Annotated in this window: 41 protein-coding genes and 2 pseudogenes (2 of these 43 running past the window's edge); 16 read left to right on the forward strand and 27 right to left on the reverse strand. The window is 69.0% G+C overall.

The window, feature by feature from the left end:
• Both WME97_RS16795 and WME97_RS16800 read right to left on the reverse strand, forming a co-directional pair.
• On the reverse strand, positions 1–1,892 hold the 5' portion of the coding sequence (locus WME97_RS16795) for an alpha-amylase family glycosyl hydrolase (RefSeq protein ID WP_437552917.1). The gene continues 130 nt to the left of window position 1, outside the view; the window shows 1,892 of its 2,022 coding nt (coding positions 1–1,892); it begins with the start codon at positions 1,890–1,892; the stop codon falls past the left edge of the window.
• A 251-nt stretch (positions 1,893–2,143) separates the two neighbouring features.
• Positions 2,144–3,481, reverse strand: a complete 1,338-nt coding sequence (locus WME97_RS16800) for a cytochrome P450 (RefSeq protein WP_437552918.1) — start codon at positions 3,479–3,481, stop codon at positions 2,144–2,146.
• Positions 3,482–3,887: 406 nt separating this feature from the next.
• Between WME97_RS16800 and WME97_RS16805 the strand changes: the two genes are divergently transcribed.
• Positions 3,888–4,757: a DUF899 domain-containing protein gene (locus tag WME97_RS16805; protein WP_437552919.1), complete on the forward strand. Its 870-nt coding sequence runs from the start codon at positions 3,888–3,890 to the stop codon at positions 4,755–4,757.
• A gap of 79 nt (positions 4,758–4,836) precedes the next feature.
• On the opposite strand, the gene WME97_RS16810 is transcribed toward WME97_RS16805, so the two are convergent.
• The 3 genes from WME97_RS16810 to WME97_RS16820 all read right to left on the reverse strand — a co-directional run bounded on the left by WME97_RS16810 (position 4,837) and on the right by WME97_RS16820 (position 8,418).
• A complete protein-coding gene (locus tag WME97_RS16810) occupies positions 4,837–5,220 on the reverse strand; it encodes a hypothetical protein (protein ID WP_437552920.1) in 384 nt (127 codons plus the stop codon).
• A gap of 87 nt (positions 5,221–5,307) precedes the next feature.
• Entirely contained in the window at positions 5,308–7,005 is a 1,698-nt protein-coding gene (locus WME97_RS16815) for an amidohydrolase (RefSeq protein WP_437552921.1), read from the reverse strand.
• Between the two features lie 48 nt (positions 7,006–7,053).
• Positions 7,054–8,418, reverse strand: a complete 1,365-nt coding sequence (locus tag WME97_RS16820) for a hypothetical protein (RefSeq protein ID WP_437552922.1) — start codon at positions 8,416–8,418, stop codon at positions 7,054–7,056.
• 684 nt (positions 8,419–9,102) lie between these two features.
• Here WME97_RS16820 and WME97_RS16825 point away from each other — a divergent pair.
• Entirely contained in the window at positions 9,103–9,552 is a 450-nt protein-coding gene (locus tag WME97_RS16825) for a hypothetical protein (RefSeq protein WP_437552923.1), read from the forward strand.
• Between the two features lie 197 nt (positions 9,553–9,749).
• Here WME97_RS16825 and WME97_RS16830 read toward each other — a convergent pair whose 3' ends face one another.
• Together WME97_RS16830 and WME97_RS16835 are read right to left on the reverse strand one after the other, a co-directional pair.
• The gene (locus WME97_RS16830) at positions 9,750–10,955 is read right to left on the reverse strand and encodes a hypothetical protein (protein WP_437552924.1); all 1,206 of its coding nucleotides are present in this window, start codon (positions 10,953–10,955) and stop codon (positions 9,750–9,752) included.
• Positions 10,956–11,291: 336 nt separating this feature from the next.
• A complete protein-coding gene (locus tag WME97_RS16835) occupies positions 11,292–13,313 on the reverse strand; it encodes a hypothetical protein (RefSeq protein WP_437552925.1) in 2,022 nt (673 codons plus the stop codon).
• Positions 13,314–13,789: 476 nt separating this feature from the next.
• Between WME97_RS16835 and WME97_RS16840 the strand changes: the two genes are divergently transcribed.
• Both WME97_RS16840 and WME97_RS16845 read left to right on the forward strand, forming a co-directional pair.
• Positions 13,790–15,496 carry a DUF2330 domain-containing protein gene (locus WME97_RS16840; protein WP_437552926.1) on the forward strand — a complete coding sequence of 569 codons (1,707 nt, stop codon included), beginning with the start codon at positions 13,790–13,792 and terminating at the stop codon, positions 15,494–15,496.
• 11 nt (positions 15,497–15,507) lie between these two features.
• Positions 15,508–15,996, forward strand: coding sequence for a hypothetical protein (locus WME97_RS16845; protein ID WP_437552927.1), 489 nt, complete (start codon positions 15,508–15,510; stop codon positions 15,994–15,996).
• Between the two features lie 42 nt (positions 15,997–16,038).
• On the opposite strand, the gene WME97_RS16850 is transcribed toward WME97_RS16845, so the two are convergent.
• The 9 genes and pseudogenes from WME97_RS16850 to WME97_RS16890 form a co-directional block, all read right to left on the reverse strand.
• On the reverse strand, positions 16,039–16,818 hold the full coding sequence (locus WME97_RS16850; RefSeq protein ID WP_437552928.1) for a hypothetical protein: 780 nt from the start codon (positions 16,816–16,818) through the stop codon (positions 16,039–16,041).
• A gap of 197 nt (positions 16,819–17,015) precedes the next feature.
• On the reverse strand, positions 17,016–17,411 hold the full coding sequence (locus WME97_RS16855; protein WP_437552929.1) for a cupin domain-containing protein: 396 nt from the start codon (positions 17,409–17,411) through the stop codon (positions 17,016–17,018).
• Positions 17,412–17,555: 144 nt separating this feature from the next.
• Positions 17,556–17,936 (reverse strand): hypothetical protein, encoded by a 381-nt coding sequence (locus tag WME97_RS16860; RefSeq protein ID WP_437552930.1) that lies wholly within the window; start codon positions 17,934–17,936, stop codon positions 17,556–17,558.
• Between the two features lie 78 nt (positions 17,937–18,014).
• Positions 18,015–18,584 (reverse strand): annotated as a pseudogene (locus WME97_RS16865) (FAD-dependent monooxygenase); the annotation flags it as partial.
• 534 nt (positions 18,585–19,118) lie between these two features.
• Positions 19,119–20,522 (reverse strand): PP2C family protein-serine/threonine phosphatase, encoded by a 1,404-nt coding sequence (locus tag WME97_RS16870; protein ID WP_437552931.1) that lies wholly within the window; start codon positions 20,520–20,522, stop codon positions 19,119–19,121.
• On the reverse strand, positions 20,513–20,992 hold the full coding sequence (locus WME97_RS16875) for a transposase (RefSeq protein WP_437555403.1): 480 nt from the start codon (positions 20,990–20,992) through the stop codon (positions 20,513–20,515). The genes WME97_RS16870 and WME97_RS16875 overlap by 10 nt, the downstream gene beginning before the upstream one ends.
• Positions 20,956–21,363, reverse strand: coding sequence for a cupin domain-containing protein (locus WME97_RS16880; RefSeq protein ID WP_437552932.1), 408 nt, complete (start codon positions 21,361–21,363; stop codon positions 20,956–20,958). The genes WME97_RS16875 and WME97_RS16880 overlap by 37 nt, the downstream gene beginning before the upstream one ends.
• Before the next feature lie 108 nt (positions 21,364–21,471).
• Positions 21,472–21,693: an AraC family transcriptional regulator gene (locus tag WME97_RS16885; protein ID WP_437555405.1), complete on the reverse strand. Its 222-nt coding sequence runs from the start codon at positions 21,691–21,693 to the stop codon at positions 21,472–21,474.
• Between the two features lie 673 nt (positions 21,694–22,366).
• A complete protein-coding gene (locus WME97_RS16890; protein ID WP_437552933.1) occupies positions 22,367–23,413 on the reverse strand; it encodes a formylglycine-generating enzyme family protein in 1,047 nt (348 codons plus the stop codon).
• 257 nt (positions 23,414–23,670) lie between these two features.
• Between WME97_RS16890 and ilvA the strand changes: the two genes are divergently transcribed.
• Together ilvA and WME97_RS16900 are read left to right on the forward strand one after the other, a co-directional pair.
• Positions 23,671–25,185 (forward strand): threonine ammonia-lyase, biosynthetic, encoded by a 1,515-nt coding sequence (ilvA, locus tag WME97_RS16895; RefSeq protein WP_437552934.1) that lies wholly within the window; start codon positions 23,671–23,673, stop codon positions 25,183–25,185.
• Positions 25,186–25,510: 325 nt separating this feature from the next.
• A complete protein-coding gene (locus WME97_RS16900; protein ID WP_437552935.1) occupies positions 25,511–25,909 on the forward strand; it encodes a hypothetical protein in 399 nt (132 codons plus the stop codon).
• Between the two features lie 738 nt (positions 25,910–26,647).
• On the opposite strand, the gene istB is transcribed toward WME97_RS16900, so the two are convergent.
• The 8 genes from istB to WME97_RS16940 form a co-directional block, all read right to left on the reverse strand.
• Entirely contained in the window at positions 26,648–27,430 is a 783-nt protein-coding gene (gene istB / locus WME97_RS16905; RefSeq protein ID WP_437544978.1) for an IS21-like element helper ATPase IstB, read from the reverse strand.
• Positions 27,427–28,665, reverse strand: a complete 1,239-nt coding sequence (gene istA, locus WME97_RS16910) for an IS21 family transposase (protein WP_437555340.1) — start codon at positions 28,663–28,665, stop codon at positions 27,427–27,429. Before istA ends, istB begins: the two co-directional genes overlap by 4 nt.
• An 875-nt stretch (positions 28,666–29,540) precedes the next feature.
• Entirely contained in the window at positions 29,541–29,798 is a 258-nt protein-coding gene (locus tag WME97_RS16915; protein WP_437543650.1) for a hypothetical protein, read from the reverse strand.
• A complete protein-coding gene (locus tag WME97_RS16920) occupies positions 29,795–30,604 on the reverse strand; it encodes an ExeA family protein (protein ID WP_437543652.1) in 810 nt (269 codons plus the stop codon). The genes WME97_RS16915 and WME97_RS16920 overlap by 4 nt, the downstream gene beginning before the upstream one ends.
• 2 nt (positions 30,605–30,606) lie before the next feature.
• A complete protein-coding gene (locus tag WME97_RS16925) occupies positions 30,607–31,956 on the reverse strand; it encodes a helix-turn-helix domain-containing protein (protein ID WP_437543653.1) in 1,350 nt (449 codons plus the stop codon).
• A gap of 126 nt (positions 31,957–32,082) precedes the next feature.
• A complete protein-coding gene (locus WME97_RS16930) occupies positions 32,083–32,514 on the reverse strand; it encodes a hypothetical protein (RefSeq protein WP_437545645.1) in 432 nt (143 codons plus the stop codon).
• Positions 32,515–33,129: 615 nt separating this feature from the next.
• Entirely contained in the window at positions 33,130–34,404 is a 1,275-nt protein-coding gene (locus tag WME97_RS16935; protein ID WP_437544988.1) for an IS91 family transposase, read from the reverse strand.
• Positions 34,405–34,410: 6 nt separating this feature from the next.
• Entirely contained in the window at positions 34,411–35,274 is an 864-nt protein-coding gene (locus WME97_RS16940) for a tyrosine-type recombinase/integrase (protein ID WP_437544987.1), read from the reverse strand.
• Between the two features lie 1,236 nt (positions 35,275–36,510).
• On the opposite strand from WME97_RS16940, the gene drmD reads away from it, so the two are divergent.
• The 7 genes and pseudogenes from drmD (at position 36,511) to WME97_RS16975 (ending at position 51,006) form a co-directional block, all read left to right on the forward strand.
• Complete coding sequence (drmD, locus tag WME97_RS16945; RefSeq protein WP_437552936.1) at positions 36,511–39,780, forward strand: DISARM system SNF2-like helicase DrmD; 3,270 nt, start codon at positions 36,511–36,513, stop codon at positions 39,778–39,780.
• Positions 39,781–39,787: 7 nt separating this feature from the next.
• Positions 39,788–42,586, forward strand: a complete 2,799-nt coding sequence (locus tag WME97_RS16950; protein ID WP_437552937.1) for an Eco57I restriction-modification methylase domain-containing protein — start codon at positions 39,788–39,790, stop codon at positions 42,584–42,586.
• A gap of 44 nt (positions 42,587–42,630) precedes the next feature.
• Positions 42,631–43,418, forward strand: a pseudogene (locus WME97_RS16955) (IS5 family transposase).
• 20 nt (positions 43,419–43,438) lie between these two features.
• The gene (locus tag WME97_RS16960; RefSeq protein WP_437555407.1) at positions 43,439–44,590 is read left to right on the forward strand and encodes a type IIL restriction-modification enzyme MmeI; all 1,152 of its coding nucleotides are present in this window, start codon (positions 43,439–43,441) and stop codon (positions 44,588–44,590) included.
• Between the two features lie 344 nt (positions 44,591–44,934).
• On the forward strand, positions 44,935–48,276 hold the full coding sequence (gene drmA / locus WME97_RS16965) for a DISARM system helicase DrmA (RefSeq protein ID WP_437552938.1): 3,342 nt from the start codon (positions 44,935–44,937) through the stop codon (positions 48,274–48,276).
• A gap of 1 nt (position 48,277) precedes the next feature.
• Positions 48,278–50,179, forward strand: coding sequence for a DrmB family protein (gene drmB, locus WME97_RS16970; RefSeq protein WP_437552939.1), 1,902 nt, complete (start codon positions 48,278–48,280; stop codon positions 50,177–50,179).
• A 5-nt stretch (positions 50,180–50,184) separates the two neighbouring features.
• On the forward strand, positions 50,185–51,006 hold the full coding sequence (locus WME97_RS16975) for a phospholipase D-like domain-containing protein (protein WP_437552940.1): 822 nt from the start codon (positions 50,185–50,187) through the stop codon (positions 51,004–51,006).
• Positions 51,007–51,379: 373 nt separating this feature from the next.
• On the opposite strand, the gene WME97_RS16980 is transcribed toward WME97_RS16975, so the two are convergent.
• From WME97_RS16980 to WME97_RS16990, 3 genes are all read right to left on the reverse strand, one after another.
• On the reverse strand, positions 51,380–51,943 hold the full coding sequence (locus WME97_RS16980) for a sigma-70 family RNA polymerase sigma factor (RefSeq protein ID WP_437552941.1): 564 nt from the start codon (positions 51,941–51,943) through the stop codon (positions 51,380–51,382).
• A gap of 192 nt (positions 51,944–52,135) precedes the next feature.
• Entirely contained in the window at positions 52,136–53,032 is an 897-nt protein-coding gene (locus WME97_RS16985) for a helix-turn-helix transcriptional regulator (protein ID WP_437552942.1), read from the reverse strand.
• A gap of 120 nt (positions 53,033–53,152) precedes the next feature.
• Entirely contained in the window at positions 53,153–54,283 is a 1,131-nt protein-coding gene (locus WME97_RS16990; RefSeq protein WP_437552943.1) for an RNA polymerase sigma factor, read from the reverse strand.
• A gap of 346 nt (positions 54,284–54,629) precedes the next feature.
• On the opposite strand from WME97_RS16990, the gene WME97_RS16995 reads away from it, so the two are divergent.
• The 3 genes from WME97_RS16995 to WME97_RS17005 form a co-directional block, all read left to right on the forward strand.
• Entirely contained in the window at positions 54,630–55,631 is a 1,002-nt protein-coding gene (locus tag WME97_RS16995) for a hypothetical protein (protein ID WP_437555409.1), read from the forward strand.
• A 197-nt stretch (positions 55,632–55,828) separates the two neighbouring features.
• Complete coding sequence (locus tag WME97_RS17000) at positions 55,829–57,280, forward strand: hypothetical protein (RefSeq protein WP_437552944.1); 1,452 nt, start codon at positions 55,829–55,831, stop codon at positions 57,278–57,280.
• A gap of 38 nt (positions 57,281–57,318) precedes the next feature.
• Positions 57,319–57,671, forward strand: partial view of a hypothetical protein gene (locus WME97_RS17005; protein WP_437552945.1) — the beginning only. Its footprint extends 1,192 nt past the window's final position; the window shows 353 of its 1,545 coding nt (coding positions 1–353); the start codon lies at positions 57,319–57,321; the stop codon falls past the right edge of the window.

The following is a 57,671-nucleotide window of genomic DNA, read 5'->3' on the forward strand; positions in this document are numbered from 1 at the left end:
GGGACGGTGAGCCGCTTCTTCACGGATCGCTCGCTGAAATTCAGGACCACGAGCGCGAAACGAGACGCGTCGTCGCCGTGCCTGACATAGGCGAAGACCTCGTCGTCCGGCCCCCCGGCGTGCACCGTGATGTGTCCCGGCGACCGGAGCGCCGCGACACCGCGCCTGAGCCGGATCAGCTGCTCGTAATGCCGCGCCAGCTGGCCGCGCGGGGGCCGTGAGACCGGGGCGAGGCCGCCGTAAGGCTCGTACTCGGCGCCGAGCTCGTCGAACGTGTAGACGCACGGGATGCCCGGCAACGTCAGCAGCGCCGCCGCGGCGACGCGCGTCAGCCCCGGTCCGTGGCGGGTGACGAAGCGGGCGCCCGTGTCGTTGTTGTTGATGAACCTGAGCGTGCGCTCGGGGCGCGCGGAGCGCGCCGCGGTGGCGGCGAGCGCCGCGCCGAGCCGGGCCGCGATGCCCCGCGGCGCGCCGAACACGTCTTTCCAGGCCCAGTGTCCGAGCTCCTCGGTCCAGTCATACGCCGCGTCGAACCCGTTCTGCAGGTAGTACGGATCGCGCGCCGAGGCCTCGGCGATCAGCGCGACATGCGGGCTCACGCGCCGGAGCTCGGCGGCCCAGGGGGACCAGAGCTCGCCCCGCCGCTGCTTGATGCCCCACGCGGCGTCGACGCGATAGCCATCGATGTCGAACCGGCGCACCCAGTGCAGCGACGCCTCGAGCATCCAGCGCGCCACCTCGGCGCTGTCGTAGTTCAGGTTCGGCAGGTGCTCCCAGTCGAAGTAATGCGTCGGCTCCCCGCCGTCGTCGCGATCGTAGAAGGCGAAGCTGTGCGCGTGGCGCATACGGCGCTCGGCTTCCCGGAAATACGGGTGCTCGGCCGAGGTGTGGTTGGGCACGAGATCGAGCAGCACGCGCAGGCCGCGCCGGTGCGCGTCGTCCACGAGCTCGCGGAGATCTTGCTCGGTCCCGTAGTCGGGGCGCACGCTGAAGTAATCGGTGACGGCATACCCGAAGTCGCCCTCGGGCGCGGCGAAGATAGGAGATAGCCAGATCGCCGTGACGCCGAGCCGCTCGATCGCGGGGAGGGCGGCGCGGACGCTCCGGAGCGGCGGATCGCCGAAGAACGGCGGCACGACGCCGTAGAGGACGGCGTCGTCGATCCACGCCGGTGCGGCCCTGCCGGAGGCGGCTTCGAGCGGCGGCGCGACACGCGCGGCGTCGCCTCGGCCGCGCTCGTCGCGCACCCTGAGCTCGACCAGCGCCTGACCGCCGGCGTCGGGCGCCGGCAGCTCGAGGCGAGCGCCCTGTCCGAGCGGCTCCGGCGCCGCGCCGCCGCGCACGCGGAGCCAGTCGAAGGCGACGATCCCGGCGCGGGAGCGCTCGCTGGGCTCGCTGCTCGTCGCGTCGAGGACGAGCTTGCCGCCGGCCAGCGCGGCGCGGGCGCGGGCGCGCGGCGTGTCCTCCAGCCGGACGCGGTAGGTGACGGGCGGAGAGTCCAGGTCGCCCGCGCTCGCCACCCGGCAGCGCGCGACGATCTCGTTCTCGCCCTCGAGCAGCGGGACGTCCGCAAAGAACCGCTGCTGCTCGATCGCCGCGGGGAACACGTCGCCGCCCACCCGGATGGCGCAGTCCTCCAGCGCGCCCGCTCCGGCGAGGGCGCCCTGGACGCGCGCGCTGAAGGCCCAGACGTCGGCATCGCCGGCGTGCAGCTCCAGCCTTGCTTGCGCCGCCGCGGAGGGGCGCGGCGAACCCGAGGGGGTGACCGATTCACACGAGGGCGCCGCCAGGAGCAGCGCGGCAGCCCATCCGAGCCGGGTGAGCGGCCGCGCGTGACGCGATGGGCCTGGGGCGCGCTGCCGAGGGGCGCCCGTGGCCGCGCCGATCGGCACGACCGGTCCAGAGAGAGATGCACAGGGAGAGGAGGCGGCGGTCGAGCGGAGGAGGCGTCTCGGCATGGGGGCGATGCGGCAAGCGGGGGAGCCCCTCTATTCCAGAACCACCCCCGACGATCGCCGAAGTGCTGAGAGCACGGAGGTTTTATGTCGTGATCTTCTCTCTCTCCTCCATGTCCGCCGTGTCGTCGCATCCACGGTGGCGCGCTCCCGTGCCGGGGCTTCCCGTGCGCCTCCTCGCGCCAGGATCAGGCGGCGACGGCATCAAGACGGCTGCGGTCCCGGGCGCGCACGACGAGCGGGACGCCGCCCGAGGGGCTCAGCGTCAGATTGCGGCGCACGGGGCGGGGCGGACGCTCGTCGAGCAGGCGGAACTCCCATGCTGACAGCGCCACGCCGAGCACGATCTTCATCTCGAACATCGCGAAGGCCGCGCCGATGCAGCGGCGGTGTCCGCCGCCGAAGGGCAGGTACTCGAACGGGGAGAACTTGCGCTCCAGGAAGCGCTCTGGCCTGAACCGGGACGGCTCGGGGTAGAGCTCCGGGTGGTGGTGCACGAGCAGGATGCAGGGCGCCACCCCCGTTCCCGGCTGGAGCTCGTGCTCGCCGAGGCGGAACGGCTGCGCCAGGAGGCGCGGGGACTCGGTGACGATCGGATAGATGCGCAGCGCCTCCTTGCACACGGCGTCCAGGTAGGGCAGGGCAGCGAGGCGCTCGGGGTCGGGCTCCGGGCCGAGGGCGTCGATCTCGTCGCGGAGGCGCGCGAGGACGCCGGGGTGGCGGTGCACGTGATCGAGGGCCCACGCGAGGGCGAGCGCCGTGGTCTCGTGCCCGGCGAACAGCAGCGTCCGGAGCTCGTCGAAGATGGCCTGATCGCTCATGCGCGATCCGTCGTCGTAACGGGCCGAGACCATGAGGCTCAGGATGTCGTCGCCCGGCGCCGCGCGCGCCCGCTCGATCTGCGCCCGGAACAGGGCGTCCAGGTCGCCGACGCGCCGGCGGAAGCGCGCGTAGGGGCCGAGGCCGCCGAGCTCCCGCTGCAAGGGCGGCAGGAAGGTCAGCGCCGGGGTCAGCGCGTCGGTCATGGCGACGACGGCCCGAGCGAACGCGCTCGTTCGAGACGGCTCCTCCACGCCGAAGACGGCGCGGATGATGACGTCGAGCGAGATCGCCTGCGTGAGCTCCTGGGCGATGGCGCGGGGCGCGCGCGCCGCCTCGGTGAGCCGTCGCGCGGTGGTGTCCGCCATCGCCGCCGCGTAGGCGCGCATGCGATCGCCGTGGAACGGCGGCGTCAGCAGCTTCCGCTCGCGCCTGTGGCGCTCGTCCGAGAGCATGAGCAGCGAGTGCTCCCCCACGAGCGGCGCGATCGCCTTGGTGGCGAAGGGGAGGAAGGTCTCGGGCGGCGCCGTCATCACGTCCTGCACCGTCCTGGGGCCTCCGGCGATCACGACATCGCCGCTGAGCACGGGGACGTTGAAGACATCGCCGTAGGTGGCGGCGCAATGCGTGAGGAGCTCGAACGGACGGGTGAGGAACTTGTAGGTCGTAAGAAGTCGGCTGCGCGGGCCTCGGGGCAACTGGCTCATGGCGTACCTCGGCGGGGGGCTCGATCCCGGGGGCGCGCGGCGCCTCACCGGGATCGACGCAAGGATGGGCTCGGCGCGCCGCTGCAGCAGCGGCGTCGGGCGCCAATGTTGCGACGGACGGCGCCAGGCGGGGGCGCATCGCGCGGTGTCCGTCCGACCAATGCCACCGTGACCACCCCGTCGGGGTTGGCCGGCTTTGCCGTGCTCGCCCCCCGAAGAGCTCGTCTGGGCCGTTGTTGGTGTGGTTAAGCAATGCTCATGCCATAGGCATGGCGGCGGCCGGCGGCGTTTTTTGTCGGATGCAGCGATGAGTTCCGCGCGCTCCGGCAGTCGACCTTCCGAACCCGTTCCGCGGCAGCGCCCGCATCGGGCGAGGCCCATTCCCGATGACCATGGAGATGTCCTTATGACCCGGATCGAACTGCCCCGCGTCGTGTCACGCGCCGAGTGGCTGGAGGCGCGCAAGGCGCTGCTCGCCCGCGAGAAGGAGCTCACGAGAGCGCGCGATCGGCTGAACGCGGATCGCCGGCGCCTGCCGATGGTCGAGGTGACCGAGCCGTACGAGTTCTCGGGCGCCCACGGCGAGCTGCGCCTGCTCGATCTGTTCGAGGGCCGGCAGCAGCTCATCGTCTATCACTTCATGTGGCTGTTCGAGGACGACGGCACACCCAAGGATCGCGGCTGCCCGAGCTGCTCGGGCTACGCCGATCAGATCTCGAAGGGCCACCTGCGGCACTGGCATAACGTCGGCACGACGTTCGCGTTCATCTCGCGCGCTCCCTGGGAGAAGATCGCGCCGTTCAAGGCGCGTATGGGCTGGCCCGTGCCCTGGTACTCGTCGGCGGGCAGCCGCTTCAACCACGACTACCATGTCACGCTGGACGAGTCGGTCGCGCCCGTGGAGTACAACTACCGAACACCCGCCGAGCACGAGCAGGCGGGATCCGCTTATTATCTGGGGGGCAAGCAGCCCTTCGACCTGCACGGGCTGAGCTGCTTCCTGCGCGACGGCGAGCGCGTGTACCACACCTACTCGACCTACGGGCGCGGCACGGAGTCGACGGGCGGCTCGTACTATTTCCTCGATCTGACCGCGCTCGGGCGCCAGGAGGAATGGGAAGAGCCCAAGGGGCGCAGCACCGGGCTGGGCGCCAAGGCCGGCGACGAGCGCATCCGCTACCCCGACGAGCAGGAGGACCTGTCCGACTCGAGCGGCGCGCGGCCCGCGGTCGCCGCTGCCGAGGCGGACGACTGTTGCTCACGGATGCGGCGCTGAGCCGCGGGGCCCTCGCCGCACCCGGCGAACGCGCGACGTCCGAGCGGCCTCGCTCGCCGCGGGCGGGAGGGAACGCCGCTCACCGCGCATCGAACCTCACGTCCAGATCCGGGTACTTGCGGGCGAGGTACTCCAGCGCCAGCCACGTGTGGCAGTGCCGGACGTCGGGCTGGCGCGCCGTGGGGCAGTTGCAGCCGAGGAACACGTCGCCTTGCCGGGCCTCCTGCGCCAGCGCGTCGAAGTGCGGTCGTTGCTCCGCAAACCGCTTGTCGAGCACCGCAAAGTAGGCGGCGCGAAACCCCTTGAAGCCAGCTTGCGAGGGATCCGACAGGAACTCTTCGACGATCTCCGGGGTGGGCCTCAGGACGTGGTGCGTGTGTTTGCGCGTGTCGTACCGCTTGCCCTCTGGCAGCGGATCACCCTCCGGACGGCGCCCGCGGACGATCTGGTAGCGTGCAAGCATAGGTGCTCATTCCTCCTTTCGTTCGTCGTTTGCATGCGTCGGCCGTGAGGTCTCATGGCGGTCCGGACGAAGCGCAGCGCGCGCCGCTCACCGCGGCGCCGGCGCGCGCGCCACGCGGCCGCCGACGACCACCATGTCGATCGGCGTGTCGACGAGCGAGCGATCGGGCGAGAGATCGCGGCCGAGGACGGTCAGATCGGCCACGTAGCCAGGCGCGATCCGGCCCCGCTGGCCCTCGGCGAAGGCCGCGTACGCGGGCGCCTCGGTGAAGGCCAGGAGCGCCTCGTCGAGGTCGAGCCGCTCCTCGGGCATCCACCCGCCCGGGGGGTGCCCCGAGAGATCTTGCCGGGTCACGGCGGCATGGATGCCGAGCAGCGGTGAGGCGTCCTCCACCGGGAAATCCGAGCCGAACACGAGGCGCGCGCCCGACGACAGGAGCGACCGCCAGGCATACGCGCCCTTCAGGCGATCGGCGCCGAGCCGCGCGGGCGCCCACGGCATGTCGCTCGTCGCGTGGGTCGGCTGCATCGAGGCGATCACCCCGAGCGCCGCGAAGCGCGGCAGATCGTCGGGCGAGAGGATCTGCGCGTGCTCCACCCGGAACCGCAGCGCCGCCGCCCGCTCCGGGCCGAGCGCCTCGAACGCGTCGAGCACGGCGCGGTTGGCGCGGTCGCCGATCGCGTGCACAGCGAGCTGGAAGCCCGCGTCCGCGACGATCCGCGCCGCGCGCGCGAGCGCCTCGCGATCCATCAGCAGGAGCCCGCTCGTCGAGGGCTCGTCCGCGTACGGCGCGAGCAGCGCCGCGCCGCGCGAGCCGAGCGCGCCGTCCGCGAAGAGCTTGACCCCGCGCAGCACGAACATCGCCGTGCCCGTCGGGTCCACGTCGGGCGCGCGCGCCTTCAGCCCATCGAGGTTCCCCTCGCCCGCGAGGTACGCGGTGACGCGGATCGGCAGCCGCCCGGCGGCGGCGAGCGCGCGGTAGACGGCCACGGTCTCGTCGCCGATGCCCATCTCGTGCACGCCCGTGAGCCCGGACGCGAGCGCCGCCTCGGCCGCGCGCAGGATGCGCCGCTCGCGCACGGCGGGCGGGTCGGCCGGGACCTCGGCCTCGATGAGGCCCATCGCGTTGTCGATGAAGACGCCTGTCGGCTCGCCCGCGGCGTCGCGCAGGATGCGCCCGCCCGGCGGATCCTGCGTGCCTCGGCCGACCCCGGCCGCGCGCATCGCCGCCGCGTTCGCCCAGAGCGCGTGCCCATCGACGCGGCGCAACGCCACCGGGTGCTCCGGCGCCGCCGCGTCGAGCGGGGCGTGCGTGGGGAACGTGGCGCCCGGCCAGAGGTTCTGGTCCCAGCCGCGCCCGGTGATCCACTCGGCCCTCGGGCGGGCCTTCGCCGCCTCGGCCACGAGCGCCGCCGCCGCCTCGGCGCTCTTCGCGCCGCGCACGCTCAGCGTCTCCAGCGCGACCCCGAGCCCGTAGAGGTGGGCATGCCCGTCGACGAGGCCGGGCACGACCGCGCGCCCCGGCAGCTCCTCGACGCGCGTCCCCGGCCCGACGAAGGCCTTCGCGTCGGCCGCGCTGCCCACGAAGACGATCCGCTCGCCGCGCACGGCGACCGCCTCGGCGCGCGGGTTCCCGGGGTCCATGGTCCGGACGACGCCGGCGGAGATCACGAGATCGGCGGGCGCCTCGGGCGCCGCCGTCGCGGCGAGCAGGCCCGGCGAGGCACAGCTCGGGGCGAGGCTGCCGAAGAGGCTCAGGAGCGTCGCTCGGAGCGCGTTCGACATGAGCGCCACCCTAGCACCCGCATGGGGCGCGCAACGGCGGGCAGGGGGCTACCAGAGGCCCAGCGTGACGGCGATGGTCAGCAGCGGCAGCGGCGCGAGCACCGCGACGAAGAAGACGAGGACGTCGAGCTGCGCGATCCGCGCGCTCCCTCGCTCGAGCAGCCGGGCCTGCTCTCCGGCGACGATCTCGGCGCCGGAGAGAGCCCCTCCGCGGTACGTGCCCGCGGACGTCGGTCCGAGGACCAACACCGGTCCGGGCGGCAAGCCGCGGTCTGCGGCGCGCACGGGAGGCGAACCGTCCGCGAAGTCGAGCCAGCCGTTTTCCTCGAGCACCGCGACCCTCGCCCCAGCGATCCGCGCGAGGGCGCGGCGGGCGCGCCAGCGATGGCGGAGCAGCGCCAAGGAGAGCAGCGCTCCGCACGCGGCGACGGCGATCGCGCGCCGGTGGGCGCCGAGCACGCCTGCGACGAGGCGCATGGACGCGGGCATCGCGAAGAACCGCGGTGCCGCGAGGACGACCGGACCTGCTTCGCCGCCGCGATGGGCATCGTAGATCGCTCCGTCGAGCATGAGCAGCTCGCCCAGCTCGCGGTCCTTGGCGAACAGAGACGCTTCGCGAACGAGCGGCGACGCCTGGCGGATGACGAAAGAATCGCGGGGATTGATCCAGCCCGGCTGCTGCCGGCACGCCTCGGGGGCGACCATCGTGTACGTGCCGCGCTGAGACAGCCACGTCACGAGGTGAGCGTCGAAAGGCCTCCCGGCCTCCTCCACATCGAGAAAACACCTCTCGGACAGGCTCGGGCACAACCGGCGCACGCCCAGCCGGCCGATGCTCACGTCGTGGATGCGCGTCACGAGGGGCGGTCCGGACGGGTCCGAGGGGCCCTCGTCGATCATCGAGGGCTCCCCCTCGATGGGCGGGACGACTCCGATGGTCGGGAGGGACGCGATGTGATCCTCCGGATCGGGCTCTCGCACGGCGTGAGCGGTCGATACGGCAAGGAGGCCCGTGGTCAGCGCGAGGACGGCGACGCTCACCGCGTGGAGAGCGCGCGGCGGCACGCGGACCATGGTGCTCGCCATGGCAGCGAAGAACACCGCCCCGAAGGCGCCGGCGACGGCGGACAGGAGGCCGAACACGCGCCCGATCATCGGCAACCACTCTCGCCATGCGTACCAGGAAGGGGGGATGTCGGGGCACGTCATCCCCTCCCGGGTCATGCGGAAGAACAGGTAGGCGAGCGGAAAGACGAAGAGGGGGAGAGAGACGCGCAGCGCAGCGCTGCGGGCCGCGGCGGCGACGCAGAGGAGCGCGACGAGCAAGCCCGCCTCCATCACGAACCACGGGACGGCCACTTCCTTGCCCGCGAGGACGGCGAGCACGACGCAGGGGCCAACCAGGACACCCACGCACGCGGCGTGAATCCTCGGAGGGGCCGACGAGAAAGAGGGGGGATGATCGCCCGGCGCCAGCATCAACGCTCCTTGAGCCTCACCGAGGCGCCCCGCCCACGGCAGGACCACCCGGGCGCCGAGGAGCGCGCTGCACGCTGCGCGCCTCGGAGAATCGCGCCTCGGCCTGCATGTCCGACGATCCCATGGGGCGCCGATCGCCGTCAAGGAGGCCGCCGGATCGCGACGGATGGGCGCTCGACTCCTCGGGCTCGTGCATCGAAGGCGCCGCGCTCCCTCCACAGCCTGCGGAACGCGGGCGGCGCGGGCGGCGCCGACCCGTCGAACGAGCACAGAGCCTGAGCCGGCCCCGGCCTCCCGGGCCAGAGAGCACCTGAGAAGTCACGTGGTGGAGGCTCGCGCCGTCGGCGTGGGGGCTGAGACCTCCACCGCGCCGCGCAGGCGCCCCCCCCCGGCGCCGCGCGGACGAGCGCGAAAACCCCCAAAGAAGCCGTCTTCCCCGTGGATCCTGGGCGCGCCGGGCGGCCTCCCGAAGCGCCCCGACAACCTGGCCCGCCGGTTGCTCTATCGGAATGCGACGCCGCGAGACAGCGACAAGGGCCTCCCGGGCGACTCGGTATCGCCAGAGGCCGCTGACACGTGATCTCGTGAGCGTGAACCCCGACCCAAGGAGACATCACCATGAAACTCAAGAACCTGCTCCTCTGCTCGCTCATCTCGTCCTTCTCGCTCGTCGGCTGCATCGCCGAGCCGCTCGACGCCGACAGCGCCGACGAGGGCGCGAGCGACGTCGCCGAGGTCGTGGGTGAGGGCGCAGAGGCGATCATCGGCCCCGGGGGGGATGACGGCGGCGGCCCGGTCACGAAGACCGTGAACCTCTCCTGCTCGATCACCTTTCCCAGCATCTTCAACCCGAACGCGGCGATCAAGAACACCTCGCTCTTTGGCGTTCCGGAGGATGCGAAGATCACCTTCACCGTCACGCACTACTACGGCGATCCTGGGCCCTACACCCGCTCGGTCACCGGGCCGCTCGCCAAGGGCCAGACCAAGCTCGTTCCCCTCTCGCACCCCGGCGCGCTCGACGCCTACGGCTGCACCGCCAAGGCCACCTGGACCCTCATCGACTGAACCCGACTCCGCTGGTTCCTTTCCGGGAGAATTCACATGGAGGCGGGGAGACGGGGAGTGGAAGCCCATCAATCTCCCCGTCTCCCCGCCTCCCTGTTCAATTTGTTCTTCGCTGTAATGTCAACAAATGAGAGGATTTGTCAGGTTCGGAACGAGGTGTCGACGACCGGACACGGCGCGCCGGACGGTGTGGTCTCTCACTCCGCTGCTTCGGTACTGCAGGTGATGTTGATCCACCCTCCACGGCGTTCGATCGCGCCGCCGATGAACCGGAGCGGCCATGGGTGTTCCGAGGGCCCGCAGCGCCACTGCGACACGAGCTCCGGCGCCTCGGTCGCGCAGAAGCCGCTCGGGCATCCTGGACAATCGAGCGAATGCCGGCAGCTCTCCAGGTCGGCGCCGGCGAGCTGCACGACCTCGCAGCGGCGCAGCTCCTTGCCGCCGCGCTCGACGAGCGTGGGCTGCCCGCCTGGATCGCGCCGACCTAGCGCGGCATCGCAGCGCTCGAGATCGGCCTGATCGATCATGATCTTGCAAGCGACCACGCCTCCGGCGTCCACGGCGAGCGGGTGGGCCTGGCAGATGGGGCCGCAATCGGCAAAGCCCGGGTGAAGGAGCATGTCCCACGTGTGCTGATCGTCGCAGCTCGAGGCGATCGGCTCCGCGCTCACGAGCTCGCTCCACGCCGCGAGTCGCCCGCCGCCTTCGTCGATGGCGCTACAGGTCCAATCGGGCGTGGTGAAAGGCCCGACCACCTCCGTGTCCAGGGTCATCGACAGCGCTGTCTGGCTGGGTACCTCGTCGGCGACGAGCCCGGGCCCCTCGTCGTCGCGCGTGCTCGCGACGAGCAGCCTCGCGATCCTGTCCTGGGGCAGCGACCTGACGAGGGCTACCTCGGCATCCCCCACGGGTGCGCGCGCGCCCGTGACGAGCTCCAGCGCGCGCCTGGCCGTCCGTAGCGGGCGGTACTCCTCCCCGGGCTCGGCGAGCCGCTGTCCCAGCGCCTCTGTCACGCCTGCCATCACCGCCTCGACCTCCTCCTCATGTGAGGTCTGCGTGGTCCACGCGAGCGCGGGGATTTCCCTCGAGGCGACGAGCGCCGCAGCATCGGGCGCGCTCGGCCGCGCGACGACCAGCCGGATATCGCCGGGGTGCCACTGGGCCGGATCCGCGCTGCCGCATGTTCCCCACCGCGATTCGATCACGGCAAGGAGGCCTGCGCGCACGCTCTGGGCGACGCGCTCGCGGAGCTGCGCGGCTTCGGCCGTGTCCGCGTCATCGACGACCAGCACGATGACCTGCGGGCTCTCGTTGATGAGCCCACCGTGGAGGACCAGCTGCGAGGTTGTCCGGGGGTCCACCGCCACCGGATCCGTGCCGCACGCCACGGCGGCGAGCGTCAACGATGTGAGATGGAGAGACCTCAATTGCCACATCACGGGCGGTGTTGGCAACACGCGTACCAGTGAGGGCGCCGCTCTCCAGGCCGACAAGCGCGCTATTCCCGCGGTATCCGAAGGAGGCCAAGCGCGCTCCATGCCAACGCGGCGGCGCGCGGCGCCAACCCAGTTGCTCAACCCGAGCGAACCGCTCCCGACCGGAAGGGTGATGCTGGATCAGCAACTCATCCACGCATCGAAGGAGCCCGTCCACGACACGCTGGGCGACGCCTCGCTCCCGTTTCTCAGTACATTGCACCCCATCGCCGGCGGAGGCGGAGCGAAGCCGCCGACCGGCGCTCAAACTCCCAGCTTCGGACGCTGAGCGATGATGAAGTCGACGGCGGCGCGCACGCTGCTCACTTTGGCGTAATCGGCGTTGAAGGTGGCCACGAACGATTTCGCCTCCGGCCAGGCGTCGAGCGTGGGCTCGATCTCCTCGGCCTTCCAGCGGGCGCCGAAGGGGGCCATGAGCAAAAGGCCGAGCTTGAGCCCGCGCAAGCTCCTGAGCAGGAGCGCCGCGTCGACGACCTTCTCGCCGCGCGATCTGGTGCGCAGGGTCTGCAAATCGGCGAGCTCTTCGTCGAGGAAGGCCGTGGCGGTGCGCTCGAGCAGCTCGTGCGCCGTGGCCCGTGGCAGCGTGCGCCACACCTCCTCGGGCAGCGACTCGGACTCCTTCAGCGTGAGATCGAGGTGGCCGAGGAGGCTCGGATCAAGCTCTTTTCCAGGCTCGACGAGGCAGGCGAAGAGCCGGAGCACGGTCGAGTACGTGACCTCTGCGCCGCGCGCGCGCAGGTCGTCGAGGCGCGCGAGCTCGGCCTGGGCGAGGGCCAGAGTTGCACCTCTGTCCTGGGCCACCGCGTCGGCGATGAGCTCCAGCTGGCCTTGGTTCGAGCCGGGGAGGTCGAGGTCGCGGAGCCGGCGGGGGTCGAGCCCGAGCGCGAGCCGTTCGAGCGGCGAGAGGCCGGCGACGAGCTTCTTCAGGGCTTCCCTGGCCCGGTCGTCGTTTTCGGCGTCGATGCGCTCGCTGGCCCGCCAGAGGGGCAGCTCCACGTCCTCCTCGCCGAAGCGGAGGCGCACCAGCCGATCGCTCGGGAGCCGGGGGCCGAGGCCGATCAGCGCGCGGCGCAGGGCGAGGGGCCGGGGCACCGCGTAGGAGCCGAAGTCGACGGGGGCGTCGACCTCGCGCTCGGCGGTGAGCTCGAGCAGGCGCCGCGCCATGGGGGAGAGCGCCTCGGGGCGGACCGTCTCGCGCTCGTTCGGCCGAGGCGGGAACAGGAGCGCCAGCCCGAGCGCCACGATCTTCGCGGAGGGGGCATCCGGGCCCTCGAGCGGCGCGAGCAGGGAGCGTGCGGCCTCCTCGCGCGTGGCCTCGCTCGCGTTCCGGAGGATCGCGAAGGCTCGCTCACGGAGGTTTCCATCCCAGAAGGGCAGGGCGTCGGCCGCCCTGGACTTCAGTCCGAGCGCCTGGCAGAGGCGCAGGAGCCCTCCTTCGGGCAGTCGCTCGAGCGGGGCGCCGAGCGCGAGCGCGAGCGCGGCGGCCGAGGCGAGGGGAGCCGAGCGTCCCTTCACGGCGCCCGCGAGCAGCGCGTGCGCTTCGGTGTCCTGCTGGCGCGCCAGCCACGCACCGAGGCAGAGGAAGGCGGCCATGCGCGTCGGCTCCTGCTTCTCGCGCTGCGCGAGCTCGAGCACGGCCGCCCGCGTCGCGCTCGACGGCGCGATGTGGGCGAGGGCGTAGAGGGCGTGCGCGCGGGTGTTCGGCGCTGCGTCCCCGAGCCGCGCTGCGAGCGTGGGCTCGTGGCTGGCGAGGGCCGCGCGCGCGGCGGCGCGCGCTCCAGGGCGCTCCTCGCGCGCTCCCCGGTCCTCGGCCAGGCGGACGCCGAGCCGGAGCGCGTGGAGGTGCACCTTCGGATCCCACGCCGCGTCGCCTTTCACGAGGTGGGCGAGGAGCGCCGGAGCTTCGGGCGCACCGGCAGGGTCGGTGGCGAGATCGTCGAGGACGCGGAGCGCGCGCTTCCTGTCGGGTGTTTTGCCGCCGATCGCCTCGATCAGGCGAGCGATGGGCGCCTCGGTGGGCAGGGCGACCCGGGCGAGCAGGTCGAGCGCGGCGTCCTTGCAGGGCAGGTCGCGCACGAGGCGGAGGGTGCCCTGCGTGTGCTCCGACTCGGCGGCCCGCGCCGCGCGGTGCCAGGCGATCAGCTCCTCGCGGGACTGCCACTGGGTGTGCGCGAGCCGGAGGGCGCGCGGGGCGTCGCCATGGCCCGGCGGGAAGTCGCCCGTCTCGAGCGCGGCGTCCCAGGTCGGGTGAAAGGCGTCGGCCATGCGGGGCGCGGGGCGTCTGGAGCGACATCGCGAGCTTCCCGGGCGCCGCCGTCAGGCCCTTGCCGCTCGAGAAGCGCAGGCTGCCGACCAGATCGGTGATGTCGGTGATGGGAGCGGCGTTCGCCTCCGCCGTCCACATCTCCGCCTCTGCCCGGGGGAAGCGGAGCGCGGCAACGAGCCAGAGGCGCTCTCCGGGCTGGCGCACCGTGGCCAGGTAGAGCGTGCCTCCCTCCGAGAGGGGCTCGAGGGCGCGGTGCCGGCTCAGGTAGCGATCGAGGGGCAGGACGCTCCCTGGCTCGCACGCCCCGTGTTGCTTCTCCAGGCCGGCGAGCGCGGAGGCGCTGATGATCGCGAGTACGCTCGTCATGAATCGATGCTATCTCGGCGTCGTACCCAGGAATCGCCTTTTCTTGTGCATGGCACTGTGTTTGCCTGGGGGCGTTCGCCCGATCGGTCGGGCGAGGAGGATGTAGACCATGCGCAAGCTATGGATGGCTCCGGTGATGGCGGCGGCGGCGCTGATGACTGCGCCGCGACCCGCCGAGGCGTGCGGCGGATTCTTTTGCGGACGACAGCCGGTGGACCAGACCGCGGAGCGGATCTTGTTCGCAACGAACGAGGACGGGTCGGTCACGATGGTGACGCAGATCCAGTATGCCGGCGCGGCGCCGGACTTCGCCTGGGTGGTTCCGCTGGCCGAGGTGCCGGCGGTGGAGAGCCTCGCTGTGTTCCCGCAGCTTGCGCTCACCGCCCTCGATACAGCGACGGGCCCGCAGTTCCAGTGGCCCAACGACCCGGACTGCTACCCCGCCTTTCCCGAATCAGCCGCCGGGGGCGGAGGCACCGCGGGCGGCACCGACGACGGCGACGTCACGGTGCACATCCGGGAAGAGGTCGGGCCATACGACGTGGCCGTTGTCGAGTCGACCGATCCCACGGCGCTCGTCGGCTGGCTTCGCGACAACAACTTCCGCGTCAACGACGCGATGGTGCCGTACATCCGCATCTATACGAGCGAGGGGATGAAGTTCCTCGCGCTGCGGCTCCAGCCGGACGCCGAGGTCACCGACATCCAGCCGTTCCGCTTCACGCTTCCGTCGGGGTCGCCGTCGATCCCGATCCGGCTGACGGCGATCGCGGCCGAGCCGGAGATGGGCATCACCGTGATGATCCTCGGCGACCGGCGTTATGGGCCGGCCAACTGGCCGGACGTCGAGATCGACGACAACCAGATCGTCTGGAGCGCGAACCAGTGGCCGGTGCAGACGAACTGGACGGCGCTCGTCGCGCGCGGCGTCGACGATGCCGGCGGTCGAGGCTTCGTCACGGAGATGAGCGGACCGACGACCGACATCGCCGAGCAGGTCCGCAACACGATGAGCTCGGACGAGGATCAGCTGGCCGCGCGCGACGCGCTGCTGCCGCTGCTGGAGGGCAACGCGACGATCACCCGGCTCTATACCCGCCTGTCGCCCGAGGAGATGACCGTCGATCCGATCTTCCGGCGCACCGACGGTCCCGTTGTGTCGAACACCCGCCTGCTCCCGCGCTACGTCGATGATCGCGACCTGTGCGTGGGCCCGCCGGGCGCCGAGGCTGCCGGCGCCGCGTCGCCGTGCGACTTCGCGGCCTGCGGCGCAGGCGGCCTGTGCCGCGTCGTCGAGGGCGCGGACGGCGCCCAGCCCGTCGCCGCCTGCGCGTGCGTGCCCGGGACGACCGCGCGCACCACCTTCGATCCGTCGGGTCGGCCGACGGTGACCTGCCAGGACCTCCGCATGTCGTTCCTCAACCCGGGTGACCGGGCGCTCCCTGACGCGCCGCCGCTCGCGGATCCTTGCGCGACGTTCGATTGCGGCGCGAACGGCGAGTGCGTGCCGATGAACATGACGCCGACCTGCCGCTGTTCGACCGGCTATGTGGCGGTAGGCACGATCGCCGCCGACGGCAGCCGCACGACGACCTGCGTGCTTCCCGACGAGCCCGTCCCCACGTCCTTCTACGACCGGCGCGTCCCGCCGCTGCCCGATTCGCTGCCGGGCGGCCGGCCGGTCGATGTGCCGCCGCCCGCCGTCGGGGCCGCCTCTGGAGGCTGCAACGCCGGCGGGCATGCGGGCGGCGCCGTCGGTCTCAGCGGCGCGCTTCTCGGGCTGCTGGCGGCCGCGCGCCGCCGCCGGCGCTCATAGGAGTCCACGCCGTGGCCAGCTCGACCTCCGCCGCCGGTTTCGCCGTGCTCCTCGCGTTCGCTCCTGGCTGTGCCGGCGGGGACGAGCCGCCGGCGCAGGGCATCGCCGAGCTCGGCACCGGCGAGTGGCAGTTCGAGCCGCTCGCCGACGGCCAGGAGGTCGAGCTCGCCCACGGCGCGCAGGGCGGCTGGCACGTGTGGACGAGCGTCAGGACGCTCGGCCTGGAGCCGGAGGGCGCCCAGCTCGAGGTCACGACGACCGTGATCGGCGATCCGTCCTCGGCGACGACCAGCCGGGGGAGGATCGAGCTCGAGGAGCTCGAGGACGGCCGGTGCGAGTTCATCGGATGGCCGGCCGTGCTCCGCGAGCCAGCTTGTGCCATCGGCCAACCGCTCCGGATCAGGGGGGTGGTGACCGACGCGCGAGGCACGGTTGCGACCGCCGAGCGGCTGGTGCACCCCCGATGGGACAGCGACGAGGCCTGTGCTGGGCGGCCATAGGGCCCGAAATCCACATCGCCAGTCGGGTCCAGCAGCTCTGGGTCAGAGCGAGTGAACGAGCCAGACGGCTGGCTCTTCATAACGTCCGCGCCGACCCTGGACGTACACGGGGGCAAGGCCGCCGGGGATCTCGAAAGACCGCTCGGAAGGCAGGATAGGCCTGCCGAGCCAGACCTCCCAGAAATCGAGCTCCAGGTCGACCACGAGGGCGCAACGGGGAGTCCCGGCGATCCGGCCCCCAACGCGGACATGCGTTCGGATCCACGGGTCGGTGGGCAACCCGTCCTCGCGGGCGCGATCGAGGAACTCCTCGATGTCGATGCCTGGGCAGGATGCCTTGGACGGGGGGCGCACCGGGGCGAGCACGCCGGCGAGGCCCGATCGCCTCGCCAGGGCCTTGAAGCCGGCGAGCACGAGCGCGCTCACGCCCTGGCCGCGGAACAGCGGTGACACCGAGGCGGTGAACGCGCCCAGGTGGGTTGGCGGGTCGCCGTCGCGGACCGCCTTCGCACGGAGGACCTGCCACCTCCAGCCGCCGTCGGGCAGCGCCGCCAGATCGTCGCTCCGCACGGCGATCGGAGCGGCGTTGCCGACCGCGGCCAGGCGCCCCGTCGCCCTCTCGACGAGGCCGAACGTGAACGCGGGGGTCTCCCGCAGGATCTCCAGATAGGCGTCCTCGACGTCGTTGGAGTAGATGAACGGCGTCGCGGCCCATGCCTGCGCGACGACGACATCCATCAGGGCGCCGAGATCTGCGCGCTCTGCGCGCGTGACCATGTCGAAGCGGTCGCTCACCGCTCCAGGCGGAGCATCGTGGATCATGCGAAGTCGTTCAGCTCGGCGGACGCCGTAGTCACGTCCAAGGATGGGCGCAACGCCCACGACGAGCGGAGCAAATCCCCCATGGATTGTCAAGCGAGCGCCGTGGTTCAGTGTCAAGCCGCGACGCAGAATCGTTGGTTCGCCCCAGCGCGCTCCAGCGCGCTCCAAAGCGTGATCTTACCGGTCATCGCGTGGGATCAGCACGCGCGGTGCCGGGTACCCTCGCCGGGCGTGATGAAGATCATCACGCTCGGCGCGCGCACGATCTGCCCGTGCCAGACGCCGCGAGGGACGATACACGTGCCCTGATCGCGCAGCTGGATCACGCGCTCGCCGCCCTCGTCTTCCAGCACGACGTCGACCGAGCCGGAGAGCAGGATCAGGACCTCGTCGCCATGGGGGTGGACCTCGCGGTGATCGGGGCTCTCGGCCATGTGAAAGAGGCCCACCATGCGGCCGGCGTGCAGCTCCTCGCGCTCGCCGATCTTCGCCCAGAACTCGGCGTCCACAGGGATCAGCTTCGCGGCGCCGCCGTCGAGGAGCTGCACGTAGGTGTCGGAGAGAAGAAAAGCGTGGGGGTCGTGTCGGGTCATGCAAGCACCATGGGCGCTCGCGCGCGCCGGCGATTGTAGATTTTTTCCGAGCATCCCGCTTCGCGGCCGCCCTGGCTCCGCGCGCCAGCAATCTCCGGCGGGACGATTCCGCAGGGGCGAACCGTCGCAATCCGGTGTTTTCCTTCAGAACCAGCGCGCGAGCGCGTCGTCGAGCGACTTCGACGACGCGTCTGTCCACGCGATGCAGCCGTCGGGACGGACGAGCATCGACGGGCCGTCGTTGGTGCGTGCGACGTGCACGTCGCGCGGGAGTGACCGTTCCGAAGGCGAGATGAAGAGGCCGCCGCCCTTCTCCATCAGCACGTAGAGCCGCTCTTCGCTGCCGCCTTCGAGCGTGAGGAGCTGGTCCTTCGCGAGCGTGCCGACGAGCGGGTCGTCGTCCCCGAGGTCGTAACGAATGCCGACGCCCGAGAGCATCTCGCCGAAGTAGCGGTTGCCTTCGGGCAGCTTCATCAGGTCGCTCACGATGGTGCGGAGCGCGCTCGTCAGCGGGTCAGGTCGCATGAGCGCGACTTGCGCGCGGGTATTTTCGAGGACGCGCGCGGCGACGGGATGGCGCTCGGCGGTGTACGAGTCGAGGAGATGCTCGCGCCCCTTCACCGCTGCGGCGAGCTTCCAACCGAGGTTCGCGGCGTCGACGAGGCCGAGGTTCAAGCCTTGGCCGCCAAAAGGCGAGTGGACGTGCGCGGCGTCGCCGGCGAGAAAGACGCGGCCAGCTCGGTAGCTCGTCGCTTGCCGCGCGTGATCGGTCCAGCGCGTCGCCATCGTCATCGACAGGATCTTGACGTCGGTGCCGCTCACGCGCTGAATCGCCGCTTCGACCTCGGCTTGCGTGATCGGCGCATCCCGATGGGGCGGCGGCCCGTTGAACTCCGCCGTGAAGACGCGCCCCGGCATCGGTCCGGACGCGACGAGGCCGCGCGGCGTTCGATGCCAGCCCATCGCGAGCTTCTCGGGCGCATCGAGCTCGACGACAGCCTGATAGCCGGTGATGGTCGGATCCGTGCCGGGGAACTCGAAGCCGGCGAGCTTGCGGACGCGGCTCCGGCCGCCGTCGCAGCCGACGAGGTACTTCGCGCTCCGCGGGCCCGCGCTCTCTCCAAGATGACGGTGTTCAACTACTTCGCGCGCAAGGAGGACCTCCTCTTGGATCGCGAGGACGAGGTGAAGCGGCTCTTACGCGAGGCAATCGGCGAGAGGCCGCAAGGGCAGTCGCCGATCGACGCGCTCCGCCGCCTCGTCGACGGGCTGTGCGAGCAGAAACATCCGTTCGCTCGCATCGACAGCCAGACGGTCGGCTGGTGGCGCGTCGTCGCGGCGAGCCCGTCGCTCAGGGCGCGCCTCCGCGAAATCGGGGATGAGACGGTCGAGGCGCTCGCGGTCGAGCTCGCTGGTCCGGAGCCCGATGGCATCGTGCGGCTCGTCGCCGGCATGGTCGTGCTGACGTGGCGCACGGCGTACGGCGAAGCCATCCGCGTGGTCGAGCGCGGAGGCTCGGCGAAGAAGGCGAACGCTGCGTTCATCGCGTTGATCGATCGCGGTTTTGCGGCCATTCACGACCTCGACGAGCGCGGCGTCCTCGGTCACGAGCTTGACCGTGCCCCTCCGCGGTCCCGTCACACGGCGGACCGAGCGCGCCGGGACCTCCGGCGTTGAACGTGCCGGCGCGGCCCCGCCGGCCTCCGGCTACCCGGGCTTGCGGTACCGCGCCACCAGGATCGTGATGTCGTCGTCCAGGCTCGGGCACCAGTCCTCTACCGCCCCGAGGATGCGATCGCGGATCACCTCCACGGGCGCGGACTGGGCCGCTTCGACGGTGGCGCAGAGCCGGTCCAGCCCGAACTGCTCGTGATGCTCGTTGCGTGCCTCGGTCACGCCGTCGCTGTAGAGCACGAGGACGTCTCCGTCCTCCAGCACGAGCTCGGCGTCCCGCGTCATCGCGTCGATCTCGGGCAGCACGCCGATGAACACCCCGCTCGTCGGGATCGTCGCGCAGCGCCTCGTGCGCGGCGAGCAGACGAGGATGTCCTCGTGCGCGCCGGCGAACGTCACGCGGCCGTCGCGTGTGTACCGCATGAGCAGGAGCGTCGCGTGCTCGTCCCGCTTCAGGCGGTCGCGGACGTTCTTGTGCACCGCCCGGTTGACCGCGCACACGATCCCGCGCGGGCCCGCCGCCGCGGGGCTCGACGCCATCACCGACACCATGCTCTGGATCATCAGCGTGATGAGCCCCGCCGCGAGCCCGTGCCCCGCCACGTCGCCGATCCCGAGCCAGCCCCCGTCCGGCGTCGCGATCACATCGTAGTAATCACCGCCGACCTCGGCGGCCGGCTTCATCGTCGCGCAGAGCTCGAGCCCCTCGACCGAGAGCCGCTCCGGCACCAGCGTGGTCTGGATGCGCGCCGCGACGCGGCTCTCCTCGCGGACCTTCTCCTGCTCGAGCCGCTCGCGCAGCTCCACCTGCCGCACCACCTCCCGGTGCAGCGTCGCCGCCTTCATCGCCGAGCCGAGCTGAAGGCGCAACGCGTCGTAGATCATCTCGTGCGGCTGGCCGTCGACCACCGCCAGGCCGAACTTCTCGACCCCGCCGAATGCGATCGGGAACGTGATCACGCTCCAGCGCTCATCGCCGCTCAGGAACCCCGGGGGCGCGAGGAGGTGCGCCGGGAAGCTCACGGGCGGCACCTCCACCTCGCGGCCGTCCTCCATCCAGAAGAACAGCCTCATGGTCGAGCGCTGCGCGTCGTCGAAGAGCGACACGGCGACGCGCGAGAACTGGAACTTCGACAGATCCGCCGCCGCGACGATGGCGTCGAAATCGACCCCACGCTCCAGGAGCTCGCGGATCGCGGCGCGCCCGCTGCCCACCGTGAACGCGCCGGACATGAAGAGGCGCTCATCATAAGTAATGGAGCGCGCCGCGAGCGCCCTCCGGTAACCGCCGGCGCGGAGGAGCGCCTCTTCATTGTTGGTAGGACCACTAATATACGCGATCCTCCTGCAGCCGTGCTCGTCGACCAGGTGCAGGACCGCGATCTCGGTCCCGAGGGCGTTGTCGACCATGAGGCTCGGGATATCGTCTACCGCCATCCCGATCCGTTCGCATTTCGGGCAGCGAAGCGGGTGGCGGGCGCGGGCGTGGCGGGCGCGGGCGTGGCGGGCAGAGGCGCGTGCCCCGCGCACGGCTCAGACTTCGCGGCGCGGGCCGGAGGTTTGGGTGTCACGAGAGAGCGCCACGACGAGCGAGGCGCGAACACGCCATGGTGTCTCACAAGCGGGATCTTCGGCGGAGGAATCAAAGCCGCGAGCCGGGCCATGAACTTTATTGGACTCATGACGCGGTGAGTGCGTCCCCGCCGAGGTGTCTTCAGCAAGTACGCTATACGCCCATCGGGCAGGAGCTCGATTCGATCGAGTGCGAAGGCCGGGCGGGAGCAGTACCGCACGAGCCTCTCGCGCGCGGGTCGTCGACCGCCGTCATCCGCTGCGATGGTGACGAAGGAAGCGCGCGGTGCTAGCCACTTTACCTCGCGTTCGCGGGTGGGTTCTCCTCGAACCAGCGGGCGATGCCCGGCATCGCGGTTTCGAACCCGCCGGGCACCGAAAAGTTGAGCGCGCCCGCGCGTTGAACACTGCGATTCTCGAAATCGTGGGTCATGCCACCGGGGGCGAGCACGAACGCGCCGCGCGGCGCGTCCACCCAGCGGTCACCGAGTAAAAAACTCATGGTGCCCTCGATCACGTAAAAGATGTCGTCTTCTGCGTGCGAATGCGCGCCGGGACCTCGAGTGTTCGGCTCCAGCCACCATTCGGAGATCGAATAGCGCTTCTGAGTCTCGTCACCGTCGGCGAGAAAGACGGCCGCGATGCGACCCATGGGATAGTGACGACCGCCCGCAGGCGGCAGGAAAATGGCGTTCTTCTGCGGCATTCATCTGAGGTTACGCCCGGTCGCCCGAAGGGTCTTGGAAAAAATTTACCCCGGCTGGTCCCGCCAGCAGCTCGCGCAACTCCGAGGGCGACCCTGAGGTCATGCGCCTCACGTCATTCGAGAGGCGCGCCTGATCGAACCAGCCGAAACGCGCGGCCAACTCCGCCCATGAACCCGTTCCGCCATGCGCAGGGAGCGCGCTGGCCGATCGAAGCGGACGATGTGCGCGTACCGCTTGGGCGTCATCCCCACGTGCTCGTGAAAGAGGCTGATGACGTGCTTCGGCGAGTAACCCAGCTCGCGCGCGAGCGTGTTCAGAATTCGCGGGATCGTGCACGTGGATGGGCGTGTCGATCTCGAGGATCACGACCACGCGCGGCAGCGGCGCTTCACGCCGCACCACCGGCTCACTCGCCCATTCGCCGTAGCCAACACACTTGCTGACCCATGGCCACAAAACAGCGGGCAATGGTCGTTCCGCCAGCTCCCAGCGCGCTCGACCGTTCGAGCCCTGTTGGACTTGCGCTCACGCTGAATGCGTCCCCCTGAAAAAGCCGCTTCGTGGCCCTGCCACCGTATCCAGTTCTGTGGGCACTCCGTCCACTCTCCTTGACGGTTCCGTGTTCCTCTCCCCTCTCCCCCGGTGCGTATTCCGGCGTGATCCGGCCCTCGTTCCCACCTGACCTGGCCACCGATTCCGGCGGCGTCCGGTCACCGATTCCGGTCACCCGGCCACCGATTCCGGCGGCATCCGGCCGCCCGTTCCGGTCACCCGGCTGCCAAGCTCGCCGGGCTTGACAGCGGCGGTGAAGGTTCGTCGATCGCGGAGCCACGAGTCTGAGGCGGCGCGCGGGCGCGGGTCGGCCGGGACGCGGTGCCCTGGGTCGGCGCGCGGCGGCTCCACGTGCTTCGGAACTCGTGCCACGCCGGAGGCGTGCGGAGCTGCCGGCCGGGCGGTGCCAGGGCGCGGTGGTGTCGTACCCGTGACGGTAGAAGACGTCGCTCACGGATCCCGCGCGCACCGGACCCCGATGCCGGCTGCGCGGGTCGTCGGAACCCGATGGTCGCGGGTGGAGAGGAGCAGCGCCTCCGGGACGCTGCGCCAGCCGCCGCCGCGCATCACCCGCTCCGTCCCGCCCGTCGTTACGGAGCAGTCCACGCAGTCGGGCGTATAATCCGCGTGCCAGTCCAGCGCCCACTCCCACACGCCCCCCGCCAGATCCGCTTGCTTGAACAGCCCGTCTCCCTGCGGTGACCTCGATCCGACCGGAAGGACGTCCTCGATCACGCACCCCGCCACATCGCTACCATTGCAGGCATACACGGCGTGGTCCGGATCGATGGCCACATCGTCCGGCGAGGCGGACCACGGATATGGACGCTGCTCGGCGCCGCCGGCCGCCGCGTAGCCCAGCTCCGCGTCTGTCGGCAGCCGGCCGCCGTCCCACGCGCAGAACGCAAACGCCAGGTGCCAGCTCACGCAGTTCATCGCCAGGCGCTCGTTCGCGCCGGGCTCATCCGTCCACACCCACGTCGTGCCCTCCGAATCGCAGAGCAGCCCTTCCAGGAGCTTCGCTCTGTCCGCCGGCAGATGTTCGTCCCACGTCGCGTACCACCCGCTGCCCGCGATCCTCGGGTGAGCGCCCGCGTCCACGGCTGGCCGGCTCCCGGGATACGCGTCCACGAACGCGCGGAACCGCCCCAGCGTGACCTCGAACCGATCCAGCAGGAAGTCGCTCACGGTGGCCGGGAAAGCCGGGTCGTTGCTCCGGTTGAACGTGCCGCCGGTCACCAGCTCGCTCGCGCAGCAGCTCTCGTCTTCCGCCGGCCCGCACGTCGCAGGCAGCCCGACGCAGCGACTGCCGGTTTCCACGCTGCCGCCACCACCACCACGGCCGCCGCCGCCGTCGGCGCCGCCGCCGCCACCGCCACCGCTGCCGCCGTGCTCCTCTACTGGATGGTAGGGCTTGTCCAGCCCGACGATCGTCGTGCACCCGACGCCCGGCAGGCACAGCGCCACCCAGGACCACCGCGCAGATCGCTTCCTCATGCTCGTATCTCTGTTATCGAGGCGAGAGCCAGGAATCAATAGAGCGCTGCTGGATGGTCGGACGCGCATCCTCGTGTGACGCGCGCGGGCGCGGCTCGGCCGCAGGACGCGCGAGGTGGATCAAGGGCCGACATCCACGGCCTCGAGGCCGTAGCGCCCGAATGAGCAGAGCGCGCGGTCGCCGGAGAGATGCCCTGAGGGGTGTTCCACGAACGAGTTGACGATGCGCGCCGAGAACCGTAGCTTTCGCCGCCCCAATGGCACCAAGCGGTTATCTCGAGCGAATCCTGCGCGCCCGCGTCTACGACGTGGCCCAGGAAAGCCCCCTGGAGGATGCGCCGCGGCTCTCCGCGCGCCTGGGCAACCGCGTGCTGATCAAGCGCGAGGACCTGCAGCCCGTCTTCTCCTTCAAGCTGCGCGGCGCTTACAACAAGATCTCCTCGCTGAGCGCGGCCGAGAAGGCGCGCGGCGTGATCGCCGCCTCGGCGGGCAACCACGCGCAGGGGGTGGCCCTCGCCGCCCAGCGGCTCGGCATCCGCGCCTGCATTGTGATGCCGACCACGACTCCCCGGATCAAGGTCGACGCCGTGCGCGCGCTCGGCGCGGAGATCGAGCTGATCGGGGATTCTTACGATGAAGCCTACGCCCATGCCAGGACGCTCGAAGCGAGCGAGGGGCTGACCTTCGTGCACCCGTACGACGACCCGGACGTGATCGCGGGTCAGGGCACCATCGCCCTGGAGATCATGCGCCAGCATCGCGGGTCGCTGGACGCCATCTTCGTGCCCGTGGGCGGCGGCGGGCTGATCGCCGGTATCGGCGCGTATATCAAGCATCTGTACCCCGAGATCAAGCTCATCGGCGTGGAGCCGGACGACGCCGCGTGTCTGCGCGCGGCGCTCGACGCGGGCGAGCGCGTACGGCTGAGTCAGGTCGGGCTGTTCGCCGACGGCGTGGCGGTCCGTCAGGTGGGCGAGGAGCCGTTTCGCATCGCCCAGCGGTGCGTGGATGACGTGATCGTGGTGGACACCGACGCCATCTGTGCCGCCATCAAGGATATCTTCGACGACACGCGCTCGATCGCCGAGCCGTCAGGCGCGCTGGCGGTCGCGGGCCTCAAAGCGTACGTCGAACGCGAGGGCCTGGGCGGAAAGACGCTGGTGGCGATCCTCAGCGGTGCGAACATGAACTTCGACCGCCTGCGGCACGTGGTCGAGCGGGCAGAGCTCGGCGAACAGCGCGAGGCGCTGTTCGCGGTCACCATTCCGGAGCGACCGGGCGCGTTCCGCGAGTTCTGCCAGCTTCTCGGGCGCGCGACCATCACGGAGTTCAATTATCGTTTTGGGCGTGTGGACGAGGCGCAGATCTTCGTCGGCGTGGGCCTGTCCCACGGGCGCAAGCAGCGCGACGAAATTCTGGAGCGCCTCCACGACGCCAGGCTGCCGGTCATCGACCTCAGCATGGACGAGATGGCCAAGTTGCACGTGCGCTACATGGTCGGCGGGCGCGCCCCGACAGCGAACGAGCGGCTCCTACGTTTCGAGTTCCCGGAGCGCCCCGGGGCGCTGATGCAGTTCCTCACGCACATCGGCGGGCGCTGGAACATCAGCCTGTTCCACTACCGCAACCACGGCGCCGCGTTCGGGCGAGTCCTCGCCGCCTTGCAGGTCCCGGAGCCGGAATACGACGAGTTCGACCGTTTTCTCACCGACCTCGGTTATCCATTCATCGAAGAGACGAAGAATGCGGCCTATCATCTCTTCTTGAGATGATGAAACACCAGCACTCGCCGGTGGGGATGTACGTCACGTCCGTCACCCAGACTTGGTTGGGCGCTTGGTGGGCGTGCTCAGGTGAGCGTCGACTCTTGCCCGCGCGGACTCCGAGCGCTTGACCCACGCGTGCGCGTGTCGGAGATCCTGTCGGACGCTCCGAGGGCATGTCGGACGATCCGGACGGCCACGTAGGTCTCGAGCGGCACCCACCGCCCGCCGTCGGGTCGGACCACCCGGCCTCCTCTTCACTGGCCCGTGCGCGCCCACGGACGAGGAGGCGCTGTTCTGTGAAGACTGCCCCCCGCTGGAACTCGACGAAGACGTGGGCGGCGCCGGCGGGTCCGGTGGCGCCCGCGGGGTAGCAGGCGGCCCGGCATCAGGAGGCGATGGGGGCAGCGGCGGGGAGGCCGGCGACGGCGGCGCCGCTGGGCATGCCCCGGGGGCAGGCGGCGAAGGCGGTGGATGGCTCCCGCCGCCGTGCGAGTGCGACGACAGCAACAGCTGCAACGGCGTCGAGGGATGCGCGGGCGACGGGAGCTGCATCGTCATCGGCGCGCCTGCGCCCGTCAGCGACGGCGACAAGTGCACGATCGACCTGTGCCTGGATGGCGAGCCCGTCTACCAGCCCATGGACACTGACGATGGTGACCCGTGTACCGATGACTGGTGCCACAACACCATAGGTCCGTCGCACACTCCCATCCCCGGCTGTCAGAGCTGAATCGATGCAGCGTCGAGTGCCGACGCGGCGCTATAGAGCATCAGCGCGTAGGTAAAAGAAGCCGGATCGCAGCGCGAAGAAGTGTAGCGCAGCAAACCGGAAGGGTGGGGCCGCCCCCCCGAAACCCCGCAAGAAGTGACGGATCGCGACCGTTCGCCACCGCGGCGGAATCCTGGCGGGACTGTTCCGCGGTGGCGAACCGTCGCGATCCGTCGCATCCCCGGGAATTTGGGGAGGGCGTGAGTGCGCCGGGATAAACCGGCACGGAGATGGGTATGCAAGAGACCTACGTCAAAGGCGTAGCGAGCCATGATGGCCCCGAGTCATGCGCAGGCATCCGTGAGGAGGTCGGCGAAGCGTTGGCAGGGGTACGCGCAGGCAGGGACACTGAGCCGCGAAATACCCTCGATCGGGGTGCCGACGCTGTTCACGCAAGCGGAAGGCCACACGACCAGGAGCGCCAGCGCGAGCTCCTGGGCGACCCCGCGCGGTCGAAGACCCCGAGCATGTGCGGACTCTCCGTGTGCGAGAACCGGGAGATCCCCTGGCCTCCCGCCCTCGATGGCGAGGTGGGGCGCAAAGGAAAGGCCAAGGCCGTAAGCCGATGATGAACGGCCAGGGGAGGTCAGACAGGCCCATAGTACCGACGAAGCTGCCGAACAAGGCCGGGCTGTCAAGCGACAGTAACTTTTGACCCCCTTGCGACAGTAAAACTGACCCCCCTCCCGCGCCCATGGATCACCTGATCGGCGCGGTGTTCCCGCCGAGCAGACCCGCCTTCTTTTTCTGTTTCAGCCTGTAGCTGTCTCCCGAGATCATCAGGGTGTGGCTGTGGTGGAGCAGACGGTCGAGGATGGCGGCGGCGAGGACTTCGTCCCCGAAGACCGTGCCCCACTGCGTCACCACCTGGTTTGTCGTGATCAGGGTGCTGCTCTTCTCGTACCTCCTGGCAACGAGCTGGAAGAAGAGATGGGCGCTCTGCCTCTCGAAGGGCAAGTAGCCCAGTTCATCGACCACCAGAAGCTTCGGCTTCGTGTAGAACAAGAGCTTCTCCGCGAGCTGCCCCTCGGTTTCCGCCTTCGACAGCGTCGCCAGGAGCGCGGTCGCACTCGTGAAGAGCACCGAGTGCCCCGCCTCGACGGCGGCCCGCCCCAGCGCGATGGCCAGATGCGTCTTGCCCACCCCGGGAGGACCGAACACCAGCACGTTCTCGGCCTCAGCGATGAAGCGCCCGGTGGCGAGTTCGCGGACGAGCTTCTGGTCGATCGAGGGCTGGAACTTGAAGTCGAAGTCCTCGAGGGTCTTGATCGCCGGAAAGTGCGCGATCTGGATCCCCATCGCCACCCGCTTGCGCTGCTTGGACCCGATCTCCTCGCAGAGGAGCTTGTCGAGGAAATCGAGGTAGGTCGGCTCGGTTCTGGCCGCCTCGGAGAGCAGGGCATCGAGCCGCTCGGCGATGGAGCGCATCCTGAGCCGGCTCAGGCTCTCGACAACGCGCGCATGCACGATCTCGCGGCTCACGAGGCCACCTCCCCGATCACGGCCGCGTAGTCCGACAGGCTGCGCCCCATGGCCTCCAGGGCGCTCAGGGGCGCATCTAGCGGCGTCGGCGCGGCAGGCCTTCGCCACAGCCCGTCAAAGTGGCGGGGCTCGACGACACGAGCATGAGGCTCGAAGGAGCGCTCGTGCCGCGCCACCAACTCCGTTCCCCGATAGATGCGGACCTCGCGCTCACCGACAACGACGTCCACGGTGTCGCGCACAAGCCGGTGCGGGACGCTGTAGCGGATGGTGTCGACGTCGACGAGGGCGTCGTTGGCTACGCGTCGTCGGAGCCGCTGCTCTCGCACCGGCAGGGGCCGTGACGGCAACGGCCGGAGCGCGTGCCGCTCATCGCGCTCGAAGCGCACCATCGGCGCCTCGTGGGTCGTGCCGTGGATGCGCTGGTCGGCCTCGCCCATCCACCGGACCAGGTGGGCTTCGAGCGCGGCGAAGGACTCGAACTCGCGCCCCGCCAGCCCGTTGCGCTTGACGTACTTGACGCCCGACTCGGTCTTGCCCTTGGTGCGCGCCCGGTAGGGCCCGCAGGCGCGCGGGGTGACGTCCCAATCGCGACAGAACGCGAGGTAAGCCGGGTGGAACGTCACGGTGCCTGTTTCGCGCTCGCGGCCGAGCACCAGCGAGCGCGCATTGTCCCCGAGTACAGTGCGAGGCACGCCGCCGAAGTGGCGGAAGGCTTCTGCGATGCCTTCGCGCCAATCGTCCTGTCGCTCGCTCAGAAAAGCCTTGACGAACAGCCTTCGTGAGTGACTCAATACGGCGACCAGCAGGTGCACCCGCACGAATGTGCCGGCGATGCGGACCTGCTTCTGACCGAAGTCGATCTGCATCTGATAACCAGGGGCGGTCTCGAACCGTACGCTGGCCACGTCGGCAGCCCTTTGCCCGCGGCGAAGGTCGGCCACCACGCGCTGTACGGTCCTCGGGCTTACCGTGATGCCACGGCTGACAAGCTCGCCTGCGACGACCACGGCGTTGCCCTCCGCCAAGCCGGTGAAGAGCTGCTTGGCCTCGGCGCGGCCATCCTCGTCCAAGCAGCGACGACCAGGGCGCACCTGCGCCTCGGCGGCGGCTCCACCGCGCAAATAACGGCGGACCGTGTTGCGAGCCACGCCGAGCTCCGCGGCGATCCGTTTGGACCCCCACCCTCGGGCCGTGAACTCGCGAATCTGCCGGATAACGTCCGGCTCGATCATCTCCTGCACCTCCGAACCGAGAGGTGCCACGTCCAAGTCCCTGATTTCCATGCCGTTTCCTCCGCTCTGGCGCGAGGGAGGGGGGTCAGTTTTACTGTCGCGCGGGGGTCATTATTACTGACGCTCTACAGCATCGAGCGCTCCGCCGCCGAAGTCAGCGTGACCGCACCACCTGGGCGCGAATGCAGCGACTCGGTCAGCGCTGGATCCCCCCTGTACGCATTCTGCATCCCTGGCCAGAAGAGCGCTTCCGCGTCAGAACCCGAGGCAAGAGCCCAGTGCGGTAGTGCCGCTCGCTGGGATCCGCGCGGGGGGCGGCCCGAGCCCACAAGGCGAAGGGCCGTCCCTACCGCAATCGACGGATCGCAGCCCCTCGGAAGGCGTGCTCCCAACCCGGGCCCAATGAATAGGCGTTTGCGGGACTGCGCCTGAGCAGCAGCGGCGGCGAGGTCCCGGCGCAGTCCCGCAAACGTCGGGTTGGACCGGGCCGGTTCGCGGCCGGGCGAGGCGGTCGCGAGGCCTATGGAGATCCTGCCCGAGAAGGCCGCAGAAGGCGGGCGCGGCGGGGCTCGCACGCGTGGTGCATCCCGCCGCCACGACGTTGGGCGCAGACGTGCCGAGGCAGAGCGCGGCGCCGATGGAGGCCCAGCAGCACGCACGCCGCCGAGGTGGACGGCGCAGAAGGCGGATCGATGCCTGACCGCCGCGCAACGGAGGTGGTGCTGTCGCTTCTGCCCAGGTGTTACCGAGCAGGCTGCTTGATGGCCGGAAGATCCGGCTCTGTGATGGCCATCATCGAGCTGGATTTGCGCTCACCGCGATCGCAGCGAGGCATGCGCCGGGGTGACTGCGGCGGTCGCAGAGCGCCGGCGCTCTCAGTCGATGCGGAGTGGGAGGCGGTCATCGCCGTCGAGGACGGCGTGGTAGCGAGCGAGAGCGTCGTCGAGCCGATCGAGGTAGTGGAGCACGACGTCAACGGCGTAGAGACGAGGGCACAGCGGATCCGGGTCGCTCGGGTAGCGCGCGGTGAGCGCGCCGCGGGCGAGCGCGAGGGCCGCGACGAGGGCGGCGGCTGCGCTGCCCGCGGCGTCGCCGCGCCGCGTGTCCCCCTCGGCCACGGGGACGGGGTTCACCCGGCCTCCTCTGCGTCCAGCTGCAGGATGCGGCTCAGGACGTCGCGCTCGACGAGCTTGCGCTTCTTGCGCGCAGCGGCGCGGAGCGCGGCAGTGGCGAGTCGATCGGTGTCGCGCAGGCTGCCAGCGGCCGCCTCGTGCAGCATCGCGATGGCGTCCGAGGTGAAGAGCTCTTTCGTGCAGCCGACTCGGCCGAGACGTACACGCAGATAGTCGGCCGTATCGTCCGGCGTGAGCGGGTCGATGGTCAATCGGTAATGGAGGCGCGAATACAGGGAGCGATTGCGGCGCACGCGGAGCCGCTCGCCGAGCTCGGGCAAGCCAAGCAACACGAGCGAAAGCAATGCGCGGCTATCCCATGCGTAATTAAGGAGTATGTGAAGATGATCGAGTGTGTCCTGATGAAGCAGATGGGCCTCATCGAGGACGAAGACCGGAAATACGCGCTCCTTCGCGAGTTCCTCGACGTGCGTGCTGACCGCGTAGAAGACGTCTCCAGCGGTGCTGCAGCGAGCGAGACCGAGCGCCAGACAGAGCTGCCGATAGAAGTCCCGGCGTCCAAGCGTCACGTTGGCGCAGTAGGTCAGGCGAAACGTCTGCGGCGAAAGGGCATGACGGAGCGCGCGGAGCAGACACGTCTTGCCGACGCCGGGGTCACCGGCGAGCAGCACGCTCTTTCTGGCGTGCACCGCCTCGATGAGCGTCTCGAGTACCATCTGCTTGGACGGGGGGAGCCAGAGCTCGCCGTCTTCGACCTCCTTGGAAAATGGCTCTGCGGTGAAGCTGAAGTAGCTGCAGAAGTCCATGGTCATCCCTCCTCGTCATCGCGGGGCGTTCGTCCGAGAGCCTTGTCCAGGAGGGTCTTCGGCGGGTCAAAGGGGACGCGCGCCTCGTGAGCGACATCGAGGTTGCAGGCCGGTCGCGGCCGATGGGCGTTCTTCACCGGATCGACCCGGTGCAGGGCGAAGCGTTTGCCCTCGTGTTCAATCCAGGGCGGCTCGGTCGGCGTGACGAGGCACCTCGACACCGTGACGAGGCGGCCGGCGAGGAAGCCGAGATCGGTCTCCCAGTCCTCCCCATCCATCGAGAGCGTGCTGTCACGCCGCACGCGCCGGCGGGCCTGGGCCGTGAGCGCGTCGCGCAGCTTCCGCTCGTCGAGGTCGTCGGTGACGTGGGGATACTCCTCGTAGACCTGCGCGGGGGACTTGCCGAAGAGCGCCGCGTGCGGTGTGCGGTGATAGTGCTCGTCGACCCATGCGTAGAGCCGGACGTTGAGGTCGTGGAGCGACCCGAGCGCGCCGGTAAAGTCCAGGCACCTCTCGCGCAACGTCCTCCAGAAGCGCTCCATCTTGCCGCGCGCGGGGGCGTCGTACGGGCGGGCGTGGATCAGGGTGGTGCCGAGTCGCTCGCACGCAAGGTGCAAGGTGTGCCCGCGGTAGGTCGAGCCGTTGTCCAGGTAGAGGGCGTCGGGAGCGCCGTGCTTGCGCAGCGCCCGGATGAAGAGCGCCAGCATGTCGACCTCCCGCTCGGCGCTCATCGCCTCGAGCGCGAGGATGTACCGCGAGGCGTCGTCGAGCAGCGCGTGAATGCGCACCGGCGCCGGGCTGCCGTTGACGAGGATCGGCGACGCGTGACACACATCGCCGTGCCACAGGGCGCCGGGATGCTCGGCCTGCCAGCGCAGCCGCACCTTGCCGCCCGGGCGATCGCGCAGCGCGACGCGATCGAGGTGGTGTTCGGCATACAGCCGTCGCACCGTGGTGGCGGATATGGCGCCCTTGTCGATGCGGCCCGCCGCGATCAGGGTGTCGAGGATGAGCGAGACCGAGGCGCTCGGGTGCTCCTCTCGGATCTCGAGCAGCATCTGCCGTTGCTCGGGGGTGAGCTCGCGCGCCCGCCCCTTGTCCTTGCGGGGCTTGGGGCGTAAGCCCTCGAGACCTTCGGTCTTGTACGCGTAATACCAGCGCTCGAGCGTGGGGACGGAGTAGGTGCGCGGAGAATGGGCGCGTGGTGGGCGAAACCGCTGCTTGCTCAGGTCGGCGAGCGCTTCGGCGAGCTCTCCGCGGTCGAGCTCGCGGTGCATGAGCGAGCCGATGATCTCGCTGCGATAGAGCGCCACCGCTTCGGCGTGGTCCTTCGGCTGGAGGGGGTCTTGCACGTCGTGTCCTTTCCGCGCCGGTGACACCGCACCGGCCGCACAGCCATCCAAGCGCAAGGCGCTCCGCCGACCGAGGATCCAACCGGGTGGGGTCCGGCATGAGCTCGGCGAGCGGGCCGCTTGCCATCACGCGGCCCGCACGGCGCCTGCCATGACGGCGGCCTCGGGGACCTCGGCCGCAAAAGGCGCCATCGCGACGAGCGTCATCGCCGCCCGCTCGGCCCGCTGCCGCAGCGATGCAGCGAGGGGACTGGGGCGGACCGCCGCAAAGAGGCGCCTCTGGTCGATGGCGCGTAGCCAGCGCCGCACGGTCACCCAGCTGTCAGCATCGAAGCTGGCGGACCAAGGGCTGACGCGCCGCCGCACCTCGATGAGCGCTGCACCGGCGACGCCGACGAGCAGCAGGGCCAGACCGATCGCCGTCGCGGCGAAGTGCCGTCGCGGTGCGACGCCCCGCGGCACGACCGTGATCGCGGCGCTGCAGCGGCGGCATCGATAGCGGCGCGCCTCGATCGTGACGAGCCCGCCGCGCTCACCGGCAGCCAGCGGCCCGCGCACCTGCCGCGACCGCGTTCCGTGACCCCACAGCCCCAACCCGCCCCCCAGCGGGCACCCCGCCGCGCCGCAACGGGGGCAGCGGGCTGGCCGCGCGCGGTCTACGGTGGGCGGGGAACCAAGCCAGCCTTTGACATCGAGGTCCAAATGGACGATCTGTTGAGGGCTCCGCTCTTTCAAGCGATTCGGAGCACGACGGGAGGGGGCACGCGGCCAAACGAGCTCCTCCCGTCGCCTATTTTGTGGCCGGCGCCGCGCCGATGCTCCACTCCTGCCGCTGACCTACTCCGTTCGTTACGCCGACGGGCGAGGAGTCGTGCTGGTAATTTTCGAGAGGAGAACGGAATGCGCGCTCCCTCTTTTCCTGTGCTCCTGGATTCGACCAGCGCGTTCGTGCTCGGGACGAGCTACAATGAGAATTTCATCGGACTCGGCGTAATGCATGGCCGGGGAGCGCTCCGGCAACTTGCTGCCCCCGGACACCTCTGTCATCGCGTCTGATCCGCCTCGACGATGGTGTTCTCCGGTGGGTCGAGCGCCCCGTCATCAAAGAGCTGGATCCACAGGCGCACCATGGGCATCAACGACGGTGCTCGGTAACACCCAGGCCAGCGATGCTCATGACGTGTCCGGAGGGGCGGCGGAAGAGCCGACGACGCACGACGGCAGCGGGCGGCGAGCCATCGCAGCCTGACCGCAGCGAGGACAGATGGACAGGTCGATCCCCGTGAGCTCGGCGAGCAGCGTGCACCAGTCGACCTTGACGACGTGGCGCGCAGAGGGCTCGTTCTCGTAAGAGCTGCCTTCCCGGTGCTCATCTCCCCCGACAGCGCACTGCCCTGCGTCTCGCGCCGCCAGGATCCTCGTGCGTGCCACCTCGAGCGTGGTGGTGGCGTGACACGCGGCCATCAGGCCGAAGTGTCGGATCTTCACGAAGCGATGTGGCAGCACGTGCATCAGGAAGCGACGCAGAAACTCGTCTGCGGAGAGCGTCACGGTCTTGTCTCCGCGGGTCCGGAAGCACACGCCGCGCTCATCCATCCACCGCAGCCGGTGATTGGACAGCCCGACACGGTGGGTATAGCGACCGAGGTAGGCAAAGACCTGCTCGGGCCCAGCGAAGGGCGGCTTGGCGTAGACCACCCAGGGCTTGCGGTAGAGCGCGTCGAGCAGCGCAGCGAAGGCAGCGGGGTTGGCCAGCGCGGCGGCCCCGCCGGTCAGGTCGAGCTCTCCGGCGTCATAGGCCTGCCGAAGCGCGGCGAGCAACTTGCCGCGGAAGAGCTTGCCGAGGACCTGCACAGGGAAGAGGTAGCCGCGCCGCCCCTCGATCCAGCGCGAGCCGTCGGGCGAGAGGCCGCCGCCGGTGACGATGCAGTGCAGGTGCGGATGGAAGCTGAGATTGCGGCTCCAGGTGTGCAGCACGGCGGTGACACCGAGGTCGGCGCCGAGCCGTTTGGGATCGCGGCCGAGCGTGAGCAGGGTCCGCGAGCCGCACTGGAAGAGCAGATCGAAGACCCTCTGCTGGTTGACGAGCGCCAGCGGGCGCAGCTCGGCCGGGAGCGTGAAGACGACGTGGAAGTAGTGCGTCGGCAGGATGCGCTGCTGCCGCTCGGCGATCCACCTGGCCTGGCTGAGGCTCTGGCACTTGGGACAGTGGCGGTTGCGGCAGGAGTTGTACGAGGGCTGCTCGTGGCCGCAGCTCGTGCACACGTCGACATGGCCGCCCAGCACCGCGGTCCTGCACGCAGCGATGTCGCGCAGGACCTTGCGCTGGGCGGTGGAGACGGCGTGGGCGCGCAGGTAGGCCTCGCCGTGGGCGCGGACGATATCCGCGACCTCGAGCCGAGGCCTACCCGTCGCCGTGGGCCGCGGCGCCGGGGGATGCGGGTGCACGCGACCTCAGCCGAGCTTCTTCTTGGCCTCCTGGGTGCCGAGCACCTCGACCGGGCTGCGGGTGCGACCGACGTGAGCCTGGCTGACGCGGACGTAGCGGACGGTGGTGCGGATGGAGCGATGGCCGAGCAGGGCCTGGATGACGCGGATGTCGGTGCCGAGCTCGAGCAGGTGGGTAGCGAAGCTGTGCCGCAGCACGTGCGGGGTGACGCGCTTGTGCAGCTTGCAGCGCCTCGCCGCCTCGCGCAGCGCGTTGCGCACCGCCTCGTGCGAGATGACCGAGCCCTGCTTGCGACCCGGGAACAGCTCCGGTCCAGCGGGTCTCTCCGCCCGCCAGTAGATGCGCAGCGCGGTCAGCACGGGGGCGCTGAGCATCACGTACCGATCACGCCCATGCTTTCCATTGCGGACGTGGATGAGGTTGCGCTTGCTGTCGATGTCCTCGACCCGCAGCGAGCAGACCTCATCGATCCGCAGACCGGCGCCGTACGCCGTCAGTACGATCGTGCGCTGCTTGACCGAGCCGATCGCGTTGAGCAGCGCCTCGACCTCGGTGCCGCTGAGGACCGGCGGCAGCTTCTGGGGTACCTTCGGCCAGGGGATCGCGACAGCGACCTCCGGACGCCCGAGCGTGGTGGCGTAGAGGAACTTGATCGCCGCCACGTACTGGTGCTGCGTCGCCTCCGCGATCTTTCGCTGCTCGGCGAGATAGAGCAAAAACGCGCGCACCTCGTCGAGACCCATCTGCTGCGGCGGCTTGCGGTGATAGGCTACGAAGGCCCGTGCGCAGCGGAGGTAATTGTCGCACGTCGACGGCTTGTATCGCCGCAGCTTCAGGTCTTCGGCCATTCGATCGCGGAGCTGTCCCATCGCTGCCCTCCTGGTGGACGCGGCGCCCGGGCAGGGGCGTCGCGAACGGCAGGGTGGGCAGGGAATGAGGCGGCGGGCGGCCAGTCCTGCGCGGCGCCGGGCTCTTTTTTCGCAATAAATACTGGCAAAAGCCGCGCTGCGGCAGCAATGACTGCCGTGACAACCGCAGCGAAGACAAGGATCCGAGCCGCGGCAGGAAACCGCGGCTCGGTATCCGGAATGCTTAACGGCGCAGGGCCCGCAGCATCTTCTTGAGCCTCACGCCGAGCTCCTGCACCTCGTCAGCATCGCGCTCGCTCGCGGCCGGCACAGGAGCTGCCGCGAAGCGGCTTGGTCCAACCGGCGGGCCCCGGGCCTACGGAGCTCGAGCTCGCGCCGACCGACGCGTCGCCTCGCGCCGCCGTGGTCACCTCGCTCGCCAGCGCGTTGAGCCGCGCCGTTGCCCTCGGGGATGACGTGGCGGCCCGGGTCGTTTACGAAGCAATCGGTCGGCTGCTTGGGCTGCCAGCAGCAACGGAGGAGCGAGCAATCTTGGGCTGATAGTCGAGCTCGCCGATCGCGCTGAGTCGCCGCCGAGCCTGCCACTCGCCGGCGCCCGCAGACTCTGCTGAGATCGCCCACGCGCGGTGTGTGCGTGCGAAAGCGCCCCGGAGGCCTTAGAAAGCGACGTCGCCAGGCGGCAGGCCTGTGCCGGGGAGGCAAGCGCCAAGGTGTGCGCAGGGCCTGTTCCTCGGCGTGTCTCCTCGGGGGCAATCGAAGATGTACCGGACATCCACGGCCCACGTACAACATTATCCGATAGAACACGAATGGGTTAATAATTGCCATGCGCATGGGTGCTGCCGCGACACCTGTACATCGCTGCTCTACCAGCCGCAGTCGCGCCCTACAAGGCGAGGACGGCGTGGCGGTGCGTGCGCGAAGAGATAGTTCAATTCATCCATCGCAACGAGGGGCGGGGACGGTAGCATCACGCCATGACCCCTTCCGTGTCTTCTCGAGGTGTCACCGATGCGGCTCCGGCCAGGCAGTGCACCTTGGCCGCGACCTGCCGTAGGCAACGACGCACGTCGAGGTCGAAGGGGGTCCAATTTTCGCGGGCCCCTCACCTGGCAGGGCGCGGGAGGAAGCGGCGAACAGGGAGCAGCCACCAGAAAAGTGCGGGGACCGCCTTCGCCTAGGGTCGACCCTCGTTCCCAAGTCGTCGTCCTCGTGCGATACATCGGCCCTGAGCCGATGGAAAAGCCCGCAGCGCCCCCTCAAGAAGGCCAGTTCGTCCGCGTCCGCGCCCGGCGCTACCTCGTCGAGAAGGTCCAGCGCGTCGACGATGAGGACACGGCCGTCACGCTCGCCTGCGTCGACGACGACGCAGCGGGCGCTACCCTCGAGGTTCTCTGGGAACGCGAGCTCGACGGCACCATCCTGAAGACCGACGCCTTCGAAGCTGGCCGCGTTGACGGCTTCGATCGCCCGGACCTGTTCGCCGCTTACCTCGACACGCTGCGCTGGAGCTCCGTCACCTCCACAGATCCGCAGCTCTTCCAGGCCCCATACCGCGCCGGCATCTCAATCAAGGCTCACCAGCTCGAGCCGCTCCGTAAGGCCCTGCTCCTTCCGCGGGTCAACCTCCTCATCGCCGATGATGTTGGCCTCGGCAAGACCATCGAGGCCGGCCTCATCCTTCGCGAACTCCTCCTGCGCCAGCGTGTCCGCCGCGTCGTGGTCGCCTGCCCGCCTTCGGTCGTCCTCCAGTGGCGGGACGAGCTTGCCACCCGCTTCGGCCTCGCCTTCCGCGTCCTTGACCGCGCTTACGTCCTCCGCGTCCGCCGAGAGCGAGGCCACGCCACGAACCCCTGGGCGACCCACCAGCTCTTCGTCGTCTCCCATGCACTGCTGCGCGACGAGGCCTACGCCGGCCTCCTCCGCGCTCTGCTTGGTAGCGAGGGCGAGCCGGGGGGCGGCGCTCGCGCCGGGTCCCTCCTCATCCTCGACGAGGCTCATCATGCGGCCCCCTCCTCGGGCGCCAAATACGCGGTCGACTCCCGCTTCACCCGTGTCATCCGCGATCTCGCCGGCCGCTTCGAGCACCGCCTCTTCCTCTCGGCAACCCCGCACAACGGCCACTCCAATAGCTTCTCGGCGCTGCTCGAGATCCTGGACGACACGCGCTTCTGCCGCGGCGCGCCCATCGATCCCAGGGATCGCGACGCCGTCGTCGTCCGTCGGCTCAAGCGAGACCTCAAGGACGCCCTACCAGGTGAGATCCCCGAGCGGCTCGTCCCGCAGCACGACATCACCGGTCTCCCGGACAACGCTCCCGAGCTCGAGCTCTCGCGCCTGCTCGGGCGCTACCGCGAGCTGCGCGAGACGCGCCTCGCAGCGCTCCCTAAGGGAGCGCAGGCCAGCGCGGCGCTGGTCGTCACCTCGCTGCAGAAGCGGCTCCTCTCCTCCATCCACGCCTTCGCCCGCACGCTGGAGGTCCACCGCCGCTCCGTCACGCAGCGCCGCGCTGCCGCCACGCCGTCCGCACCACCGCCCTCGACCGCGCAGCTTACGCTCCTCGCCGAGCCGCCGGGCATGGACGACGAAGACGCAGAGCGCGACGAGGCATCAATTCGCGCCGAGGAGGACGCCCAGATCGCTCGGGCCACCGCCGCCGATCCGTGCGTCCCTTCCGCCGAGGAGATATCCCTCCTCGACCGCATGCAGGAGATCGCGCAGCGGCACCGCACGGCGCCCGACGAGCGCATCCGCAAGCTCATCGACTGGATCCGCGAGCACCTCTCCCCCGACCTCGCCCCGCTCGACGCGCCGGTCCGTACCGCGCCGAAGGCGTGGACCGATCGCCGCGTCCTCATCTTTACCGAGTACGCGGACACCAAGGATTACGTCTATCAACAGCTCCGGACCGCGATCTGCGAGCCCGAGCGCGTGCGATCGCGTATCCGCACCTTTCATGGAGGAATCTCCGACGAGGTGCGCGAAGAGATCAAGGAAGCCTTCAATGCCGATCCGCGCGTCGAGCCACTGCGTATCCTCGTCTGCACCGACGCCGCCCGCGAAGGCGTCAACCTCCAGAACCACTGCGCAGACCTGTTCCACTTCGACCTGCCGTGGAACCCCTCCCGCGTCGAGCAGCGCAACGGTCGCATCGATCGCACCCTTCAGCGTGCCCCGGAAGTCCGCTGCCATTACTTCGTCTTCACGCAGAGACCCGAGGACCAAGTCCTCGAGACCATAGTCAACAAGACCCGCACCATCCAGAAGGAGCTCGGTAGCATCGGCGCCGTCGTCGAGGGCCGCCTCGCCGCCCTCCTCGAGCGCGGTGTCCCACTTGGCCGGGTTGCCGATCTCCGCGCGGCGATCGAGCAACTCGGCGAGGAGCCGTCCCGCGCCGCCGCTCGCCGCGAAGAGCTGGAAGCAGCGCGTCGCCCGCGGCAGCTTGCGGCTGAACTCGCAGACCTGCGCGAGTTGCTCGAGCGCGCCCGCAGGCACCTGGATTACGAGGGGGACCGTCTCCGCCGCGCAGTCGACGCAGCACTCGGTCTGCTCGGCGCGGGGCAGCTTGAGCCAGTCACAGCGAATGATCTACGGGGCGCCTATCGCTTCCCTGATCTCGCCGCTCGCGCCGCGGTCGACCCGAGCTGGCTCCCCCTCCTCGATCTCCTCCGGCCTCCCCGGGAGCCGTCCGAGGCCCTCTGGGACTGGCGCCGCCGCACGTCTCTCCGTTCCGTCGTCTTCGAGGATCCTGGCAAGCTCGGCGCTGGCGTCGTTCACCTCCACCTCGAGCACCCGCTGGTCCGCCGCCTCCTCGCCCGCTTCTCCGCCCAGGGATTCGTGCACCACGACCTGCACCGCGCTTGCGTCCTCCGTACGCGCGCCGCCGTCCCCTACGCGATACTGTTCGGCCGGGTCGCCCTTTACGGCCGGGAGGCCGCGCGCCTCCACAACGAGATCACGGCCGTCGCAGCCCGTGTCGGAGGCCTCGACGGCCGGGAGCCGCTTACGATCCTGGACGATCCCGCCGAGCCACTTGCCCTCGTACGCGAGGCTCTCGCCGACCCTGCACTGCACGACGTCGATCTCGATTGGGCACGCCGTACCTTCCTCCCCAGCGTCCCCGCCCACCTCGAAGCGCTTGGCCCGCGCCTCAAGCGCCGCCTAGACGAGCGGCAGCGGCAGGCCGACCGCCTCCTCGCCGAGCGCGGAAAAAAGGAGGCCACCGCGCTCGTGAAGATCGTCACGGATCAAGCGAAGCGCCTCGAGCGCCACCGCGCTGAGCTGAAGAAGCGGTACGGTATCGGAAGCGGCGACCAGCTCCTCCTCGGTTTTGCCGAGGATGAACGCGATCAGATTCTAGACGATCTCGCCTACTGGGATCGCCGCCTCGTCGACCTCGAACCGCAGGCACTCGCCGAGGCGGCGCGCATCCGAGAGCACTACCACGTCCGCTCCACCCGCCATGAGGCCGTCGGCCTCGTCTACCTCTGGCCCCAGTCCGGTTAGGAAGTCCATGGCCACCGAGAAGGAACTCCTCTCATTTCATAAAGGCTGGATCGGCGAGCTTACCGCGGAGCACGTCGGCCTTGTCGTCACCGCGCAGGCACTGGTGCGCGCCCAGGCCTACTTCGACCGCAACGTGCTCGCCGAGCTGCACCAGCGCTTCCTGGCGTTGGTGCCCGACTTGGCCGGGCAGACGACCCGTAAGGCCGAGCGCGCCCAGCGCAATGCGGGGGACGATGCCGATCCGCAGATCGCCGACATTTCGGCGCTCTTCACCGATCTGTTCGAATGGCCACGCGACCGCATCGCAGGTGCGCATGGCGGTCCCCCGCTGCCCGAGCTGGTCGTCCGCCTCGACAATTTCGGCGATGATCGCCTTGAGCCCACCTACGCCCTGCTCGACACGCCTCCCGCGGACGGGTCCCCTCCCACGCCCCTTGTCCTCGTGCGCGTCGAGCCACCCGGCACCGATCTCGATCGTCCCCTTTCGGAGGCGGGCCGGCGCTGGGCCGCGAGCTCTGAGGCCCGCTTCGAGCGCCTCCTGCGCGAGCGCGACATTCCGATCGGCCTGCTCGTCCACACCTGCGCTATCCGCCTCGTTTACGCCCCGCGCACCGAAACCGCCGGTCACCTCACGTTTCCCGTGCGGGTGCTGACCCGGACCGCGGGCCGCGACGTCCTCGGCGCGATGGTAATGCTCCTCGGCCCTGGCCTGCTCATGGGTCCCCAGGAGCACCGGCTTCCCGCGATCCTCCGCGAGAGCCGCCGCTACCAAAACGAGGTCTCCAGCAAGCTGGCCGATCAAGTCCTCAGCGCCCTCCAGGATCTACTCGTCGGCTTCCAGTCGGCGCGATCCCTCGCCGGCGACAGGCTCATGGCCCGGGAACTCGTCGAAGACCGGCCGCACCTGTACGGCGGCCTCCTGGCCACGATCCTGCGGCTCGTCTTCCTGCTCTATACCGAGGACAAGGGCCTCTTGCCCGACGATCCGATCTTCACGGGCAGCTACTCCCCGACGGGATTGTATGACCGCCTGCGGGACGACGATGCGCGATTCCACGACACAATGGATCAGCGTTACGGCGCCTGGGCCCAGCTCGTCTCGCTCTTCTCCATGATTTTCTTCGGCGCGCGTTACAAGGCCCTGCGCCTTCCGGCCCGCCTCGGCGACCTATTCGACCCCGACGCCTACCCCTTTCTCGAGGGCCGACCCTATCTCAGCACCCGCGGCAGGTTCGAGCGCATCGACCCCCCGAGTGTCGCCGATGGTGTAGTGTTCCGCGTCCTTCACAAGCTCCTCTTCCTCGACGGCGAACGCATTTCGTACCGGACCCTGGACGTGGAGCAGATCGGCAGCGTGTACGAGGCCATGATGGGCTACACGCTGGAGCAGGCGTCTGGCCCGACGCTCCTGGTCAAGCCGCACCACGCGGCGGTGGATCTCGCGACGCTGCTCAAGAAGAAGCCCGAGGATCGTCTGAAGGACCTCAGTGAGGTCGGTTGTAAGCCTGGCGCCGCGGTGGCCGCCGACATCAAGAAGGCCAGGACGGTGGAGGCGCTAGCGCAGGCGCTGTCAAAGAGCGCGTCTCCGCATCGCCCCGGCGTGCTACCGCCTGGGTCCTTGTACTTGCAGCCGACCGAGGAGCGCCGGCGCTCAGGCTCCCATTACACGCCGCGGGAGCTGACCGAGCCGATCGTACGCAAGACGCTAGAGCCCGTTCTGGCGCAGCTCCCCAAGCGCTACCGGGCATCGGATGTTCTGACCCTCAAGGTGTGCGATCCGGCCATGGGATCGGGGGCATTCCTGGTGGAGGCATGCCGTCAGCTCGGGGCAGCGCTGGAGGAGGCCTGGAAACGCTACCCGGAGGATCGGCCGGTAATCCCGCCGGACGAGACGGAGGAACTGCATGCGCAGCGGCTGGTGACGCAGCGGTGCCTGTACGGCGTAGACAAGAACCCGTTCGCCGTGGCGCTGGCGAAGCTGTCCTTGTGGCTGGTGACGCTGGCGAGGGAGCACCCGTTCACGTTCCTGGACCATGCGCTACGGGAAGGCGACTCGCTGGTGGGCCTGGATCGGGAGCAGATCGCGAGCTTGCACTGGGCGCCAGGAAAGCAGGCACAGGTGCCGCTCCTACGAAAGGGGATCGACGAGGCGCTGAAGAGGGCAGAGGCGCTACGGGAGCAGATCCATCAGCTCGCCGACTCAGATGACACGAAGGAGAAGGAACGGCTTCTGGGGGACGCAGATCACGCCGTGGCTGCAGTGCGGAGGGTTGGCGATCTAGTAGTGGAGGTGTTCTTCTCCGAGACGAAGGAGAAGGCGCGGGTGAACCGACTGGACGACTACGCGAAGCGGCTCGTGCTGGATATCGGGAAGCTGCCTGAGCCGGACCTGCAGTTTAAGCCATTTCACTGGGAAATCGAGTTCCCCGAGGTGTTTTCAAGAAACAGCCCAGGGTTTGATGCCATCGTAGGTAATCCACCATTTTTGGGTGGAACAATGATATCCACCAACACTACCGATGAGTACTTCAAATTCATAACAAATTATTTCGCCGAGTCGGGAAACCGAATGGATCTGGCCGCCTATTTCTTTAGGCGCTCTTTTGACAAGTTACGAAGCGGCGCGTGCATGGGACTAGTGGCAACTAAGACGATCGCCCAAGGGGACACGCGAGCAGGTGGACTGGGCTGGATATGCAGAAACGGAGGCATTATATACGGAGCTCGTCGTCGGCTAAAGTGGCCTGGACGGGCCGCCGTAACAGTTAGAGCACCTAACAAAAGCTCGTTCACCCCGCTTGCTTGAGGGAAGCCGATGGTGCGGCAGAATACAGCGTGGGCAAGCTGTTGGTGCCGGACGAACTCTGGGAACGAATCGTACCTCTATTGCCGAAAACGGAGCCGAAGCCGCAGGGGGGCCGGCCGCGTACGCCTGATCGGATCGCGCTGACCGGTATCTTATTCGTGCTCAAGACCGGGATCCCTTGGGAGTATCTCCCGCAAGAGCTCGGCTGCAGCGGCATGACGTGCTGGCGCAGGTTGCGCGACTGGCAGCAGGCTGGCGTCTGGGATCGGCTCCACGAGGTCTTGCTCGATGAGCTCGGCGAAGCCGACAGGATCAACTGGGAGCGTGCTGCGCTGGATGCCTCGCTGGTTCCGGCAAAAAGGGGGGTGAAAAAACTGGCCCGAACCCCACGGATCGCGGCCGGCCGGGCACGAAATATCACATTCTGGTCGATCAGAATGGTATCCCGCTCGCCGTCGAGATGACGCCGGCGAACGTCCATGACTCGAGGATGTTCACTCCTATGGTGGACGCGGTGCCGCCGATCGCGCGTCCTTGCGGCCGACCGCGGCGCCGCCCCAAGAAACTGCATGCCGATAAGGCCTACGACGACCCGGCCCTTCGGTTGGCTTGTCATCTGCGCCACATCGTGCCCCGCATCGCTCGAAAGGGCATCGAGTCGTCGGAGAAACTCGGCCGTTACCGCTGGGTCGTCGAACGGACGATCGCTTGGCTCCGGCGCTTCCGCCGCTTGACCGTGCGGTATGAGCGCCGTGCCGACATTCACCGAGCGTTCCTCCTGCTCGCCGTATGCCTGATCTGCCTCAACCATATCCCGACGGGCTTTTGTTAGGCGCTCTTAGTATAATTCATTTGGCAAAACATGTCACGATTGCCAAAAAGACAATCGACGACATTCCCGCAGATCAGATTACGGCATACTTGTTCCGGCACGGCAGTAGCGAGGAGCCGGCTCGACTTCGTGCTAGTAGTGGCTTAGTTTTTGAAGGTTACAAGATAGCGGGTCAAGGCTTTCTGTTTGACGATCTTGACCAGGATGCGAATCCTACCTCAGAGATGAAGCGATTGATCGCAAAAGATCGCCGCAACAAAGAGAAGATATTTTCTTATCTCGGAGGGGACGAAATCAACTCAAGCCCTATCCATGCGGCACATCGCTATGTAATCAATTTTGGGACCGCAACAGAGGAAGAGGCAAACGCGTGGCCCGACTTGATGGCCATTGTTCGCAACAAGGTCAAGCCTCGTCGAGATGTTGCAAATAGAGGTGCACATCGAGTTCGATGGTGGCAGTACGGAGAGGTTCGTCCAGGGCTTAGTGCGGTGCTGGCTCGTCAAGACAAGGTGATCGTTATCGGGCGCGTATCGCAGCACTTTGCTGTTGCAATCGTGGACTCGAAGCAGGTGTTTTCCGAGCAGCTGGATGTATTTTCTTTGTGTAGCTATGGCGCGTTTGCGGTGATTCAGTCGCGTTTGCACGAGTTTTGGGCGCGGTTCTTTGGATCGTCTCTGGAGGATCGACTTCGCTATACACCCACTGATTGCTTTGAGACGTTCGCGTTTCCTCCTGGCTGGGATCATAATCTTGCCATCGACGAGGCGGGCAAGTGCTACTACGAGTACCGGGTAGCTCTGATGATCAAGAACCAGCAGGGTCTCACTACTACATATAACCGCTTTCACGATCCTGAGGAAGAGGAGCCTGACATTAAGAGGCTTCGCGAATTTCACGATATCATGGATCGTGCGGTTCTTGACGCTTATGGGTGGACTGATATTCGGCCCGTGTGCGCTTTTCTCCTCGATTATGAGGACGACGATGATGCTGAGCCCGAGTCAGCCGGACGGCCGCGCAAGAAGAAGCCTTGGCGTTATCGCTGGCCCGACGACGTCCGCGACGAAGTTCTCGCCCGGCTTCTCGCCCTCAACCAAGAGCGCGCCGCCGCCGACTCTGCCGCCACCCAGCGTGTCGCTGGCGTGCCCTCACCGAAGAAGACCCGTTGATCTCTCGGGTGCAGTTCCGCTCAGCCGCTTTGTTCTGTCTGCTCAAATGCTCCTCCAGTAGTGCCGCCCCCCGCCTCTTGCTACGCACCGCGGTCCTGTTGCTCCCTCCTGTCGCCCGGTGCCGCCGTGAAACGGCTGGATCCGAGCACGTCGGTGGTTCAGAACTGTGTCGGAGTCCTAGGTTTGCCACCCACCTCCTCGCAGAAGTCTCTCCCGGACCGACATCTACCTCGTTCTCCGCTGGAGCACGTCGCGGCCATATCTTTCCGCTCGCCAATCGCGTATTCTCGCCGGCCCCGACTGTACGCTCCTGACGGTGGGTCGGGAGGAGGGAGTAACACGCCGTGGAGCCTGTGGACGTACGCGAGCGTCTTGTGGAGATCCTCCGCGAGGACCTCGTGGGGCCGGCCGTGCCGGACGAGCGCCTCGCAATTCCACCGTCCCGCTGGTATCTCACCGGCTTCCTCGTCCCGTTCGAGGGGGACGAGGGAGACCGCGTCGATCCCGAGGCGCAGGAGGAGCCGGACGAGATCGGGGATGATCCCCGGGCCGCCGACGCCCGCGCGCCGGATCCCACGTCGCGTCGGCGCGTGCTGCTTCCTGCATCGCTCGGGCTCAGCGTTCTCGTGCCGTCGTCGGTGCGCAACCTCCGGGTTACGGCCACGTGGGGGGACTACGCACCTGAGGCTCCACCGGCTTGTCAGACTACCCCACCCCGCTCTGACGAGGCCGACGAGACGCGGCCCGTCGCACGGCCCTGGCGCCGGGCGCCCCGGGAGGTCACGCGCGAGCTCCTCGTCGACCCGGCAGGCTCGCTGCAGTCCTACCCCCTGGAGACAGGCGAGAGCGGGCTCACTCTCGTCGTGCTGAGCCGGCGCCGCGCCGACGGGGACGGGCTCACCGTCTCCGTGTTCCTCGTCAACCGGCGTCCGCCGGGGTCGCCGCGCGACGCGGCCTTCGCCTTCCAGGCGGCGCTCGCTCTCCATTGCGAGGAGGGACTGACGGCGAGGCCCAACCTGCGCGGCCGCGACGATGGGAGAGACAATGTCGATGCGGACGAGCAGGTGGCCGAGCTCCAGTACCGCGACGCGGTTGAGCATGCGGTCGGGCACAACGTGGCCACGGCGGCTCGCCTGGACGAGGATGGGGTTTGCCGGCGGGTCGAGACCGTGTGGATCCCGAGTGCCGAGGTCGAGCGGGTGGTGCCTGCTACGCTCGAGGGGCTCGATGCTCGCATGGAGGCGCTCGCGAGTGTGCCAGATCTGCGCGCAGCGCTCTCGCCGATCGCCGATGCCTACAAGGCGTGGATCGAGCAGCAGGCTGCGGCGCGCCTCGCAGATGAGGCCCAGCGGCCCATGCTGGAACAGCTGCTGCGCGACGCCCGCTGCGTGCAGGGGCGCATCGCAGAGGGGATCGCGGCGCTCGCGGACGAGAGGGCCGACGCGGCGCTGCGAATCACCTGCCGGGTGATGGCCCAAGCGGCGCGCGCCCGGCGGCCCACGGTGACGCCGGCGTGGTACCCGTTTCAGCTCGCGTTCGTGCTGATGAACGTGCCCGGAATCGTCCATCCACAGGATACGACGCGCAGGGACGTGGACCTGCTGTTTTTCCCGACGGGCGGCGGGAAGACGGAGGCGTACCTAGGCCTTGCCGCGTTCACGCTGGTGTACCGGCGCCTTCGGCATCCGGGCGTGCGAGGGGCCGGGGTGAGCGTGCTGATGCGCTACACGCTGAGGCTGCTCACGCTCGATCAGCTCGAGCGGGCTGCGGCCCTGATGTGCGCGCTGGAGATCGCCCGGGAAGCGGATCCGCGGCTCGGGACGTGGCCCTTCGAGATCGGGCTCTGGGTCGGCGAAGCCGCCACGCCTAACCGGATGGGCCGGGCGGGAGATCGGAATCCACACTCGGCGCGGGAGAAGACGCTGGCATTCCGGCTGCATTCCGGCCGGAACCCCTCGCCGATCCCCATCGAGCGCTGCCCGTGGTGCCACCAGGTATTCAAGCCGCTGAGTTTCCGGCTGCTCCCTGATGACGAGAAGCCGGAGCGGCTCGATGTGTACTGCGCGTCCGCGTCGTGTCGCTGGTCAAGCCGACCGCTGCCGATCGTCGCCGTGGACGAGCCGATCTACCGACGGCTGCCCTGCTTCCTGATCGCGACCGTGGACAAGATCGCGCAACTCCCCTGGGTGGGCGAGACGGGAGCGCTATTCGGGCGCGTAACCCGATACGACGCCGAGGGCTTCTACGGGCCCTGCGACAGGCCCGGGATCGGGACGCCAATTCCCGGAGGGCGGCTGCCGCCGCTGGACCTGGTGATCCAGGACGAGCTACACCTCATCTCCGGACCGCTCGGGACGATGGTCGGGCTTTACGAAACGGCCGTGGATGGGCTCTGTGCGGAGGGAGAAGCGGCGCCGAAGGTGGTGGCCTCGACGGCGACGGTGCGGCGGGCAGCGCGGCAGATCCAGGCGCTCTTCGCCCGCGATAGCACGGTGGTGTTCCCGCCGCCGGGGCCCGACCGGAAGGACTCGTTCTTCGCGAAGACGGTGCCGGCCCCACGGACGCCCGAGGAACGCGCGGACACGGCGTACGCCCACGCGCGGCGGTATGTGGGCGTGGCCGCACCGGGGCGGAGTCTGAAAAAGGTGATGCTCCAGGTGTCTCTGGCGCTGCTCGCGGGGGCGCAGCAGCTTTACGAGGAGGCCGGCGGCGACGCGGTCGAGCACAACTCAGCGGCGCCATACATGACGCTGCTCGGGTACTTCAACAGCCTGCGCGAACTCGGCGGGAGCCGGAGGATAATCGAGGACGAGGTCGCCACGCGGTTGCGCCGGTACGACGAACGGCAGCGACCCGAACGGGCTGCGCCGGTCTTCGCGCGGCGGTCGATGGGTGAAGTGGTCGAGTTGACGAGCCGCGAGCCTACGTCGCGCATCTCGGCGTCACGCCAGCGCCTGGAGGTGCAGCCACGGGCGAAAACGCTTCAGCCGGTCGACGTGGCGCTGGCGACCAACATGATCTCGGTCGGGCTCGACATCCCGCGACTTGGGTTGATGATGGTTGCCGGCCAGCCCAGGGCGACTGCCGAGTACATCCAGGCGACGAGCCGGGTCGGGCGCGATCCCCAGCGGCCAGGGCTCGTCGTGACGCTGCTCAACGTGCACCGGCCGCGCGATCGGTCGCACTACGAGCGGTTTGAGGCCTACCACGCAAGCTTCTACCGGGCGGTGGAGGCGACCAGCGTGACGCCGTTCTCGCCACGCGCGATCGATCGAGGTGGTGCGGCGGTACTCGTGGCGCTCACGCGGCTCCTGGACCCCAGGATGACGCCGGAGGGGGCCGCGGCGGGCATCGGCAGGGTGAAGCCGCTCCAGGAACAGGTCGAAGAGTTGCTCAGGCAGCGGGTGGCAGAAGCGATCTCGTCCGAAGAAAGGGCGGCGCTGCACGTCGACTTGGGCAAGCGGGCCCAAGATCTCTTCGATTCATGGTCGGAACTGGCCGACGAGCACACAGGCCTGCGCTACGCGCGCGCGGAGAAGAAGGCTCCGACGCTACTCTATGATCCGTTGGCGGAGCGGCCCACGAACGATGACCGCGAGAAGTTCCGGGCGCCGCGCTCGCTCCGCGACGTGGAGCCGATTGTGGCGCTGCGCGTCCAGGTGCCCGAATTGCCGGAGGAGACCTGAGATGGCTACGAAGAGGACCGGCAACCGGGGGGCCGGCGCCAGGAAGGGTCGCGCGGGCGGACAAGGGGAGGGCCCCGCGCCGCCCGACGGACACATCCGGCGGAGTCAGGCCGTAACGACTTTCGGCCCGGGGGCGCTTGTGGACCTACCAGCGCGATCGGGCATTGTGTCGGGGCCCGACCACTGGGGCGACCCTGCAGCGGAGGATTCGCGGCTCCGTCGCGTCGAGGAGCCCCGGCTGCTCGCCCACCTGGCAGAGGCTGGGATCACGGGGCTCTACACGCCGCCTGCGGCACCCAGCCGTGACGACGCAAAAGCCGAAATCCCTGTCTGGGAGCTGCCCCGGTGGTTTCTCGTGGACCCCCATGCGCCCCAGGGGGAAGACCGCGCGCGACGCTCGCGCCGGATGGTTCACCGTAGCGCGTTCGAGGGCATGACGTGGGGCGGCCGCCCGGTGGTGCCGATCCGGTTCGTGCAGGCCTGCATTCACGGGCACGTGGGCGACGTCGACTGGATGACGTTCGTGCACCGGGGAGAGAGCAAATGCGAGGCGCTGTACCTCGACGAGGTGGGGACGACCGGGGACTTCGCCGAGATCTTCGTGCGCTGCGCGTGCCGTGCCAGCCGGGCGCTGCTCGACGCCATCCCCCGCCACAAGGACGATTCGAACGAGATGCCGCTCGGGGTGTGCCCGGGCGGTGAGCCCTGGCTGGGGCCATTGCACTGGCGCGGCGGGCCCGGCCGATGCGATGCACCGGCTCGGCTGCTCGTGCGCTCCGCGACGAATGCATATTTCCCGGAGCTCATGACAGCGATTTCGATCCCGGGCGGCGCATCGCTGGCCGATCGCATGGTGGCAGAGCTGTGGGAAGAGGCGCGCTTGGAGGTTATCGACACCGGAGAGGCGCTGCGCCTGGCAAGGAAACTTTTGCCCAAGTTGGAGGATGCCTTCAAGAGGCTGGAGCTGAACGACGCGGACGTGCTGGCGGCCATCGAGCGGCGGCGGCGCGATCGCGCCACCGCGCAGGGAGGGCTGAAAGGGCCCGAGATCGCACGCCTGCTGAGTGAGGATCTCGGGGTGGATAAGGAGGAAAGCGAGCTGTTTGCGACGGAAGTCGCGCTCCCCGAGCCTCGTCCGCCGCGGCTTCAGGCTGTCCGGCGAGTGCTTTCCGTGCACCGGCTGCGAGAGGTGGTTGCGTTGATCGGGTTCACGCGGATCGATCAGCCGACGCGCGACGCGGAGGGGGCGCTGGCCGTGGGCGCGCGGCGGGCGCGGCTGTCAGCAGAGGCACGGTGGGTGCCTGCCGTGGAAAACCAGGGAGAAGGGCTGTTCGTGGCCCTCGACCCAGGCGTGGTGGAGTCGTGGATGACGCGGCCGAAGGTGGAGCAGCGCGAGACCGAGTTGCGCGCGGGGTTTGTGGCCTGGGCGGCGAGGCACGCCGACGCGGCAGCGCGATTTCCCGGAGTGGCGTACGTGATGCTGCATTCGCTGTCGCACCTACTGCTGACCGCGGTGGCGCTTGAGTGCGGCTATGCGGCAAGCTCGATCCGCGAACGGGTCTACGCGGGGCCAGAGGGGTATGGGGTGCTGCTCTACACGGCGACGGCGGACGCGGAGGGGACGCTCGGCGGACTGGCCGGGGCGGCGGGGCGGCTCGATCGACATCTCCAGGCGGCTCTCGCTTACGGATCGCTATGTTCGAACGATCCGGTCTGCGCTCAGCACGAGCCGCGCCAGGCCCTTGAGGAGCGCTTTCTGCACGGGGCGGCTTGCCACGGATGCCTTCTCCTGCCGGAAACGAGCTGCGAGCACCGGAACGAGCTCTTGGACCGAGCACTGGTGATGCCTACGGTAGAACCGATCGGAGCGGAGCTGTTCGGGCCGGATACTGGTACATGGTAAGCACGATGGGCCCGGAGCTAGAGAAGCTCGGAGTGCCGGCGCTGAAGCGGCTAGTCGAGGCGCTAGAGCGGCGCCTGCTCACGTGGCCACCTACAGCGACGGCGCTACGGAGTAAGCAGATACACGAAAATTCCGAGGCGCTGGCCACAGATTTGAAGGCACTTCACGCCGCGTTCTCGTCCATCGAGGAAGGCGTCGCGGTTCTCAAGCTGCTGAAGACGGAGCGGGCGCGCTGCGAGGAAGAGCAGCGACGCCGTCTGACCCTGGTATGGTCGGGGCCCGAAGGGGCGTCGCAGAGCCGGGACACCGCAGTGGCAGTGAAGGAGCTGTTCACGACGGCGAAGCGGAAGGTGCTGCTGTCGACCTTCAACCTGGGTACTCCGGATCTACTGAAGCCGCTCGTGGAGCGCCAGAAGAATCCCCCTCATCTCGATGTGCGACTGTTCCTGTGCATCAATAAGCAGTTGATGCGGGGGTGGATGGAGAGGGACACCATGGTCCAAGACACATCCGAGCAGGGCAAGAAGCACCGTTACCCGGAAGATCCAGAGGCGGTGTTCCGAGAGAGGTTCAAGAGGAAGTACTGGCCCGATGTGCTCCTGCCGCAGGTCTTTTACGACACCCGGAAGCAGTTCGTGCTGCATGCGAAGTGCGTCATCGTGGATGACGAAGTGGCCTACGTGGGATCGGCAAATCTGAGCAAGTGGGCACACACAGACAATTTCGAGGCCGGAGTTATCGTGCGAGATCCTCGGTTTGCCAAGGAGTTGGCGCAACAGTTCGAGCAATTGGCATACAAGGGGAAGATGAGAAAAGTGGCCTGGTAGATGATATTTATGACGCTCTGGTCCTCAGATGAATCGAGCTGGGCTTGCTCGGCTTCCGCCTCTCGGGTTCTGTAGCAGGGTGACGAGGATGCGAGGAGCGCCGAGCTCGCCACGCGGTCATCGAGGGGCGAGCACTTTGAGCAACGTGCGCAAAGCGATCTCGAAGCCAAAGTGTATCTAATTGTCAATCAGAAGCACGCGGAACGTGTCAAGTAATTCTCGCTTGACACGCTGGCGGGTTTAAGTCGCCCTCGTGGCCAGAATCGATCGCTGACACCCTGACAACGCCCTGAATATCATAAGAGCGTCGAACGTTCGCTCCGCCTCATGGTCGTCCAAGTCACGCCGGAAGTGCACAACCAGGCCTTGATGCTCATTGCGACGCCACTCTCCGGGCGAAGTCCTCCATGGTTACCCGAGGCCCGATGCTGTCGCGCAGCGCACCGATGGCCTTTGTGCGTCGCTTGTAGAGCGAAGATAGAGGTAGCCCTGCGTCTTCTGCCACCTGGGCCATCGGGATCCCATCCAGATCGTGTGCCACGAGAACAAAGCGCAGCTTCGGTTCGAGATCGTTCACCGCGTCGATAGTGGCCGTCCTGATGCTGTCGGATTCCATCGTAGCAGCGACATCCGGCGCTGGATCGGCCACATCGATCAAATCGACGAGCTCCTCCCTGCGGTGCCGCATACGCTGGTGATAGTGCGACGCAACGTGTACGGTGATCGCGTTCAACCAGCGTTCCGGCCTGCCACGCTTCGGATCGAACCTGGGCCAGCTCTCCCAGGCGTTGAGCCAGACTTGGCCTGCGACGTCGGTACGATGGCACCATGGGATCCCCAGCCTCCCCAGCCAGCGCAGCACGGCACGAACCTGCGCCGGGCAAAACAAGCGCGCGTGCGCGGCGGCGCGCTCGTCTTCATTCGACAGACGATCCATGGCGTTACCCTCCCCCGCGGGCAATCGCCCGTAAGCGAGTGATGCCGCGCGTCCGCCTCATGCGGCACCGGTTCGCGGTCTTCCCCGTCCGCTACCAGAGGAAGACGTCAGCCGTAGCTGCTCAGTTCTCGTAGCGGCGGCATGCTCGCGAGCAGGCATCTGATGGCGTGTAGCTGCGAGGCTCGGCGGCGCTCATCCATGGCTCCCTACGCCCGGAAGTGTCGTGTTCAGCGGAGAGCGCTCTGCGTCGTCCCAGTCGGACGTGTTGGCGGAGCTCGTCCCCGCCTCGTCACGCTGTAGCGGGAAGCTCGTCAGCGTGGCGGCGCGCTGGACGAGCTCCGCCCCCGTGGCGGTGCGGACAGGGAGCGGCGACGGAAGCCGCGGCAGCGGGGGCGGCGGGAGCTTCGCCCGCGGGCTCCTGGCCGCAAGCTCGGGAGACGGCACCACGGGCGGAGGAACGTCGAGCGCGCGGGGCGGTATCGTCGGCGTCGTCGGTGCCGCCGAGCTCGGCGCCGACGACGCCGCGGGAAGCGCCGAGCTCTCACGCTTGGTGCTGGGCGCACCGATCTGCATTACCACCGTCGTCTCCGCGTCCGTTCGGTGGTCGTCGTGCAGCCGCCACAGGCGCTCCCAGTACCGCGCAGGCGTGCCGGTGAAGGACTCCAGCTGCCGGGCAAGGCCGGGCGTCATCGGCAGGTCGCTCCTCAGCAACCGCTCCACCTCCCTCGGTTCCAACCCCGTGCTCTCGGCCAGCTTTCTCCTCCACGAAGGCGTCGTCGCGCAGAACGACTCGAGGACCCTTCCTGGCCAGGGGACGAGGCGCGTGCGGGCCTCCGTCAGCTCTGCGAGCGCCGCGTCGACGTGACAGTCCAGGAGGCGCCGGTATCGGTCTCGCTCGCCCGCTGCCTGCCCCTTCGCATCGGTGAGGGCTGCCTCCTCGTCATCATGCGCGTGCTCGCGCGCCTCGCGAAGCCCGCGCTCGCGTCCCAGCGCTTCGCGCGCGGTGACCGCGAAGCCGATCGCGACGCACGCGATCATCGCGAGCCCGAGCGGCGACACCAGCCACATCGCCCCCAACATGTCTTCCATGAACTTTCGCCTCCTGGACCTGAGCGTTGTTGTCCGACGCAAGGCGGATCTCGGCGTTGCGCTGCGCGAAAGCAGCACCGCTATCCCCGCCTGCCTAGCTGTTGATGGGTAGCCGACGATTCAGCGAAGCTGCCTGAGCAGCTCTTCGCGCTCGGCGGCGAGCCGCCCTCGCGGGAACTGCCGCGCGTGGGCATCGAGCAGGCGCCGAGCCTCGACGTCGGCCATGACGTCGTTGGCCTCGATGGCCCTCCGCGCCTGGTTGACCAGGCTCCTCTCGACCTCGCCGGCGGTCGGTCGAACGGCACTCGCCGGAGGCGCGGCCCGGTGAGTTCTCGTCTTCGCGTTCGAGGGAGCGGGCGTGCCGGTCGCCATCGCTTCGCCGCGCGCGCTTCCGTGTTCCGTCGACGACGAGATTTCGTGCGCGGTCGCCGCGGCGGGCGCCGCCGCATCGGGCGCCCCATCCCCGCTGGCGGGCCCCGCGGCGCTCTGGGCGCCATCTCGCGCGGGGGGCGCCACGGCGTCCTGCTCTGCGGGCGCGGTGGCAGGGGCGCGGACCGCCGCCGCCCTGATCCACGATTCCAGGTCGGGCAAGGGCGGCACGGTGGAGACGAGCGCGCCGGTCAGCAGGACGAGCGCGGCCTGAACGACGATCCTCAGGCCCAGCCGGCGCAGCGAGGCCACCCACGACGCACGACGGCCGAAGCCCAGTGCAAGCGGCACGCAGATGCTCCCGTCCCTTCCCTGAGAGCGCTCCTGCGCCTGCCACCGTCCCCCCTGCAGCTCGAGCTCCTTGTGCGCCCGCCGGTGTCGCGTCTTCACCGTGTCCAGCGGGAGCCCCTGCTCGGCGGCGATCTCGGCGAGCGGGACCTCCTCGAGGTCGTGCTTGATCACGAGATCCCGGTACTTGGGCTCGAGTTGGTCGATCAGCTGCCGGGTGAGCTTTTCCCGCTGCCGCCTGCGGAGCAGCTCTTCCGGCGTGGGGAGCTCATCTCGGATCTCGCGCTCATCGAACGACGTGAGCACCTCGCCGCGGCAGCGCGCGTCCCGGACGTGATTGCGCGCCTGGTTGACGGCGATCGTGACGCGGTACGGCCCCGGGTCGCCGCCCGGCTCGATCCGTTGGTCGGCGTCGAGCCCCCGCAGCAGCGCTTCCTGGGCGATATCCTCGGCGTTTCGCGCTGGTACACCGTGGCGCCTGGCCAGGCGCCGGAAGAGCTCGAAGCCGGGGGAGACGGTCGCTGGCTTGGCCACGGTAAGCAGCACACGCGAGGCGGCCCAAAAGGTTCAGAGAAATGAGTCGAGGAGCAACTTCGGTAGCATAGTGTGCCGCCATGTAGTTGCTTAGACTACGCTTGGCCATGTCTGACGGATGGTTGAACGCATTCCCTCATTCGACCGCCAATTCCCACCGAAGCCGCCGAGACGTGGCGGTTTCTGCCGGTTGACGCCAAGCAGCCGGCGTCGGTACCGTCGCGGCATGCGTTGCATTGCGCATTCGCTTTCGATTCTTCTTGCGCTCGGGGCCGCAACAGGCTTCCCGAATTCGGCCAGCGCGGACAATAGCCATCCGAAGGCGGGACCGAGCGACCGAGCGACGGTGAAGGAGCATGTTCGCCGCGGTCAGAAAGCGCGCAAGGCCGGGCTGTGGACCGAGGCAACCGCTGAATACAAGGCAGCTTTCGAGGCCGCAGACGCGGCGACCAGCACCGAGGTGGAGCGCGCGGAGCTCGCCGGCGAGCTCGGCCTTTGCGAACTCGCGCTGCACAAGTACCGCGACGCGGCCGAGCACCTGGCCAGGAGTCTAGAACAGCGCGAAGTGTTGCCGGAAGCGCTCCAGCGGCGATTCGAGGCAGGGCAGCGCAAGGCAGCGCCGCACGTCGCGCGGCTCGTGCTCGGCGTCGATCCGCCCGACGCCGAGGTGCTCGTCGACGGCAAGCGCATCGGCCGGACCGCGCGCACGTACACGCTGTTCTTCGAGCCGGGCCAACACATGGTGCGGGGCCGTGCACCGGGCTGCAAGGACGCGCTTCATTCCTTGCGCGCCGTGGCGGGCGCGGAGCACGAGTTCACGATGCCGTTGCTGTGTGCGGCGGCGAGCGGCACCAAGGAGGCGAGCAGCGCCAAGGGGACCGCGACCACGACGGCGACTCCGGTGCGCGCTTTGCCCGCTCCGCGCGCGCACGCCCCCAGCCCGTGGGCCTCGTGGCCGGGCACGCTGCGTGTCGTGGGAATCTCGCTCGCGACGGGCACCGTATCGGCAGGCGCCATCCTCATGATCAGCGCCAGCAAGCTCGATCAGGACATGAGCGCGCGGCGTGACCAGCTCGAGAGCGACCCGAGATCGAGTTCGTCCATGTGCTGGCAAGCGCCGGAGCGCTCGCCGTGCGGCGAGCTGCGGCGCCTGCGCGACGCGCGCAACCTGTCCGACCGGGTGGGCATGGCCCTGGTCATCACGGGCGGTGTGATCGGCGCGGCCACCGCCGCGTCGTTCTTCACGGACTTCTCCTTCCTGGGCCGCACGTCAGCTCAGGATCGGGTCCAGATATCGCCCGTCGTGACCGGGCACGAGACGGGCGTGAGCATCGAGGGGGTGTGGTGACCATGCCGAGTACCGAGGGGATGCGGCCACAGGCAGACCGAAGAGCGGTGGCCGCCGCCGTTGCTGTCGTGGTCTGTGCGTGGGGAGCGAGCAGCACGCTGCTAGCTTGCACTTCGTACCGTGACGATTGCTGGGAAGTGATGGAGTGCGCCCCTGCGCCTGAGCCGACTGTCTGTGACGGCAACCCAGCGACGGCAATGGCGCTCGACGAGTGCGGGGTGTTCGTCAGCGAGCAGGGCGACGACAACAGCCCCGGAACGAAGGACGCGCCGGTGAAGACCCTGCAACACGCGATTGGGCTCGCCGCGCATGGGCGAAGCCACGACGAGAAGCCGACCCGGCGCGTGTACGCGTGCGGAGGGGAGTTCGCGGAGACGATCACGCTGCCCTCGGGGGTCGACCTCTGGGGCGGGCGCCTGTGTGACGGCGGGGATTGGTCGTACGAGGGGTCATTCGGCGGGCCGGAGCACCCGACGATCATCGCTCCGCCGGGGGGGATCCCGCTGAGGGTGATCGCAGGCGAAAAGGAGGGCAAGACGTCAACGGTCTTCGGCGCGAGCGTCAAGGCGGCCGGCGCCTCGGCACCCGACGGCAAGTCGTCGATCGCGGTGATCTTGAGCGCGGGGGCCAGGGCGATCGTGCGGGAAAGCGTGATCGTCGCGGGCGACGGCAAGGACGGGGAGCCGGGGAAGGACGCGCCGAGCTTCCGCGCGAATGCCGGCATGGTGGGGAACGACGGCGCGAACGCCTGCACCACGGACTCCCCGACGGGCGCGCTGGCAGTCGTGACTGTGTGCGACGATGGCGTCGAGTCCGCCGGAGGCTACGGGGGCGACGGTGGGCTCGAGTCGGGAGGCGATGGCGCTCCGGGGCAGCCGCGGCCCGCGGAGAATCCAGAAGGCAACGGCCTTGGAGGCACTGGCGCGGGCAGCGCGCGTTGCGGTGATGGCGAAAACGGGATGGACGGCCCTGACGCCGGTCGCGCGGACGGTGCTGTTGGCGCAGGCTACCTCACCGAAAACGGCTGGATGGGAATCCGCGGTGATGATGGAAAGAGGGGCGGCGTCGGTCAAGGAGGGGGCGGCGGTGGCGGCAGCAAATCGCGGGGAGCGATGGGGGCGTGCCCAGCTGGCCGCCCGCAGGCCGGCGCAGGTGGCGGCTCCGGTGGCAGCGGCGGCTGCGGTGGCCTTGGGGGCAAAGGCGGTGGCTATGGCGGGTCGAGCATCGGCGTCGTTGCCCTGCAGGGAAGCGCGGTGACGCTCGAGGCGACTCGGGTGACTACGGGCAACGGTGGCAACGGCGGGGTCGGCGGCACAGGCCAACCGGGCGGAGGGGGCGCCGTCGGCCGCTATGGAGGAACGCCTCCTCCCGGTGTTAGTGAGATGTGGCCCGCGTGCAAGGGGGGCACCGGAGGCGACGGCGGTCGCGGGGGCGACGCCGGCGGCGGCCTCGGAGGATCCTCCTACGGCGTCGCTGCTCACAGCGCCTACGTGGGCATCGGGCCGGACTCTCCTGTACAGCTTGGAAAACCTGGCCAGGGCGGCAGCGCAGGTAATGCAGGACCAGATGACGAGGTGGGGATGGGCGAGGATGGCGACTCCATGCCTTACCGTCAATTCGACGTGCCCAATCCCGCCCCGCCCCGCTGATTGTCCCCCTCGCTACGACACGACATCGAGGAAGAACGATGCGAACCACAAGAGCGATCCATCTGTCCCCCGCGCTGCTGCTCGCCCTGGCCGGCTGCGGCACCGCGCCGGGCCCCAACGAGCCTGGCGGACCGGCGTGCGACGGCACCTCGTCGTGTCAAGGCGAGCCGCCGCCGGAGTCGGTCTGTCTCGAGCGTCTCGCCGCCGATGTGTGGGAAGATGGATGCGGCGTGTTCGTGGGGGGCGTCTGGGGCAGCGGCGACGACGCGAACCCCGGCACGACCAAAGACAAGCCGGTGCGCACGCTGCAGCGCGGCGTGGAGCTCGCGCGTACCGGCCGAGGGCGCGTCTTCGCGTGCGCCGACGGGTTCTTCGGGCCCCTGACGCTGCC

It is taken from the genome of Sorangium sp. So ce367 (assembly GCF_051520455.1).
GTDB classification, from domain to species: Bacteria; Myxococcota_A; Polyangia; order Polyangiales; family Polyangiaceae; genus Sorangium; species Sorangium cellulosum_B.

Coding starts and splice junctions, on each gene's coding strand:
- WME97_RS16800 (WP_437552918.1), bottom strand. CDS start 3,481: ATGAGCCAGTTGCCCCGAGGCCCGCGCAGCCGACTTCTTACGACCTAC.
- WME97_RS16805 (WP_437552919.1), top strand. CDS start 3,888: ATGACCCGGATCGAACTGCCCCGCGTCGTGTCACGCGCCGAGTGGCTG.
- WME97_RS16810 (WP_437552920.1), bottom strand. CDS start 5,220: ATGCTTGCACGCTACCAGATCGTCCGCGGGCGCCGTCCGGAGGGTGAT.
- WME97_RS16815 (WP_437552921.1), bottom strand. CDS start 7,005: ATGTCGAACGCGCTCCGAGCGACGCTCCTGAGCCTCTTCGGCAGCCTC.
- WME97_RS16825 (WP_437552923.1), top strand. CDS start 9,103: ATGAAACTCAAGAACCTGCTCCTCTGCTCGCTCATCTCGTCCTTCTCG.
- WME97_RS16835 (WP_437552925.1), bottom strand. CDS start 13,313: ATGGCCGACGCCTTTCACCCGACCTGGGACGCCGCGCTCGAGACGGGC.
- WME97_RS16840 (WP_437552926.1), top strand. CDS start 13,790: ATGCGCAAGCTATGGATGGCTCCGGTGATGGCGGCGGCGGCGCTGATG.
- WME97_RS16850 (WP_437552928.1), bottom strand. CDS start 16,818: ATGATCCACGATGCTCCGCCTGGAGCGGTGAGCGACCGCTTCGACATG.
- WME97_RS16855 (WP_437552929.1), bottom strand. CDS start 17,411: ATGACCCGACACGACCCCCACGCTTTTCTTCTCTCCGACACCTACGTG.
- WME97_RS16860 (WP_437552930.1), bottom strand. CDS start 17,936: ATGCGACCTGACCCGCTGACGAGCGCGCTCCGCACCATCGTGAGCGAC.
- WME97_RS16870 (WP_437552931.1), bottom strand. CDS start 20,522: ATGGCGGTAGACGATATCCCGAGCCTCATGGTCGACAACGCCCTCGGG.
- WME97_RS16880 (WP_437552932.1), bottom strand. CDS start 21,363: ATGCCGCAGAAGAACGCCATTTTCCTGCCGCCTGCGGGCGGTCGTCAC.
- WME97_RS16890 (WP_437552933.1), bottom strand. CDS start 23,413: ATGAGGAAGCGATCTGCGCGGTGGTCCTGGGTGGCGCTGTGCCTGCCG.
- ilvA (WP_437552934.1), top strand. CDS start 23,671: ATGGCACCAAGCGGTTATCTCGAGCGAATCCTGCGCGCCCGCGTCTAC.
- istA (WP_437555340.1), bottom strand. CDS start 28,665: ATGATCGAGCCGGACGTTATCCGGCAGATTCGCGAGTTCACGGCCCGA.
- WME97_RS16920 (WP_437543652.1), bottom strand. CDS start 30,604: ATGGACTTCTGCAGCTACTTCAGCTTCACCGCAGAGCCATTTTCCAAG.
- WME97_RS16940 (WP_437544987.1), bottom strand. CDS start 35,274: ATGGGACAGCTCCGCGATCGAATGGCCGAAGACCTGAAGCTGCGGCGA.
- drmD (WP_437552936.1), top strand. CDS start 36,511: ATGGAAAAGCCCGCAGCGCCCCCTCAAGAAGGCCAGTTCGTCCGCGTC.
- WME97_RS16950 (WP_437552937.1), top strand. CDS start 39,788: ATGGCCACCGAGAAGGAACTCCTCTCATTTCATAAAGGCTGGATCGGC.
- drmB (WP_437552939.1), top strand. CDS start 48,278: ATGGCTACGAAGAGGACCGGCAACCGGGGGGCCGGCGCCAGGAAGGGT.
- WME97_RS16975 (WP_437552940.1), top strand. CDS start 50,185: ATGGGCCCGGAGCTAGAGAAGCTCGGAGTGCCGGCGCTGAAGCGGCTA.
- WME97_RS16980 (WP_437552941.1), bottom strand. CDS start 51,943: ATGGATCGTCTGTCGAATGAAGACGAGCGCGCCGCCGCGCACGCGCGC.
- WME97_RS16985 (WP_437552942.1), bottom strand. CDS start 53,032: ATGGAAGACATGTTGGGGGCGATGTGGCTGGTGTCGCCGCTCGGGCTC.
- WME97_RS17000 (WP_437552944.1), top strand. CDS start 55,829: ATGGCGCTCGACGAGTGCGGGGTGTTCGTCAGCGAGCAGGGCGACGAC.